Consider the following 56,880-nt stretch of genomic DNA (forward strand, 5'->3'; position numbering starts at 1 on the left):
GCGGGTTCGAGTCCCGTCCGCTCCGCCACTTCTTAGAGAAACCCAGTCAGCAATGGCTGGGTTTTTTGCTATTCAGGGTTCTGATAATTTCGTCACTGACGCAAAGCCTCAGACTAGGCGTCCCCGTCGAAAGACTGGGGCTTTTTTACGTTGGGGATTTGATATCCGTCCTTCGGCCGGACGCCTCCCGGTCGAATGCGATTCCAGCTGTCCGCTACTTCTTAAAGAAACCCAGTCAGTCATGACTTTTTTTTGCTATTTGCTATTCGTGATTTGATTTCTGACAGTTGGATATCCGCCTATTGGCAGGACGAATCTTTCCCTCTCTCTGCCCGTTGTTTTAAAACTTAAGACATAACCACAGATGTGCCCCATGGGATGAAAGTTGAAGTCCACAGAAGAACTACTGGACTCTGCGCTAAAGCGCATCCCAGGAGCACCTGTAGTGATTTGAGATAGGGTGTATTCATCTTCTAAAACGCTGGTGACACTCTGTCTACACGTCTGATATCGTGTTTTGGTTCTTAACCAGGATCAGCTGGAATGTTGTTGTCTGGCGAGGGAATACTGCACCAATCGGCCACGTAAACCTGTTGAGTTTGATGATCGATGTTTTAGTAGGCGGTTGAGCATCAAATTGATAAATTTCGACATTCAGGGCTGGTAATTATCATCAGTCTATATACAATACTTACCACACGACAGGGGTGTAGCTCCAATTGGCAGAGCAGCGGATTCCAAATCCGCGTGTTGGGAGTTCGAATCTCTCCACCCCTGCCATCTCTTTTAAGCTCTCGCAGAAATGCGGGAGCTTTTTCGTTTTCAGCGTTTATCTAACGCGATACCGTACGGCATTACATCCTCAGAATGCTGAATTTATTCGAGCCCAAATCGAAAAAAAGCCTCATCTATGATGAGGCTGGTACCAATCTAAACTCTCACGTCAGTCTTAGCTTCTCATCATCAGCTGATAGCCAATAAAGCAGGCAGAAATACTCAGGAATACATTTAAGAGCAGGTTCAGTGTCATCTTGGCGTACTCGCCGTGCTGAAGCAGGACGACGTTATCCATGGAGAAGGTTGAAAATGTCGTGAGGGCGCCGAGAAAGCCCAATCCAAGAATCGGACGCCATGGTGAGGCTTCAATCATTCCCTGATTCAGGGCTGACATCAGCAGTCCCATGATAAATGAACCGATGACATTGACGGCGAGGGTCCCATAAGGGAAGCCGCGTCCAAACAGGACAACAGACAGCTCGGCTATCAGATAACGGGCACATGCACCAAAGGCTCCGCCAAAGGCAACATAGCTTAAAACGATGAGTTGATTCATTTGTACGCTGGTCTCTGTCAGTCAAACCAGATACTAATACCATGAAATGAACTCTCTGTTGAGACAGTCACTAAGGTAATTCACAAAACAATGTGCTATATGGTGTTGTATTGCAAGTGTTCGTGAATTGAGGTGGTGATGAAGCTTTATAAAACGGTCTTGCTGGCACTCAATCCAGATGATCAACGGGCACAGCAGTTGATCGTGAAAGCCGGGGTCGTGGCAAGCCATAACAATGCAGACCTACATCTGGCATATGTCGAGCCCGGGGTCGGTAATCTGAGTTTTTTGGATATTGAGCTGCAACTGAAAGAAGCCCATGACGATCAGGAGCTCAGGCGAATGGCGCAGTTGTCTGAATTAGCCACCCATTCTCCGCAGCCTGTGCGCGCGATGCATCTCTATGATGGTGATGTTGCAAAACATCTCATTGAACTGGCAGCAAAAATACATGCAGACTTAGTGATTGTCGGCCATGCCAAAACGGATCTGCACTGGTTGCGAGAAGATGTCCGTCGTGAATTGGATCTGCATTTAAAGTGCGATGTGCTGATTTGTCGCTGATGCGTGACGGTTTTTACTGATTCCTGAAATTCAGTAAAGACCGCTTGCTGTCGGGATACACCTTTCTTATACTCGTTAGCTGAAACTTGTCGGAGTGCCAACTGGCTGAGACCGCATTGCGGGATCCGTTGAACCTGATCAGATTAGTATCTGCGAAGGGAACAAGAGAAAATCTTCTGCCTAGCTGTACCTGTCGTGTACAGCTGCTGTATCAGACGATGTGACACGCCCTACTTGTGTCCGCCTCTTGTTTACGCGCCCATCCGTCAAGCAACTTCCCAGAAATATCAGATGAAAGGAAATTGCTATGTCGAGTCGCAAGCAAGCGAGACTGGAAGCGAAACAATTTATTGATTCACTCACTACCCAAGCCTACCCGAATTCCCGAAAAATCTATGTCACCGGCAGCCGGGATGATATCCGTGTCGGCATGCGTGAGATTGCTCAGGCTGACTCCTTAGTCGGCGGGGATAAAAATAACCCGATTTTTGAGTCGAACGAACCGGTACGAGTCTACGATACCTCTGGCTTTTATACCGATCCGGAACAGACGATTGATATCTACAGTGGTCTGCCAAAGCTGCGTGAAAACTGGATTGAAGAGCGGAATGATACTGAGCTGTTGGATGAGCTGAGTTCTGCCTATACCAAAGAGCGTCTGGCTGATGACACCTTAGATGAGCTGCGTTTTGCGCTCCGTGCCCGTGTCCGCCGGGCTAAGCCAGGCCTGTGCGTGACTCAGATGCACTACGCCCGCAAGGGGATCATCACGCCGGAGATGGAATATATCGCGCTCCGTGAAAACATGGGTCGCGCTCGTTACCGTGATGAAGTGCTGAACCAGCAGCATCCGGGACAAAGCTTCGGCGCCAACCTGCCCAAAGACATCACCCCTGAATTTGTGCGAAAAGAAGTGGCTGAAGGTCGCGCTATTATCCCGTCTAACATCAACCACCCGGAATCTGAGCCGATGATTATCGGTCGTAATTTTCTGGTGAAGGTGAATGCCAATATCGGGAACTCAGCGGTCAGCTCTTCGATTGAAGAAGAAGTGGAAAAGCTGGTGTGGTCGACCCGCTGGGGCGGCGATACCGTGATGGACCTGTCAACCGGCAGGAACATTCACGAGACCCGTGAGTGGATCATCCGCAACAGTCCGGTGCCGATTGGAACCGTACCAATGTATCAGGCGCTGGAGAAGGTGAACGGCATTGCTGAGAACCTCAATTGGGACGTGTTCCGTGACACCTTGCTGGAGCAGGCGGAACAGGGCGTTGACTACTTTACGATTCACGCAGGTGTGTTGCTGCGCTACGTCCCGATGACGGCCAAGCGCGTGACCGGTATTGTTTCCCGTGGCGGTTCTATCATGGCGAAATGGTGTCTGGCACATCACAAAGAAAGCTTCCTGTATGAGCACTTCCGCGAGATCTGCGAGATCTGTGCGAAATACGATATCGCACTGTCGCTGGGTGATGGTCTGCGTCCGGGCTCAGTCGCGGATGCCAATGACGAAGCCCAGTTCAGCGAACTGCGTACACTGGGTGAGCTGACTCAGATCGCCTGGGAATATGATGTGCAGGTGATGATTGAAGGCCCGGGGCATGTGCCGATGCATATGATCAAGGAAAACATGGAAGAGCAGCTCAAGCACTGCCATGAAGCCCCGTTCTATACCTTAGGCCCGCTGACGACCGATATTGCCCCGGGTTATGACCATATCACCTCTGGGATTGGTGCCGCGATGATTGGCTGGTACGGCTGTGCCATGCTGTGTTACGTGACGCCGAAAGAGCATCTCGGTCTGCCGAATAAAGATGACGTAAAGACCGGCCTGATTACCTACAAACTTTGTGCTCACGCGGCTGATCTGGCCAAAGGACACCCGGGAGCGCAGGTCCGAGACAATGCATTGTCAAAGGCCCGTTTTGAATTCCGCTGGGAAGATCAGTTCAATCTGGGTCTGGACCCGGATACTGCCCGTGCATTCCACGATGAAACCCTGCCGCAGGAATCCGGCAAGATCGCGCATTTCTGTTCGATGTGCGGACCTAAATTCTGTTCGATGAAGATTTCTCAGGAAGTGCGGGATTATGCGAAAGCACAGAATGAGGCTCAGGTGATCCAGTTACTGGAGGATCCGCTGGAAGGCATGCGCCAGAAATCGGCCGAATTCCGGGAAAAAGGCAGCGAACTATATCATCAGGCGAAAACCCATGAGGCAGATCAGGCATGAGTGGGGCGCAACAACTGACATTTCCGGGAATGGAGGGCGGCATCGGGCCGCTCTATCCTGTAGTCGATGATGTTCGCTGGATTGCCCGACTGCTGCCGCTGGGTGTGAAAACGGTTCAGCTGCGGATGAAAGATCCGGCACATCCAGAACTGGAAACACAAATCATCGAAGCCATCCGGCTGGGCCGCGAGCACAACGCTCAGGTGTTTATCAATGACTACTGGCAGCTGGCGCTGAAACACGGCGCTTACGGGGTGCATCTGGGACAGGAAGATCTGGATACCGCCGATCTGGATGCCTTGCGTCATGCCGGTATCCGGCTGGGTGTCTCTACCCGGACGTCGGCTGAGTTGCAGCGCGGCCTGGCGATTGCGCCGAGCTATGTGGCAATCGGCCACATTTTCCCGACGCCGACCAAGGACATGCCGACCCCGCCGCAAGGGGTTGCACAGCTGCAGGAACATCTGGCGACCGTAGCGGACCGTTATCCGACGGTGGCTATCGGCGGAATTGACTTGAGCAATGTGGCGGACGTCTGGCAGACCGGCGTGTCCTGTGTCGCCGTGGTGCGGGCCGTGACGGCTGCACCGGACACGGAGCAGGCTCTGGCCGCTTTCGCTGAAAAGCTGGTGAGGTAAGCCATGCTGACTGACGAATCTTTTTTACGCTATCACCGTCAGGTGCAGTTGCCGGAAATTGGTGAGCAGGGTCAGCTGGCCCTGCAACAGGCCAAGGTGCTGATCATCGGTGCCGGTGGTCTGGGAGCGCCCGCGGCGTTGTATCTGGCCGGTGCCGGTGTGGGCAGTCTGGTGATTGCGGACGGCGACCGGGTGGAGCGTTCCAACCTCCAACGCCAGATCATCTACCGTGATGACAATCAGGGCGAGAGCAAGGCCCAGGCCGCAGTCGCGCAGGTGAAGGCACTCAATCCGCACATCCGGGCCCGGGCCGTGACCGCCAATCTGGCTAAGTTACAGCTGTCGATGGAAATCAGCCTTGCGGATGTGGTGCTCGATTGCACCGACAATTTTGCCAGCCGCCATGCCATCAATCAGGCCTGTTTCGAACACGGCAAGCAGCTGATCTCCGGGGCGGCGATCCGCTGGCAGGGGCAACTGATGAACTTTGATTTCCGGGCGCAGCAGGGGCCTTGCTATCACTGCCTGTTTCCGCACGGTGACATGCAGGCACCGCAAAATTGCAGCGAGTCCGGGATTGCCGGTCCCGTCGTCGGGATCATGGGGACCTTCCAGGCCTTGCAGGCTATCAAGGCGATCACCGGCAGTGGCGAATCTGGCAAGGGTCAGTTCCGCCAGTTTGACGGCCTCACCCTGCAATGGCAGCAGTTTGCTCTGCCCGTGAACCCGCAATGCTCTGTATGCAGTAAGGAATCTTTATGACCATGATTAACGTTCAGGTGAACGATAAAGCTATGCAGCTGGCGGCAGAAACCTCGCTACGAGCGCTGCTGGAGCAACTGGCAATGCCGCTGGATGCCACCGCAGTGGCGCTCAATCAGTCGATTGTCAGTCGTGATTGCTGGGGAGACACCGTGCTCAGCGATGGCGACGCGATCGCCCTGTTTCAAGCTATTGCAGGAGGCTGAGATGCTGACGATTGCTGATAAAACGTTTTCATCCCGTCTGTTTACCGGTACCGGCAAGTATGCCGGCCGGGATGTGATGGCGCAGTCCATTCTGGCTTCCGGTTCGGAACTGGTGACCATGGCACTCAAACGGGTCGACATTGAAAACCGGGACGATGACATCCTGGCGCCGCTGCGTGCCGCCGGGGTGAACCTGCTGCCGAATACCTCCGGCGCGAAAAATGCGAAGGAAGCGATTTTTGCCGCGCAGCTGGCCCGTGAGGCGCTGGGCACTCACTGGCTGAAACTGGAAATTCATCCGGACCCGAAATATCTGATGCCGGATCCGATTGAAACGCTGATTGCCGCAGAAGCGCTGGTCAAACAGGGCTTTATTGTGCTGCCTTACTGTCATGCCGATCCGGTGCTCTGTAAGCGGCTGGAAGAAGTCGGTTGCGCGGCGGTCATGCCGCTGGGTGCGCCGATTGGCTCCAATAAAGGGCTGGCCTCACGGGATTTCCTCGACATCATTATCGATCAGGCACGGGTGCCGGTGATTGTGGATGCCGGGATTGGCGCGCCGTCTCATGCGGCGGAAGCTATGGAGCGGGGCGCGGATGCGGTGCTGGTCAATACCGCGATTGCTGCGGCGGCTGATCCGGTGGCCATGGGCCGGGCATTCAAACTGGCGGTCGAAAGCGGACGGATGGCTTATGAAGCCGGTCTGGCCGGGACAGTCAGCCAGGCTGTTGCATCCAGCCCACTGACGGCGTTTCTGGATGCCAGCATTTAAGGAGGCGGCATGAGTTATGCGGATGTCTGGCGTCAGCTGGACTGGGATGATGTCCGGCTGTCGATTTACAGTAAAACGGCGGCGGATGTTGAGCGTGCACTCAGCAAACGCAAGCGGGATCTCGAAGACTTCAAAGCTTTGATTTCCCCGGCTGCCGAGGCTTATCTGGAGCAAATGGCACAGCAGTCGGCGTCTCTGACGCGGCAGCGTTTTGGCCGGACGATCGGATTTTACGTGCCTTTGTATCTGTCGAATCTCTGTGCCAACAGCTGCACTTACTGCGGATTTACCATGGAGAACAAGATCAAGCGAAGGACACTGACGCTGGACGAGATTGAGCGTGAATGTGCGGCGATCAAAGCGCTGAATTTTGATAACGTGCTGCTGGTCACCGGTGAGCACGAACGTAAGGTCGGGATAGATTATTTCCGTCAGAGTGTTCCGGCAATCAAGCGTCACTTCAGTTACCTGTCGATGGAAGTCCAGCCGCTGGATCAGGCGGAATATGCCGAGCTGAAAACGCTGGGGCTGGATGCGGTGATGGTTTATCAGGAAACCTACAGTGCACCGACTTATGCCCAGCACCATTTACGCGGCAATAAGATGGACTTTGTGTACCGGCTGGAAACCCCGGACCGACTGGCGCGGGCCGGCATTGATAAAATCGGCATCGGCGCACTGATTGGTCTGGAAGAATGGCGGACTGACTGTTTTTTTGTCGCCAGCCATCTGGATTATCTGGAGCGGACTTACTGGCAGACCCGTTATTCGATTTCGTTTCCGCGACTGCGTCCGTGTACGGGCGGATTAGAGCCGAAATCTGTGATGAGTGACCGCCAACTGGTGCAGCTGATCTGCGCATACCGGCTGTTCAACAGTGAGGTTGAGCTGTCCATGTCGACCCGGGAATCCCCGCATTTTCGCGACAACGTGTTGCCGCTGGGGATCACCAGCATGTCGGCAGGATCCAAAACGCAACCGGGAGGTTATGCCGATAACGAGCCGGAGCTGGAGCAGTTTGCGATCAGCGATGAGCGGGCGGTCAGTGACGTGACGCAGGCGGTGAAGCAGCACGGTTTTGAGGTCGTCTGGAAAGACTGGCACCCGGTTTATTCCGGCTGATTGCTTAGCGAAAGCTGCAGAGAAAATGAAAGGGCTGATGAAAACCATCAGCCCTTTTTGATGAGATGAAACAATTATTCCGTAAAGACGGCGTTGACCTTGGCGTCGTAACGGGCATTGATGTTGGATGAATAATGTCTGGCTGTCAGCTCAATTTTCAGTTTCTGAACATCGACCGGTTCATCAAAAGAGACAGAGAGTGTGCCTGAAGGGTATTTCAGGTAGCTCGGATAAACCCGTTCATTATTTTCGTTATAGATGAACGCAACTACAGACTGATTACGGGCATTGGCGGTTGTGTTGACAACCAGTTCCAGCGATTTCACTTTCTTGTTGTTGTACGGCGTAATTTCCACCCATTTGGTCACTGGCGTCCCAAAGCTGGCATAGAGTGAGGTACCGGCGGAGATTTGCTCATCAAAATCAATCACAGGATCGTGATCCGGGTAGCTGGTGGCATCGTTCGGTTTACTGTTGCCGAAATACTCCTGAATCAGGCTGAAGCCATCGCCGTCGTAATCGGTATTGGCATCAAGCCCGACCACCTCATAAGTTTTTTTCCACCAGGTTGGCAGATGGTCGTTATCGATGCTCGTGCTTTCGCCGTAGTTAAACCGGAAATTCCCGTCAAAGCGCTGGCTGGGTTTGGTAAAGTCGGCGTTGTACACAGAGATCACCGCACGGTAATTGTCCTGCCAGTACTCGATCGGGGTGGCGAATTTGTGCTCTCCCCAGCCCGCACGGCAGTCCAGATTATGCAGGCGCTGGTTCGCACCGTTGTAAATTTCGATCTTACAGTCCATAGCATTGGGCTGATTATTATCATATCCCAGTGTGACCAGATGGTGGCGGTCGGCAGGCAGGTTGAATTTGACCGGAATGTTCACCCGCTGGCCTTTATAAATCGTCTGATTTACGGACTGTTTGTAGGTTTCTAAATGTGGATTGGTGTTGGCCAGAGCGGCAAAAGACAAAAAAGGAAGTGACAGAAGCAGTTGTTTTCTCATGATATAACCTTATGAATATAATTGATTATTGTTTCATCAGGCATGCTAGCGATATTCATCAGATGTGAAAACAGTCAATAGGGACAGTTTTGTGCTGGGTCACGGAGATACATGACCGTTGTGCTCCGGCTGACAGGCAGAAAAAAGTCCGGCGTACTAACCGGACTTTTGGGAGGTAAATCAGGGATGTTTTTAGCGGCTGAGCGGCGCAGTTGCCTGTTTCAGCCACGTCAGATCCTCGCCCTGCAGGGACGGGCTGATGACGTCGAAGACAGTTTGGTGGTAAGTGTTCAGCCACGCCAGCTCGCTGTCGGTCATCAGGCTGAGATCCACCAGACGGCGATCAATCGGGGCACGGGTCAGCGATTCGAAACCGAGCACTGTCATATCCCCTTCGGTTGGGACTTCCACAACCAGCTCCAGGTTTTCAATCCGGATGCCGAAGGCGTCGGCACGGTAATAACCCGGCTCATTCGACAGCACCATTCCCGGCAGCAGCGCGGTTGGATTCGGGACTTTCGATATCCGTTGCGGGCCTTCATGTACGTTCAGGAAATGGCCGACGCCATGGCCTGTACCGTGGTCGAAATCAAAACCGTGTGCCCACAGGTGCTGACGTGCCAGAGCATCCAGCTGTGAGCCTGTCGTGCCGCGCGGGAAACGGGCACTGGCCAGGGCAATGTGACCTTTCAGCACCAGCGTGAAGGTTTGTTTCACTTCATCGCCCGGATTACCGACTGCGATGGTGCGGGTGATGTCGGTGGTGCCGTCCGGGTACTGACCGCCTGAATCTACCAGATAGACGTTGTCCATTTGCAGGACGCCCGGCTCCGGCTGGTTGTTGTGGTTGTAGTGACACATGGCAGCGTTGCCACCGGCTGCGGAAATGGTGTCGAAGCTGACATCGGTGCAGCTTGGATCTTCAATCCGGAACTGCCACAGCTGATCGGCCAGCGTGGCTTCGTCCAGCAGATTGCCGGCTGCGACCTGACGGTCAACCCAGGCCAGGAACTTGGACACCGCCACGCCATCACGGATATGACTGGCTTTCATGCCAGCCACTTCGGTCGGGTTTTTGGCAGCTTTCGGCAGCATGCACGGATCGGCACCTTCAAGGATCACAGCACCGGCGTCACGCAGGGTCTGTCCGGCCCAGGCATTGCTGGTGGCCGGGTCAAGCAGCACATGCTTACCATTCAGGGCTTTCAGGCGGTGTTCCAGGGTTTCCGGCGCCTGAATGCGGACACCTTCACCCACATGCGCTGCAAATTCAACAGGCAGACGGGATTCATCAATAAAGAAATCGACGCTGCCGTCATTGTGCAGGATAGCGGTCGACAGCAGGACCGGCAGGCACTGCACGTCGCTGCCGCGAATGTTCAGCAGCCAGGCAATGCTGTCGAGCTGGGTGAGCAGGACGGCATCGGCTTTTTGTTTTTGCAGGCTGGCGGCAATGTTTGCGCGTTTTTCGCTGCTGTGCTGGCCGACAAAATCCAGCCCCATCAGTCTGGCGTCAGACAGCGTCGGCGCCGGGCGGTCCTGCCACAGGGTATCAATCGGGTTGGTGTTCAGCAGCACCAGCTCCAGGCTGCTGTCCAGCGACTGCTGGGTACGTTTCAGCCAGGCGCCGCTGTGCAGGCGCGGGTCGACGGCAATTTTGCTGCCGGCAGCAAAGTGGTCTGCCACCCACTGCATTGGCGGTTCTTCGATCAGATGCCGGTATTCAAACACGTCACCCGGCACTTGTTTACGAACCTGGACGACATAGCGGCCATCCACAAACATCGCTGCCTTGTCGCGGCCGATAACAGCGGCCCCGGCCGAACCGGTGAAGCCGGTTGCCCACAGCAGGCGCTCGTTATGTTCAGGGATGTATTCACCCAGGTATTCGTCTTCATGCGGGATCACCAGGGCATCAAGCTGTTCTGCTTCCAGCCACTGGCGGATCTGTGCCACGCGTTGTGAAATCACTGATTGCATCTGTCAATATTCCTTTCTGTTGATGTCATCCTCGAACGGATGAGCCAAACCTGCCCCTCAGTCACCCTGACGACGGCAGCAGGCCGATCCGCTAAAGGTAGCGTTTTTGTGAATAGCCTGCAATTAACCGGTAGACAATTCACGGCATCCGTTGATGATGATCTGCCTTAACCATCTGTGCCCCGGGTCATTTTCCTGGTGTTGTGGCCAGAAAAGGGTGTAAGCCATAGCAGGAAGTGCTGTCGGTAAGGGCAGCACGATCAGGTCGAGCTGAGCCGCGACATAGTTAGCGAAATGGCTGGGCGCGGTGAAGACCAGATCGGTATGGGTACATAAACTGGCGGCGCTATTAAAGTCTGGCACAAACATCGCGATATCGCGTTGCAGGCCCTGCTCTGCCAGTTTGTAGTCCAGCAGCCAGCGGTCATCTCGGCCGCAACGCACCTGAATGTGCCGCTGGCGGAGGTAGTGGTCCTGATTCCACTGACCGTCCTCATACAGTGCCAGCACCGGATGACCGGGCCGGACAATACAACGCTGGGTATCGCGGTGCAGTTCCTGGAACAGTACGCCTTTCGGCGGCATCAGGGTGAGCTGGGCGTCCAGCGGGTTGAGATCTTTCCCGGTGATCCCGAAGTCAATCTCACCACGCAGCATCTTGTCGAAAGTATCCGGCTCCCAGGCATGGGTATCCAGCAGGATGTTGGGTCCCTGACTGAAAATATCACCCAGAAAGCGCGGCATCAGCAGCGGATAGGCACTTTCCACCAGAGACATTTTGAAATGGCGGTCACTGTTTTGCGGGACGAACTCTGCCGGTGCGGTCAGGTTTTCGATGTCCTGCAGCAGTTTTTCCAGTACGGGTTGCAGTGCCCGGGCACGCGGTGTCGGCAGCAGCCCGTGGGCACTGCGGACAAATAGGGTATCGTCGAACTGCTCGCGCAGCCGGGCCAGGCTTTTGCTGACCGCAGACTGGCTCAGACATAAGCGGTTTGCGGCGCGGGTGACGCTGCACTCCTGGAGTAACACATGCAGGCAGACCAAAAGATTGAGGTCCAGCCGGGTCAGTTTATCAACTGTCATCATTCATCCGTCATGTTGCTGAGATATTCCTGAGTGGAAATTTCACCGTGAATATAAACCATTTTAATTCATATCACGAACCTCGTAGACTGGCACCGTCTTTTGATAGGAAACCGAGTGAATGAAGCCTGAAACATCTTTGTCGAACCGCCGCATTGTGGCACTGATGGTCCTGCTGGTGCTGTTCAGCCCGCTGGCCATCGATATTTATCTGCCAGCCTTACCGGCCATGGCGGACAGTTTTGCTGTCGACCCGACACTGGTCCAGGATACGGTGACCTGGTTTATGTTCAGTCTGGGACTGGGACAGGTCTTTGCCGGTCCGCTGGCTGACCGTTTCGGCCGTCGTCCGATTGCGCTGGCCGGGGTGGCGCTTTACGCGATGAGTTCGACCCTGGCTTATGTAGCGCAGTCGCTGGATATTATGCTGCTTGCCCGATTCCTGCAGGGGTTCGGCGCCTGTGCGACTTCGGTGGCTGCCTTTGCCGCAGTCCGTGACAGCTTCGGCCCTGAGCGCAGCGGCCGGATGATCAGCTATCTCAATGGTGCCATCTGCTTTATTCCGGCACTGGCCCCGCTGCTGGGCTCCTGGCTGACCCACGAATTTGGCTGGCGTGCCAACTTCAGCTTCATGGCGGGTTTCGCGCTGGTGGCTGGTGGCCTGCTGACCACGTTTTTCCGGGAGACCCGCCCGGCTGATACCTTTGTCAGCGGTGCGATGTTCAGCCCGTCGCGTTATTTCTCGGTGCTGCGCGAGCCGGTATTTGTGTTCCATGCGTCGATGTCGATGCTGGCGATGGCTGTGATCCTGGCTTATGTGACGTCCGCACCGATGTGGCTGATGGTTCATCTGGGACTGGATATGGGGCAGTTTACGTTCTGGTTCGGCATCAATGCCGTCCTCAATATTATTGCCTGCATGGTCGCGCCGAAGTGTATGGATAAGATGGGCTCACGCCGCACCCTGATGTCTGGTCTGGCCATGCTGACGCTTTCGGGCGGTATGATGCTGATTCTGAAAGATATCGCGACCGCATGGGCCTTTATGCTGCCGATCTTTATGAGCTCATTCGGATTTGCGTTTGTGTTGGGCTCTGCAGCCGGGAAAGCACTGGCGCCGTTCGGTGACCGGGCGGGAACCGCGGCTGCGATGCTGGGCCTGTTCCAGATGAGCGGCGCCGGGCTGATGGTTAGTCTGACTCAGCGACTGGATCTGGCACCACCGCTGCTGATGACCTTCCAGATGCTGCTGTTGCTGCCGGGACTGCTGATCTTGCTGTCCCGCCGTGGCCGCCAGTGGCATCCGGCTCCGACTCAGGATTAATCCTGACAACTAATTTTGTATTGAACTGGTTTGGCATATAACTAGACGCCCGAAAAAGGCGCTGGGTCTCGACAACCCTTTTAACTCTCGCTTGGCCTGTCACTGACGTGACAGGCTTTTTTTTGCCTGATGGCTCAGGAGCAGGAAGTACTGACATCTTTCTGCTTCGCTTTGCCGCGCCATTGTTGGATCAGCAGGCCAAGAATAATCATCACCAGACCGATCAGGGTCGCCGGATGAATCGTTTCCCCGATGATGGTCGCCAGCAGCATCAGCGAAATAAAGGGTGACAGGAAGATCAGGTTGCTCAGTCTGGCCGTGTTGCGGGTCAGCTTCATCGCATTCAGCCAGAGCACGAAGGTGATCCCCATTTCGAACAGTCCGACATAACTGACGGCCATCCAGCCCTGCCAGGGAATCGGCTGCCAGCCACCGGTATACAGGCTCAGACCGATGGAAAATGGCAGCGAAAGTAGGAAACCCAGCAGGACACTGACCACGGGGTCGGCCTGATTTTTAGTATTCAGAATCCAGAACAGGGCCCACAGCAGGGTCGACAGCAGTGCCAGAGCCACCCCGAGCGGGCTGTCGAACTGCAACGCCATCAGATCGCCTTTGGTCGCAATCACTACCACACCAAGATAGCCAAACAGACAGGCGACCCAGTCCTGCGGGCGGATTTTCTGGCCCAGAAACAGTGCCGCCATCAGGGTCAGGGTGATGGCCCAGCTGTAATTGAGCGGCTGCGCCTGCGAGGCCGGGAGCAGCGCATAGGACTGAAACAGCACCAGATAATAGATACAGGGATTGATCAGCCCGAGCATCAGGTAATAAAGCGGCTTGGCTTTCAGAGTCGGCAGTAACTGACTGAGCTTGCCCTGATAACCGGCGATGGTAATCAGGGCGATCGCTGAGACGGCGCTCGCGGCCGCCACCATCTGGATCGGCGAAAAATAGTTGAGGGTGATTTTGAAGGCGGTGGCGACGGTGGACCATAAGAGTACGGCGGCGAGACCGAACCCGATCGCTTTCTTTTCCTGCATACTGCGCTTCCTGCTGCTGGACGGGAACTGACAGGCAGGACTGACGACAGCCTGCCGTAAAAACCGTCAGTCTATGCCATTTGCGCTTAGTCAGCCAGCACAGGATTCCGCCAGAGCCCGCTTTCCGTGATGACAATATCTGGACATTTATCCAGTATCTTTTTAGCCTTATCCTAAGAATACAAAAACATGCAGGAAACAGTGCAATGATGGGGGAATGGTTCAGTGAGAACGGCCAGTGGCTGGCCGCTGCGATCACCGGTGCGGTGGTGGCAGGCAGTGCGACCGCCCTGTGGTTTCAGGGCCGACTGCGTCAGCAGGCAGAGATTTGGCAGCGGCAGTTAGAGTCCGAAACCCGGCTGGCCCGTCAGCAGGAGCAGCAACTGCGCCACGAACTGGCGGAACAGCAGCAGGAGCTGGATACGCTGGATGTCGAACGTGACCGGCTCAGCAACGAACTGCGCCAGATGCACGCCCGGCTGGCCGCGGCGGTGGAGAAGCTGCGCTATCTGGAAACGCTGCGTCAGGAGCATCTGAAACTGACGGAGCGGCTGGAAGCCTCTCGTCAGGCCGAATCCGTGCTGGCGGCAGATCTGCGTGAGTTGCAGACCCGTTACCGGGAAGAGCAGAAATCGGCTCAGGAGAAAATCACCCTGCTGGAAAATGCCGAAACCCGGCTTCAGCAGCAGTTTGAAAGTCTGGCTAACCGGTTGTTCGAGCACAAAAGCCGCAGTGTGGACGAGCAGAACAAGCTCAGTCTGGATGGTCTGCTCAGCCCGCTCAAGGAACAGCTGGAAGGATTTCGTAAACAGATTCACGACAGCTTCAGCCATGAGGCCCGCGAGCGGCATACGCTGGTTCACGAGATCAACAGCCTGAAACAGCTCAATGAGCAGATGGCGCGTGAGGCAGTAAATCTGACCCAGGCCCTGAAAGGAGACAACAAAGCCCAGGGCAACTGGGGCGAAGTGGTACTGGCACGGGTGCTGAGCGAGTCCGGTCTGCGCGAGGGGCATGAGTATCAGACTCAGGTGAATCTGGAAGATCACAGCGGCAAGCGCTATCAGCCTGACGTTGTGGTGCATCTGCCGCAGGACAAAGATGTGGTGATCGATGCCAAAATGTCATTGGTCGCCTATGAGCGTTATTTCCATGCCGAGACGCAGGCCGAACGGGATCAGGCACTCAGCGATCACCTGACTTCGCTGCGTGGTCATATCCGCGGCCTGAGTCGCAAGGATTATCATCAGCTGGAAGGCGTGCGCAGTCTGGATTATGTGCTGATGTTTATTCCGGTTGAGCCCGCGTTCCAGACCGCCGTGGAAGCCGACCCGTCACTGATCCGGGATGCCATGGACAGCAATATCATGCTGGTCAGCCCGACAACTTTGCTGGTGGCTTTGCGTACCATCAATAACCTGTGGCGGAACGAAAGGCAAAATCAGAATGCCAAGCAAATTGCGGATCGCGCCAGCAAGCTCTATGACAAGCTGCGGCTGTTCGTCGCCGACATGGACAACGTCGGCCATGCGCTGGACAAGGCCAGCCAGAGCTATCAGGGTGCGATGAACAAGCTGGCGACCGGGCGGGGCAATATTATCCGGCAGGCGGAGAGCTTCAGGCAGCTGGGGGTTGAAGTGAAGCGGGTTTTACCGGTCGCCCTGACTGAACAGGCGCTGCGCGACAGTGAGGCTGTTCACGTCCTCACCGAGACGGTGAATGACACACCATGATGCATCAAGTAAACTACGCCCATAAATCAAAATTGATGGAACGAGCATGACTGAACCCACACAAACCACTGATTTTGGTTACCGTAAGGTCGCCAAAGAAGAGAAAGCGCAGCTGGTCGCGGAAGTGTTTCACTCTGTAGCTGACAAGTACGATCTGATGAACGACCTGATGTCGATGGGCATTCATCGTCTGTGGAAGCGTTTCACGATCGACTGCAGCGGTGTACGTCGTGGTCAGCACGTGCTGGATCTGGGCGGTGGTACCGGGGATCTGGCCGCGAAATTCTCCCGCATGGTAGGTGAGGAAGGTCAGGTGGTTCTGGCTGATATCAACAATTCCATGCTGAAAGTCGGTCGCAGTAAACTGCGTGACCGCGGAATTGTCGGGAATGTGGCTTATGTTCAGGCCAACGCTGAAGAGCTGCCGTTCCCGGATAACTATTTCGACTGTATCACCATCAGTTTCTGTCTGCGGAACGTCACCGACAAAGACAAAGCGCTGCGTTCCATGTTCCGGGTGCTGAAACCGGGCGGTCGTCTGCTGGTGCTGGAATTCTCCAAGCCGGTGCTCGAGCCGTTATCGAAAATTTATGATGCTTATTCGTTCCACATTCTGCCTCGCGTGGGTGAGATGGTGGTCGGTGATGCCGACAGTTACCGCTATCTGGCCGAGTCCATCCGGATGCATCCGGATCAGGCCACGCTGGAAGGTATGATGCAGGACGCTGGTTTTGAGCAGACCAGCTACCATAACCTGACCGGCGGCATCGTTGCGCTGCACCGCGGCTATAAGTTCTGAGGTCCGGATGCCAGTTGATGTGCTCCTCACCGGTGTGGTGGAAACGGCTCTGAATACCCTGCTCAAAGACGAGGAGGCCAGTCAGCGACGTCTGGCCCGTCTGCGCGGCAAGGTGATCAGTGTGCAGATAAACGAGTTCGGCAAACGTCTGTATTTTGTGTTCAGCCAGCAGATTGATGTGCTGGCAGCCTACGAAGGCGAGGCCGACTGCCAGTTGGCACTGAGCCTGACGGCGTTGCCGGAGCTGCGCGAGCAGGCCAACCTGACCCAGCTGATCAAAGCGGACAAGCTGGCGCTGGATGGGGATATCCAGCTGGCCCAGCAGTTCTCTGCGTTGCTGAGCGGTCTGAAACCGGATGTGGCCGAGCGCTTGTCCCGCTATACCGGCGATGTGGTCGCCCATACGGTGGTCAGCGGTGTGAAGCAGAAGCTGACCGGGCTGCGCCATCATGCCGAAGAACGCAGCCGCGATCTGGCGGAGGTAATCACCGAAGAGTGGCGTCTGGCACCACCGGCGCTCGAGATTGCCCATTTCGCCGATCAGGTGGATGATGCCGCGTCTCAGCTGGCCCGATTGGAAGCCCGAATCAATAAGCTGGCTGATCGGCTGGCGCAACCCACTCCTGCTGCCTGAGAATCATGAGTCGTTTTTCCGAAATTAAGCGCCTATACCAAATTACTGCCGTCCAGCTGCGTTACGGGCTGGATGACCTGCTGCCGGACGATCCCCGGACCCGGCTGCCGAAACTGATGCGAAAAAGCCTGTTCTGGATCCGCAACCAGCATCCGGACAAGCCGCTGGGCGAGCGTCTGCGTCTGGCCTTACAGGCGCTGGGGCCGGTCTGGATCAAGTTCGGCCAGATGATGTCGACCCGGCGCGATCTCTTCCCGCCGCATATTGCCGACCAGCTGGCGATGCTGCAGGACAGGGTGGCTCCGTTTGACGGTGCGCTGGCCCGCCAGCAGATCGAAAAAGCACTGGGCGGTTCGCTGGATCGCTGGTTTGCCGATTTTGACCAGACACCGCTGGCCTCGGCGTCGATTGCACAGGTGCATACTGCGACGCTGAAAGAAAATGGCCGCGAAGTGGTCCTGAAGGTGATTCGTCCGGATATCCTGCCGGTGATTCAGGCCGATATCCGTCTCATGTACCGGATGGCCCGGCTGGTGGCGCGTTTCGTGCCGGAAGCCCGACGTCTGCGCCCGGTCGAAGTGATCCGGGAGTATGAAAAGACGCTGATTGATGAGCTGGACCTGATGCGTGAGGCGGCCAATGCGATTCAGTTGCGCCGGAACTTTGAAGGCAGTGATTCACTCTATGTGCCTGAAGTATTTACCGATTACGCCAGCAGTCATCTTCTTGTCATGGAACGTATTTATGGTATTCAGGTCTCTGACATTGAGGCGCTGAAAGCCAACGGCACAGACATGAAGCTGCTGTCGGAAAAAGCGGTGAACGTATTCTTTACTCAGGTTTTCCGTGACAGTTTCTTCCATGCGGACATGCATCCGGGCAATATTTTTGTCTCGTATAAGAATCCGTCCGACCCGCAGTGGATTGCGCTGGATTTTGGCATCGTGGGGACGCTGAACCGGGAAGATAAGCGCTATCTGGCAGAAAACCTGCTGGCGTTCTTTCACCGGGATTACCGCAAGGTGGCCGAGCTGCACGTCGACTCGGGCTGGGTGCCGCATGATACCAATGTCGATGAGTTTGAATTTGCGATTCGCACGGTGTGCGAGCCGATCTTCGAGAAACCGCTGGCAGATATTTCGTTTGGCCATGTGCTACTGAACCTGTTCAATACCGCACGTCGCTTCAATATGGAAGTTCAGCCGCAGCTGGTGCTGCTGCAGAAAACCCTGCTCTATGTTGAAGGGCTGGGCCGTCAGCTGTATCCGCAGCTGGATCTGTGGGATACCGCCAAACCGTTTCTGGAAGACTGGATGTCGCGTCAGGTCGGGCCGCAGGCCATCATCGGTGCAGTGCGGGAGAAGGCGCCGTTCTGGGCTGAAAAATTACCTGAACTGCCTGAATTGCTTTATGACAGTTTGCGCCAGGGCAAAGTAATGAATCAGCGGATTGATATGCTGTATGACAACTTTATGTCCAGCCGTCGTCAGCAGGGCCAGGCAAGGTTTTGTTTTGGCGTTGGCGCGACCCTGATTATATGTTCTGCCATACTTTTTGGTAACCAGGTGGATATTTATCCGGCCATATCAGCAACAGCTGGGGGGATCTTCTGGCTGATGGGTTGGCGGGCTTACACCAAATAACCGCTGTGTCACGCAAGGTGCCATGGCTTTAACGATGAATTGAGGAAAGGTAAACATGGGTGGAATCAGTATCTGGCAACTGCTAATCGTTGCCCTGATTATTGTGCTGTTATTCGGAACCAAGAAGTTGCGTTCAATCGGCGGTGACTTGGGCTCAGCGGTGAAAGGCTTCAAGAAAGCCATGAGCGATGAGGAAGAGAGCAAAAACAAAGCGGATGCAGACTTTGAGCAGAAGTCGCTGGCGGATAAGAAAGATGCCGCAGAGCCGCAGAAAGACCAGAAAGATAAAGAGCAGGTTTAACACGTGTTTGATATCGGGTTCTGGGAGCTGATTCTGATTGCCGTGGTCGGCCTGGTCGTGCTGGGGCCGGAACGGCTGCCGGTTGCGATTCGCTCGGTCTCGCGCTGGGTTAATGCTGCCAGAAATATGGCCACTGCGGTGAAGACTGAGCTGTCTCAGGAACTGAAGATTCACGAGCTGCATCAGGATCTGAAAAAGGCCGAGCAGGCGGGGATGCAGGATCTGGCCCCGGATCTGCAAAAATCGGTTGAGGAACTGAAAGAGGCAGCGGCCTCAGTGCAGCGTCCTTATGCCAAACCTGAGCCTGCCAAATCTGAACCTTCAATCAAGCCAGAGCAACCGGCAACGGAAGAAGTGCATCCGCAGGCAGAGACTCATCCGGATGAGATGCCTGCCAAGCCGTCATCATTTTCGCAACAACAGGATAAATAACGCTTCATGTCGAGTGTGGAAGAGACCCAGCCTTTGTTCAGTCATTTGCTGGAATTGCGGAACCGGCTGCTCCGTTCTATCTTGAGTGTCCTGGTGGTCTTTCTCTGCCTGGTGTGGTTTGCCAATGACATTTACAGTCTGCTGGCAGCTCCGCTGGTTGAGCGGCTGCCGGAAGGCACCAGCATGATTGCCACCGATGTGGCATCGCCGTTCTTTACCCCGATCAAGCTGACGCTGGTGACCTCGGTGTTTCTGGCTGTGCCTTTTATTTTGTATCAGGTCTGGGCCTTTGTGGCACCGGGATTGTACAAGCATGAACGCCGCCTGGTGATGCCGCTGCTGTTTTCCAGTTCGCTGCTGTTCTACTGCGGTGTTGCCTTCGCCTATTTTGTAGTGTTCCCGCTGGTGTTTGGTTTTTTCACCAGCATCGCCCCGGAAGGGGTCCAGGTCGCGACGGATATTGCCAGCTATCTCGATTTTGTTCTGGCACTGTTTCTGGCATTCGGCATCGCGTTTGAGATCCCGGTGGCCATTATTCTGCTGTGCTGGACCGGGGCGACTGACCCGGAGAGCCTGCGCCAGAAGCGCCCTTATATCATTGTGGCAGCCTTCGTGGTCGGCATGCTGCTGACACCGCCGGATATCATCTCGCAGACCTTGCTGGCCGTGCCGATGTGTCTGCTGTTTGAAGTCGGACTGTTCTTCTCCCGCTTCTATGTACGTGCAGATGACGATGGATCCGCAGAAGACTGAGTCTGAACGCTGAGACTGACAGCCGCCTTTGTGCGGCTGTTTTTGTTTGTGCCGTGTGCCAAGGTCAGTTTTTATTTGTCTGAATGTGGCGTGTACAATGACGCCAAATTTCCAGCGGACAGCACAGTGATGATAGATATAGGTGTCAACCTGACCAACAGCCGTTTTGATAAAGACCGGGATGCCGTGATCGCCCGCTCGCGTGAAGCCGGGGTCCAAGCCTTGATCCTCACTGGTACCAGTGAGGACGAGAGCCGCGAGGCTCTGGCGATGGCGCATCGCTGGCCGGGCTATTGCTTCAGCACTGCGGGCGTGCACCCGCATGATGCCAAGTTGGTGACCGATTTGTCGATGCCGGTTATCCGGATGCTGGCGGCTGATCCGGCGGTGGTGGCGATTGGGGAATGCGGGCTGGATTTCAATCGTGATTTCTCGCCTAGGCCGCAGCAGGAGGCGGTGTTCGAAGCCCAGCTGGCGCTGGCGGCTGAGCTGAAAAAGCCGGTCTTTATGCACTGCCGGGATGCGCATGAACGCTTTCTGGCGATTCTCAAACCCTGGCGCGACAAGCTCCCGGCTGCGGTGCTGCATTGTTTTACCGGGACGGAGCAGGAACTGAAAGACTGTCTGGACCTGGATCTGCACATCGGGGTGACCGGCTGGATTTGTGACGAACGCCGGGGGACCGAGCTGCGGGAGATTGTCCGCCATATTCCGGACCATCGTCTGATGGTAGAGACGGACTGCCCGTATCTGCTGCCGCGTGATCTGCGGCCAAAGCCGAAATCAAGCCGCAATGAACCGGCTTATCTGCCGCATATTGCAGCGACGGTGGCGGCCTGCCGCAACCAGCCGGCGGCAGAATTCAGCTCGGCGGTTTTTTCCACAACCCGGGCATTTTTTCAGATCGAACCAGCGTAACTGACTGTTCAGTGGTAAGATGAGCGTTACTGTGACTGATTGCGGCGCCTTTCAGCAGAATTTCGCCGCACAACCAACAAGGAGTGAGCAGTGTCTGTATCTATTCAGGGGGCATTTCCGGCCCGTCGTATGCGTCGTGTGCGCAAGCAAGACTTTACCCGCCGTCTGACGGCTGAAAACCAGGTGTCAGTCAACGACCTGATCTATCCCATGTTTATCCTGCTGGGGAAAAACCGCCGCGAGCCGGTGGAGTCCATGCCGGGGGTAGAGCGTCTGTCCATCGATCTGATGCTGCTGGAAGCTGAGTATCTGGCAAAGCTGGGTGTTCCGGCGATTGCCCTGTTCCCTGTTGTGTCACAGGACTTCAAGAGTGTCTGCGCGGCAGAAGCCTACAACCCGGAAGGTCTGGTGCAGCGTGCGGTGCGTCTGCTGAAAGAGCACGTGCCGCAGATGGGCGTGATCACTGACGTGGCGCTGGACCCGTTCACGACTCATGGTCAGGACGGCATCATTGATGAAGACGGCTACGTCCTGAATGATGAAACCACCGAAGTGCTGGTCAAGCAGGCACTGTCTCACGCCGAAGCAGGTGCCGACATTGTGGCGCCTTCCGATATGATGGATGGCCGCATTGGTGCCATCCGCGAAGCGCTGGAAGAAGCGGGTTACATTCATACCCAGATTATGGCGTATTCAGCCAAGTATGCGTCCAACTATTACGGTCCGTTCCGGGATGCAGTCGGTTCGGCGGCCAATCTGAAAGGCGGCGACAAGAAGACTTACCAGATGGATCCGGCCAACAGTGACGAAGCATTGCATGAAGTGGCGATGGATGTACAGGAAGGTGCCGACATGGTGATGGTCAAGCCGGGTATGCCGTATCTGGATGTAGTCCGCCGGGTGAAAACCGAGCTGCAGGTACCAACCTTTGCCTATCAGGTCTCAGGTGAGTACGCCATGCATATGGCAGCGATCCAGAATGGCTGGCTGAAAGAAAAAGAGACCGTGATGGAATCTCTGCTGTGCTTCAAGCGCGCTGGTGCAGACGGCATTCTGACTTACTTTGCCAAGTCTGTGGCCGAGTGGCTGGCTGAAGAAGCGGCGGAGCGTCAGGCCACACTGAACGAAAATCGTTAACAGCCTGACCTGTTGTGAAAAGCGAGCCTGAGGGCTCGCTTTTTTGTTTGTGGTTGCTGAAGGCAGTATCGCGTCCCGGCGTTTGCCGTTGCTCAGGGTTTGACGTTACGGTTGATCGGATTTTGGAGCGAGATCAGGGTTTCCGTTGACTGAACTTCATCAATGGCCTGGAGTTTGTCGATCAGTACATACTGGAGTTCTTCAATCGAGCGGCACATCAGTTTGACGAAGATATTGTAGGCCCCGGTGGTGTAGTAGGCTTCAACCACTTCATCCAGCTCGTTCAGCTTGGCCAGTGCGGAGTGATAATCCCGGGCGGCGTTCAGATTGATACCAATAAAACAACAGACGTCATATCCCAGAAGCTTAGGGTTGATAATCACCTCAGTTCCAGTAATGATGTTTGCAGCGCGCATTTTTTCAACACGGACATGGACGGTGGCCGGGCTGACATGAAAGCGTTTTGCCATTTCGGCATAAGGGATCCGGGCATCATGCATCAGGGCATTCAGAATATCCCGATCTAAGTCATCCAGACGGGGTAGCGGGGTCATGGCATCTTTCCGTGGTAGTTCGCAACTACTGCATCATATACTGGCTTGCACTGTGACGCACGGTTTAGGATTGAAGAACAATCGCGACATTACCAAAGGATATCACTTTCTCTTCATGCGCTTAGTTCTCTTGTTGCTGGCATTGTGCCTGCCCAGGCTGGTGATGGCTGAGGCGAATGTGCTGGTGATCCATTCGTATCATCAGGGGATGCGCTGGACCGATGCCCAGCAGGATGGTCTGAGTGCCGCATTGCGTTCAACGGATATCCAGCTCCAGGTGGATTACATGGACAGCATGCGGTATCAGTCGCCCTGGTATCTGGATCAGCTGGTCGATTTGTATCAGGCGAAACTGAGCAGCGAGAAATTCGATGCCATTGTGGTGACGGACGACAATGCGTTGTGGCTGGCAAACCAGTTGGCGGCAGATATAGGCGAGACCCCGGTCCTGATCTCCGGAATTAACAAATATAAGCCCGAGAAACACGCCAACCTGTCCCATGTGGCCGGTATCCTCGAGGCGAACGATGTGTCAGCCAATATTCGCCTGGCACAGAGCGTCCAGCCGGATGTCTCGCGCTTTTATTTCATTACCGATAACACCGCCACCGGACGTGAACTCTGGCAGGATGCTCAGGAATATCTGATTCAGCATCCGGATATCCCGTATACCTACCTCAACCCGCATACCTTCGGGGAACTGTTCGATACCGTCAGTCAGCTGCCGCCGGATTCAGCCATTGTTTTCCTCAGCTACTATGTGGATGGCCAGGGTATTTTCATGCCCAGCCGTGAGATCATGCATACCCTGACCCGAAGGGCAAACGCGCCGGTTTATGTCTCTTACCGTTTTCTGCTCGACAGTGATGCGCTGGGCGGTGTTGTCAGCCGCGGGTATGATCAGGGGCTGATGCTGGGTCAGCTGCTCAGGCAGGTGCTCAATGGAACAGTGGCAGATTTTCCGGCGTTTCTGAGCAGCCCGCATCAGGCGATGCTGAATTATCCGGCGCTGAAACGCTGGAAAGTGAAAGTGGATCCGGAAGCAGTGCTCCTGGTAAATCGTCCGCCCAGCTGGTTTGACCGGTATGCCGGACAGGTCAGGCTGATCACGGCGGTGCTGGCAGTGCTGCTGTCGGTGATCTTGTTGTTAATTGTCATTATTCGGCGCTTACGCCGCAGCGAGCGCAAGCTCAATCAGAGCCGGACCCTGTTTGAAGGCGTCTTTGATCAGAGTTTCCAGTATATCGCGATTCTGACCCATCGCGGCCAGCTGAAGTCGGCCAATCTCGCACTGCAGGATTTGCTCGGGCGTTCGGTGATTAAGTATGACTGTCCCTTCTGGGAGTGGGGCTGCTGGGAGCGCTCCGGCACAGAGCAGTTAAAGCAGTCGTTTCTGTCGGCCAGCCACAGTCAGCTGGTTCGCTTTGAAACCGGAATTAACAGCAGTGAGGACGGGATCCGTATTCTGGATATCTCGATCAAGCCGCTGCCGCAAACTGAGAAGGAAGAAGGTCAGCTGCTGCTGGAAGCCCGGGATGTGACGGCCAGGCATCATATGGAAGAAAAACTGCGTGAACGGGAGATCAGCTACCGGCTGCTCTACGAACAGCAGCCGGTGATCCTGCTGGCTATCAATCAGCATGGACGGGTTCAGTCAGTGAACCAGTTTGCGACTGAGCTGCTGGGCTACAGTAAGCGCGAAATGCTGGGCCATAAAGTGACCGACTTTTATCTGGATGATGCCGAAATTCCGCAGCACTTTATTTCAACCCATCCCGGGAAGGAAGAACAGAGTGTCTGGCGTCGCCAGCTGCGCTATACCTGTGCCAGCGGTAAGGCAGTATGGATTCGTGAGACGATCCGCTCTTCACTGTCTCAGCATCAGTTGCTGCTGGTGGGAGAGGACATTACCAGTACCCGTGAGCTGGAAGCCAAACTGGAATACCAGGCCAACCATGACTACCTGACCAGCCTGTTCAACCGCAGCTACTTTGAGCGTCTGCTTGAATCTTCTCTGGCCGAAGCCAGAGAGAAAAGTGCCCGTCATGCCATGCTGTATATCGATCTGGACCAGTTTAAGGTGATTAATGATACGGCAGGCCATGAAGCGGGGGATGAAGCATTAAAACAGGTGGCCTGGCTGCTGCGTGGGATCATGCCGCATAAAGCGTCGCTGGCCCGGCTGGGCGGGGATGAATTTGCCATTATCCTCAGTCATTGCGAGGTTGAGGGGGCGCTGCGGCTGGGGGCCGAAATTCTCCAGTTGCTGGAAGAGAGTGAGTTTTACTGGCAGAACACCCGTTTCAGCCTCAGTGCTTCGATTGGTATCCGCCTGATTGATAACACCGCGGGATCAACCCAGCAGGTGCATGCTCAGGCCGATACTGCCTGTTATGCCGCAAAAGACGAAGGGCGAAACCGTCTCCACCTTTACCGTCCGGATGATGAAGAGCTGCAGCGGCGGGAGCGGGAAATGGCTTATGTGAATCATATCCGGCGGGCGCTGGATGAGCGGCGCTTTGAGCTCTATGCGCAGACGATCGCGCCGCTGGCTCATCCGATGCCGGGCCATCACTATGAAATTCTGCTCCGGATGCGGAGCAGTGACGGGGCCATGATCCCGCCGGGTCTCTTTATGCCGGCGGCTGAACGTTACAATCTGGCCCATCTGATTGACCGCTACGTGGTCAGTGCCGCCCTCGACTGGCTGGAGGCTCATCCGGAAGCGGTGGCACCGCTTCAGTTGTGTTCCATCAATCTGTCGGGACAGTCGATGGGGAATCCGGACTTTGTGGACTTCCTGCTGACCCGGATCGGCCATTCTACGGTCCCGCCCAGCAAGTTGTGCCTGGAAATTACCGAAACGGCCGCAATCGGCAACATGAGTGAAGCCATCGAGCTGTTTACTCAGCTGAAATCACTGGGATGTCTGATCTCTCTGGATGATTTCGGTGCCGGGCTCTCTTCTTTTGGTTACCTCAAGCGTCTGCCGGTGGATTTAATCAAAATTGACGGCATGTTCGTGCGCGATATCGCCGATGACGAGGTGGATCTTGCCATGGTGACGGCCATCAATGATCTGGCCAAGAAAATGGGCAAGCAGACTGTGGCAGAATTTGTCGAAAACGAAGCGATTCTGGTTCGTCTGGAACAGCTGGGTGTGGACTATGGTCAGGGCTACCTCTTCGGCAAACCAATGCCGCTGCCGCAGCTGGTACACCGTCTGAATCAGGCCACCGAGGCGATATTGTAAGCCTGCCGCGAGACATCACCGCTGTTCGCTGGGTGCATGAAAAAGTGAACCATTTGCCTGCCCCGGTTGCTATAATCCGCAGCCGATATTGAAATCTGCCTGTCCGGTCAGGCGACCTTTTGCGGAGACACCCGTGCGCATCACCTTACTTTGTGACCAATCCGAGCGTCAGTCTGAGCTGACGGAACTGGCTGCCCGCTGGGGGCTGGAGCATGATCCTGAGGCTCAGTTTGTGCTGCACCTGACCGAAGAACGGCTGGAGCTGCTGAAACGGGATGAACCCAAGCTGGGTGCCGTTTATGTGGATCTTGCCGGCGGGGCAGCGGCACACCGGCGCAAATTCGGGGGTGGACGAGGACAGGCAATTGCGAAGGCCGTCGGTCTGAAAAGTGGTGTGACCCCAACGGTACTGGATGCCACGGCCGGGCTGGGTCGCGATGCCTTTGTACTGGCCTCGCTGGGTTGCCGGGTTCAGATGATTGAGCGGCACCCTGTGGTGGCAGCACTGCTTGAGGACGGATTGCGTCGGGCTCAAGCCGATGCCGAAATTGGCGGCTGGGTCAGTGAACGGCTGAGTCTGCTGCATGCGACCAGTCAGGATGCACTGACTAATCTGATTGCGGATCCGGACTATATGGCGCCGGATGTGGTTTATCTGGATCCGATGTTTCCGCATAAGAAGAAGTCGGCGCTGGTGAAAAAAGAGATGCGGGTGTTTCAGAGTCTGGTCGGGGCTGATACGGATGCCGATCTGTTGCTGTCTCCGGCACTGGCGCTCGCGGCGAAACGGGTGGTCGTCAAGCGTCCGGATTATGCGCCCTGGCTGGATGAGCAGACACCTTCGACGGTGATCAGCACCAAGAAGAACCGCTTTGATGTCTATGTAAAAGCGGCCATGAAGTAAAACCTTGTCAGGCGAGATGGCGGCAGAGTGGAGAGAAGTCATGTCTAAGTCACTATGTAAATTCCGGCGCACGGAAATCAGTGCCAAAGCAGAGGCGATTGGTGGGCTGGTGAATCAGCCCCGCTATCTGTGTCGCAGTTGTGCCCGGGCTGCCAACGGGAAAGGGGCGCTGTGTAAGCCGATGCGTCTGCCTGAGTCGTCTGTTCAGTCTCTGCCGGTTACACCAGCCCTGACGGTTCCTGCGGTTGGTGAGCCGCTGGAATCCGGTGCCGTACTGAATTTATCAGCTCAGTTGCTGATGTCCGTGAAAGCCCGAAAGCTGGATAAAAAATTACGAAAACTGGCCAAGAAAAAGCGTAAGTGCGAAAAGAAAAGCGAGAAAAAGCGGAAGAAGGCTGATAAATATCAGAAGAAAGCTGAGCTGGCTCAGCGGCAGTTTGACAAGCTGATATACAAGGCCAGCGCCTGAAAATCGCATAGATTTGAAACGCGTGGATTTGAAAAAAGAAAAGCCTCCGTTCCGGAGGCTTTTGTATTGAGGGGGATTAAAGAATCTCAGGATTCTTTAATCAGTACCGCTGTCAGCAGGCAGGTAATGACTGCAACAACAATGCCGGAAACAATTAACCAAGGGAGCATAACCGTATTTCCATCTGTGAGTGCTCAAAGAGGCCACATTGAATATTTTTTAATTCATTCCATCAATAGCAAATATATAAGCTGAAATGGCTATTAACAGATGGATACAAAAGCGGATGAAATTCTGAGATTGTTTTACCGGATGGGACAAAAAAGCGCCAAAAATGGCGCTTTTTACATTTTGCAACAGATGTGTCTGAGCGGTTAAATTTTCGACGGCAGAGCCAGTGCCAGACCTTCCCGGGACAGGCGGTGGGCGGCGGCTTTGTCGTTCAGTTTCTCCAGCGTTTCTACCAGATAACTGTAATCGACCACGGTCGGGTGCAGCTCAATGGCTTTTTCCAGATGCGTCCGGGCTTCCGGGTATTTCCCTTCACGAAGATACAGCTGGCCCAGGGCACTGTGCGTCGTCGCATTGCCGCTGTCATAGCGGAGCAGATCCTGCAGTGTGACAATCGCGGGATGATAGTCCGTCAGCTTGAGAGTCGGCATCAGACTGATCAGTTGCGGCTCAATCTTCTTGCGCAGTGCTTCGCGAAGGACGGTATAGGCTTCGCTGTCGGCATTCCGGGCACACATTTCCCGAACAAAGCAGGCAACCAGCACCGGGTTTTGTCTGGCTTTGCGGTTCAGGCTGTTCCAGTGACCCATCAGACCGTCGCTGCCACTGTGCTGGGCGATTTGTGCCATCAGGCCGCATTCCGCTTTTTCCTGCAGTTTGTCGGCCTGTTCATCGCTCAGCGTGCTGTATTTTTTCAACGGCTGAATGAGACCGAGTAAGGCCGGCCAGTCTTCCAGCTCGAGGTAACACTGCTTCAGCAGTTCCAGCAGCAAGGGGTTACGCGGATGGGCGCTTTTCATATCCTGCAGCGTCGCCACGGCTTCTTCATACTGATGCTGACGGCATTGCAGGCGGGCACGGGTGAGGGCGACAGCCAGACTCTCGCTGTCCAGCTCAGAGGCCTGGCGCAGGTATTCGTCGCGCTGGTGCAGCTGACCCTGTCCCTGAGCGGCTTCGGCAGCGGCCAGGTAGTTCAGCAGCGGGGTGTCACTGTGACTGGCGGATTTGACCACCAGCTTTTCAGCCTGTTTCCAGTCTCCTTCCAGGACTTTGACCAGTCCGCTGGAAGTCAGCTGGCGGGCTTTCCGGCTTTGGCGGCCGGAGAACCAGCCCCGGGTAACGCTGCTCAGAGACAGCAGCCATTTAACCAGATTTTCCAGCAGGAAGAAGAGACCGAACAGCACAACGACCAGCAGGATTAACGTGGTCAGGCTCATTTCCAGAGTCTGATTGGCGGCAGAAATCAGGACATAGCCCTGATTGCCAGCCAGCATCGGGCCGAAAATCAGGCCGGCGATCAAGGCAACCACCAGCAGCAAAAGTTTAATCATGCCGGATTCTCCTCACCGTGGATGGGGGCGACCTGCTGGCGAATGCGCTTGCTGATGATATCTGACAGCTCAGACCTTGATTTCAGTGTCTTGGGGTAGCTGACCTGAATCTTCTGCTCTGCCAGCTCGTTCAGGGCCTGGATGAAACTCTGGGTTTTGGCATCGTCTGTTTTATAGAACTGGCTGGCCCAGTCTTTCGCCATGGTCAGTGAGGTCGTATAGAGCTCACCCTGTTCCCGGTAAACGGCTTTGATGGCGGTTTCGAGTTTGGATCTGATATTTTCCTGCAGGTAGAAATCTTGCTCCGGCGACAGCAGCGGTATCACGTTGCCATCCCGTTTGCGGTACGTGACGAAGTGCTCACTGAACTGTTTCAGTGAGGTCATCAGGTTGGTTTTCCAGTCCGAAATGGACTCACTGACGCTGTCAGTCTGGGGCTGATCCAGGGATTCCGGCACAATGGCGTTGGCCAGCGGCAGGCTCTCGATCTGATTCTGCAGGCTGGTCAGGCGAAGCACCAGACCGTCACGGTCAATCCGGGCGATGGATTTGAGCATGGTAATGTCATCACTCAGGGCTGTCCGCAGTTCGGTCAGGCTCGGATCATTGAGCTGTGCGATGCGGTTATCGGCAGACTCCAGCAATAAAGTGGCACTGGCAACGTCGTGCTCCAGCCAGAGTTTTCGGCCGGCCATCCGGGTCAGATAATCGGCCTCGGCCAGCAACCAGTCGTTCGGGCGGCGTCCCTGAACTTCAGTCAGTGCGCGCTGTAATCCCTGAATATCGTTTTCCTGCTGACCCAGTCTGGTCTCCGCTGTGTCCAGGCTGGCCTGCACGGTAGCTTTGACGGACTGCTCGCTTTGTGACAGGGCGTTTTTCATCTCGCTGAGCTGACTGGTCAGTGCGGCCAGTTGTGCCTGTTGGGCCAGATTCTGCTGGTGGCCGTGGTAATAGAGCCCGCCGCCCAGCAAAATGACGAGGGCAATGGCGACCAGGCCGGTCTTACTGCCGGATTTGGCCGGGGCGCGTTGGGTCGGCTCTTGGGCTGGTCGACCTGACGCTTTGGGCTGGTTGTCGGCGTTTTTGGGGTTGTCCTTGGCGGTCGCTGCGGCATCAGACTGGTTGCCTGCCGTAGGGTGATCGTTATTGGTCTTCTTCTCAGTCATCCGTTTATCCCGTTGTGCCAGTTGTGCTTAGGGTAGTAAGCAATGCGTCATTACTGGCACTGCCTACCATGGTTATACAGCGAAAGCCGATGTCCTTGGCTTCCTTTGCTATACGCTCACTGGGAACCAGCAACCGGCACTGGCATAGCCATGGCCGGGCCTGTGCTGGCATCAACCGGTACAGAAAATCCAGTTGCTGGCCGCTGGTGACGACCAGGGTATCCACGTCCTGCTGTTGCCATTGGCGGAACAGTAAGTCTCCGTCCAGTGCCAGCCAGTGTCGCGCATAGGTTTCACAGTAAGATACCCTGGCCTGTCGTTCGACCAGCGTATCAAAAATCAGTTCACGGCCTCCGTTGCCCCGCAGAATCAGGACCCGGTGCCCGGCTGGCTGTGCCAGTTCAGGGAGTGCCAGCAAGCCCTCACTGTCTTCACGCGGCGGTGCCGTGACAGCCTGACCGCAGGCTTGGGCCAGTACATCGGCCGTTTGCCGGCCGACAGCCAGATAATGGGGCTGCTGCGGCCAGCTAATGCCTTGTTCTGTCAGATAAGTATGAGCCATTTTGACTGCATGGCTACTGACAGCAATCAGACAGTCTCCTTCTTGCAACGTCCGGAGCTGATCACCCAGCCCGGGGAGCCCGGCACCGGGAGCAATGGTCAGCAGCGGCTGTACCAGAGATGTGATTCCCTGATGTGCCAGAGCTTGTGCCAGTGCGTCGCCTTGCGGGGCCGGGCGGGTGATCAGGACTGTCATTCGGCGTCGTCGTATAGTCGGGTCAGAATTTCCCGGGCACCGCGTGACAGCAGTTCTTCTGCCAGCTGAGTTCCCAGACGCTCGGCATCGGCGATCGGGCCGCGGATTTCTCCTGCAACGATGTGGGTGCCGTCGGGTTCTCCCACCAGCGCCCGCAGCCAGATTTGATCGCCCTGTAGTTCGGCGTAGCTGCCGATCGGCACCTGACAGCCGCCTTCCAGACGGTTATTCATAGCGCGTTCACACAGGACTCGGGCCGTTGTGGATTCGTCGCTCAGGACGGCCAGCAGGTTCCGGATCCGGGTGTCGGCCAGACGGCATTCAATCCCGACTGCACCTTGTCCGACGGCAGGCAGGCTGACTTCCGGCTCCAGTGCACAGCGAATTCGGTCTTCCAGCCTCAGGCGCTTGAGCCCGGCACAGGCCAGAACGATGGCGTCGTATTCGCCTTCATCCAGTTTGCGCAGGCGGGTGGCGACGTTACCGCGCAGGGTTTTGACCTGCAGATCCGGGCGCCGGGCCAGCAGCTGGCACTGACGGCGGAGGCTGGAGGTGCCGACCACAGCGCCTTGAGGTAGTTCGTCTACGTGGGCATACTGGTTGGAAACAAAGGCATCGCGCGGGTCTTCGCGCTCACAGATGGTGACCAGCCCCAGTCCTTCCGGGAATTCGACCGGAACGTCCTTCATGGAGTGGACGGCAATGTCGGCCCGGTCTTCCAGCATGGCTTGCTCCAGTTCTTTGACAAACAAGCCTTTGCCGCCCACTTTGGCCAGCGGGGTATCCAGAATGATGTCACCTTTGGTGACCATAGGCACCAGTTCAACGGTGATCCCTGGGTGGGCTTGTTCCAACGCCGCTTTGACATATTCTGCCTGCCAGAGGGCGAGCGGACTTTTGCGGGTGGCGATCCGGATAGGCTTCTCAGTCATACAATGGAGTCCATCTAATTGCTTTAAATACACTAATCGTACCACTCCGGCACGGGTAAGGTAATGTAGATGTTGTGACCAGTGCGGTGAAGCGCTTTTGTCTGGTTCTGTGATATCGCAACTGTGATATGCTTCACATTACGGTATGTGATCTGCATTCCAAACTCGGGAGCGCTGGCGATTTTTATTCATTGTACTATTTTGTGGTGATATTGAACGGACTTGCACAGCCAGCGCCTGACCATCATCTGAATCAACCTTACTGACTTTACGGATTGCCCAAAAACTGTTAGATTGATCACGTTTTTGCTCACAGATGGCTCACAGACTGCCCTATCGATGACAAGATTCGGGCCGCGCTGGATGCTGGTAGCTCTTGGAAGAGTAATTTGCAAAATTATATTCATACGTTAATTGGCAGGCTGGATACACATAACCAGCGTCGGGTCGAGCGTGCCCGGCTGGCCATGAATGCACAGTCGGAGCAGGTCTTCAGTCTGTTGCCTGTGCTATTGCATGTGAACCATCCCGCTTTGCCTGGCTTCCAGGATGCCGAGGTGCCGCAGGGCATTGCCTCTTTTGTTCCTTCTTCTCTTCAGATTTCCCTGATCCGTGAGCAATTCGGTTTCGATCTTTCGTCTTTTGGTGCTAAGGAAGCCGCAGACGGCGATATTCTGGGCCTGTATGCCATGGGCAGCACGGCGTCACTGGGGCAGAGTCTGACCAGCGATCTGGATATCTGGGTCTGCATTCGTACCCGGATGCCGGTGGAGGAGCGCGAAGCGCTGATCGCCAAATGCAAGGCGGTGTCCGACTGGGCGATGATTCAGGGGGTTGAGGCCAACTTTTTCCTGATCGACGATAACCGTTTCCGCGATAACTGTTCCGATGCCCTGAGCGGGGATAACTGCGGCTCCAGTCAGCATCTGTTGTTGCTGGACGAATTTTACCGTTCTGCCGTCCATCTCGCCGGCCAGCGTTTCCTGTGGTACCTGGTCCCGCCGGAGATGGAAGAATGCTATGACGATTACGTCGACTACCTTGCCAGCAGCGGCTACATCAATCGTGACGAATGGATCGATTTTGGTGGCCTGACCCGCATTCCCGCGGAAGAGTATTTCGGTTCCAGCCTGTGGCATCTGTATAAGAGCATCGATTCGCCGTATAAGTCGGTGCTGAAGGCGATTCTGCTGGAGGCTTACTCCTGCGAATACCCGCACACGCAACTGCTGAGTGTTGACGGAAAACGCCGCTTCTTCTCGGAGCACTCCTCACACTATGCGATGGATGCTTATTATCTGATGCTGGAAAAGGTGACCCGCTATCTGGAGCGGATTCACGATCACCGCCGGCTGGATCTGGTCCGTCGCTGTTTTTATCTCAAAACGCACGAAAAGCTGACCCGTGAGCCCGGTGCGGGCTCCGTGGCCTGGCGTCGTGAAGTGCTGGCTGAACTGTCTTCTGAATGGCAATGGTCACAGGAAGTTCTGGCGGAACTGGATAATCGCCGGAACTGGAAAGTTGAGCTGGTGAAACGGGCGCACAACGAGCTGCTCGATGCCCTGATGCTCAGCTACCGGAACCTGATTCTGTTTGCCCGCCGCAACGACATTACCTCGTCAATCAGCCCGGAAGATATCAGTATTCTGGCCCGGAAACTGTATGCGGCTTTTGAGGTGCTGCCGGGTAAGGTGACTCTGCTCAATCCGCAGATTTCTCCGGATCTCCACGAAGGCGATCTGACCTTTATTCAGGTCCCGGCCGGGCGCACCAACACAGCAGGCTGGTATCTCTACAAGCAGCCGCTGGATCCGTTTGCCATTCTGGGCCAGCCATCGCTGGAGCATAACCGTTACCTGAGCAAACTGGTGTCCTGGGCGTATTTCAACGGTCTGCTGACCGAGACGACAAATCTTCATGCTGTGGTCCGTGATTCGGCGATGGATATCGATAAGCTGTATCAGCTGGTGAGCGATATCCGCAACACCTTCTCGATTCGCCGTCCCAAGCCCAGCCTGAGTGCGCTGTCCAGTCCGTGTGAGATCCGTCAGTTGGGAATATTTATCAACCTGGAGCAGGATCCGACCGAGGAACTGAAAAGCCGGGCCGTGAAGTTTGACTTCAAAAATACCGATATTTTCAGCTTTGGTCCTGAGCAGGCCTGTCTGGTGGGCAGTGTCGATCTGGTGTACCGGAACTCCTGGAATGAAGTGCGGACGCTGAACTTCAAAGGCGAAAATGCCATGATGGATGCCCTGAAGACGATTCTCAGCAAAATGCACCAGGACGCGATCCCGCCGGAGTCGGTGGATGTGTTCTGTTACAGCAAGCATATGCGCGGGATGATTCGGAATCTGGTGTATCAGCTGGTGGCGGAATGCATTGAGATGCGTCTGATGCCGGTCGAACAGCAGGAAAAACAGCGTCGCTTTAAAGCAATCCGTATCGGCAGTCAGACCCATGGGCTGTTCTTCGAACGCCGCGGGGTATCCGTGCAGAAGCTGGAGAACTCCGTCGATTTTTATCGCTGTATTTCCAGTAACAAGCTGATGGGTTCCGCCAGTGTGGTAATGGGGAAAATGGATGAACCTCATCCGCCGTCAATCGTAGATGCCTATGCCAGCGAAGGGCTGATCCAGTTTTTCTTTGAAGACTGTGAGAATGACGGATTCAATATCTACATTCTCGATGAAACCAACCGCATTGAAGTGTACCGCCAGTGCAGTGGCAACATGGATGAGATGGTGCACGGGGTAAACCGTTTTTATACCTCGGCGCACGACAGGTTCAGCTACAGCTCGAACTTCATCAACTTCAACCTGCCGCAGTTTTACCATATCGTGTTCAGCGCTGAAGGTGAATGTCAGGTCCTGCCGTATAAAAGCGGGTATCAGGCTGAGCGCCGGATGGCGGCGGATAGTGAAAACGGCTTGTCGGAACCGGATTCCGGCAAGGGCGGTCATCTGAGTCTTTCCTGAACTCCTCTCTATCGATAATTCCGGCGCGTATGCACTGTCAGCTGACGCGCCGGAGACTGTTACCAGTCGACTTTCTCTTCTGCATGCAACGAACATTCCCGCTTGATCAGCGAAATCAGTTCTTCACCACTGCGGGTGCAGTGCCAGATGCCGTCGTTATACTTGAAGTGGTAACCGCCTGATTTGGATGCAACCCAGATCTCATGGAGTGGTTCCTGGCGGTTGATGACGATCTGACTGCGGTTTTCAAACTCCAGAGTCAGTACATTGCCGGTCGTTTCATACTCGATATCTGCACCGGACTGGTCGATGCCTTCTTCGATATGCATCAGTACCTGATCAGCCAGTTTATGAAATTCAGTATCGTTCATCCTGTTAGTCCTATTGCTTTTCCTAGTGTGGGTGCGATTATAGAGGGCATTGCAATCATTATCACTGGCTTTGAAAATGCGTAAAGGTTTAATCACAACATTTATCCTGACCGTGCTGACGCTGGCAGGCTGTGGCCAGAGCGGCCCGCTGTATATGCCGGCCGATGACACCCAGAACAACGAACAAACCGAATAACCGCGGCCATAACAGGGAAGAGATCACATTGGATTATTTTAATTATCAGCAAGACGGTCAGCTATACGCCGAAGAGATTGCCCTCACTGATTTGGCTGAACGTTTTGGCACCCCGCTTTATGTCTACTCCCGTGCAACGCTGGAGCGCCACTGGCGTGCCTTCGACAGTGCGGCGGCGGACCATCCGCATTTAGTCTGTTATGCCGTGAAGGCCAACTCCAACCTGGGTGTGCTGAATATTCTGGCGCGACTGGGCTCCGGCTTTGATATCGTTTCTGTGGGTGAACTGGAGCGGGTGATTGCCGCGGGCGGTGATGCGTCGAAAGTGGTGTTTTCCGGGGTCGGTAAAACGGCGGCGGAAATGCGCCGGGCGCTGGAACTGGACATTAAGTGTTTCAATGTAGAGTCCGAACCTGAGCTGGAGCGTCTGAACCAGGTCGCGGCGAAGATGGGCAAGATTGCGCCGGTCTCGCTGCGGATCAACCCGGATGTTGATGCGAAAACCCACCCGTATATTTCCACCGGTCTGCGTGACAACAAGTTCGGGATTGCCTTTGACCGGGCACCGGAAGTGTACCGTCTGGCACACAGTCTGCCGAATCTGAACGTGATTGGGATGGACTGCCATATCGGTTCGCAGCTGACGGAGATGGCGCCTTTCATTGATGCCACGGATCGCCTGCTGGCGCTGATCGATACCCTGAAAGCGGAAGGTATCGTGATCAAACACCTGGATGTTGGTGGTGGTCTGGGCGTGACCTACAGCAATGAGCAGCCGCCGCTGCCGTCAGACTACGCCAAAGCTTTGCTGGAGCGGCTGGAAAATCACATGGATCTGGAACTGATTTTTGAGCCGGGCCGCGCAATTGCTGCCAATGCCGGTGTGCTGGTCAGCCGGGTGGAATACCTCAAGCATACGGAACACAAGAATTTCGCGATTGTCGATGCGGCCATGAACGATCTGATCCGCCCGACCCTGTATCACGCCTGGCAGGAAATTGTGCCTGTGGTGCCGCGTGACGGCGAGCCGATGGAATATGACTTTGTGGGTCCGATTTGCGAAACCGGAGACTACATTGGTAAAGAACGGCTGCTGAAACTGGAACCGGGCGATCTGGTGGCCGTGCGTTCTGCCGGTGCCTATGGTTTTGTGATGTCTTCAAACTACAACACCCGTCCGCGGGTGGCGGAAATCATGGTTGATGGCGAGCAGGCGCATGTGGTGCGTGAGCGCGAGACCCTGAGCCAGCTGTGGCAGTCTGAACACCTGTTGCCTTAACCCGGAACGAGAGAACGCCGATGCAGTTTCAATTTTCCAAGATGCATGGTCTGGGCAATGATTTCATGGTCGTTGACTGTGTTACCCAGAACATCTTCTTTTCACCGGACGCAATCCGGCGTCTGGCAGATCGGCATCGCGGGGTCGGTTTTGACCAGTTACTGGTCGTGGAACCGCCTTATGATCCCGAGACGGACTTCCACTACCGTATTTTCAATGCGGATGGCAGCGAAGTCTCGCAGTGTGGCAACGGTGCCCGTTGCTTTGCCCGCTTTGTGTCGATGAAAGGGCTGACCAACAAATACCGGATTTCGGTCAGTACCAAGTCCGGCAAAATGATGTTGCAGCTGGAAAACGACAATCAGGTGACGGTGAATATGGGATTGCCTGAGTTTACTCCGGAAAAGATCCCGTTTTCAGCCAAACAGGAAGAGAAAACCTATATCCTCCGGGCTGAAAATAATACGATCTTCTGCGGCGCAGTCAGTATGGGAAATCCGCACTGTGTGACCGTGGTCGATGACGTCGATACCGCTGAAGTCGAAACGCTGGGACCCTTGCTGGAAAGCCATGAACGTTTCCCGGAGCGGGTGAATGTCGGTTTCATGCAGGTGCTGTCGCGCTCCGCCATCCGGCTGCGGGTTTATGAGCGGGGTGCCGGGGAAACACAGGCCTGCGGCAGTGGTGCCTGTGCGGCAGTGGCGATTGGTCAGCGGCAGGGGCTGCTGGACAGCAACGTCACGGTCAGCCTGCCGGGCGGGGACCTGCACATTCGCTGGGCTGGTGATGACCAGCCGCTGTATATGACCGGACCGGTCGCCCATGTGTTTGATGGTCAGCTCACTCTCTGAACCAGAGTGACTGGCAAGTTGCCGGCGGCGGCTGAAGCCTCCGCCGAGCCTAACCAAACCAAGAGATATGACGGATATTAACCAACTGGATCAATCCCCGGTTGACGACGAGGCCGCACCGCTGAACCAAGAGGCGGTGGTGGCCTTTTTAGCATCAAACCCGGATTTTTTTCTGCACCAGCCCGAGTTGCTGGAGCAGTTGCGACTGCCTCACCCGGAGCGCGGTACGGTGTCGCTGGTGGAGCGGCAGATGGAACGTCTGCGCCATAAAGTCGCTGAGCTGGAAAAGCAGATCGATACCATGATGGTGGTGGCTGCCAGCAACAGTACTTTGTTTGCCTCATTTGCCCAGGCACAGCAGCGGCTGTTTCAGACCCACAATATTTATCAGGCTCTCAGTGTGCTGACTGAGCTGGCCGTTGAGCTGGATCTGAGCGTGAGCGTGCGGCTGTTCGACAGTCTGGATAATAAACTTTATCTGAGCCGGCAAGCCTTTGAGGGATTTCGCCGCGCCCGTTTTAACCCGCGGGGAGTTTATCTGGGCCGTTTGCGTAAAGCAGAGAGTGAGCTGTTGTTTCACCAGCCGCCTCAGTTGGGCTCCTTTGTGGTGCTGCCGCTGGGCGAGCCGGAGCGGCCGGATGGGATCCTGAGTTTTGCCAGCCGGGACGGCGGCCACTTTCAGCCGGACATGGATACCCTGTTTGTCGAACAGATGGCCGGGGTACTGGCGCGTTTAATCCGGCACTGGGAATACAGCCGGGAGGTGATTGAGTGAGTTTACCCGCCAGTCTGACCAAATCGCTGGAACGTTTTTACGAGTACCTGCGCAGTGAGCGCGAGTTGAGCCTGCACACCCAGCAGAACTACAAGCGTCAGCTGACGACTGTGGCCGAACAGTTGTGCGAGCTGGGCGTGTCAGACTGGAGGTCGGTGGATGCCGGCTGGGTTCGTCAGGTCGCCAGCAAAGGGATGCGTGACGGCCTCAAGGCCAGCAGTCTGGCCATGCGGCTGTCGGCGCTGCGCAGCTTTCTGGATTATCTGGTGCATCAGGGCGAGATCAAAGCTAATCCGGCCAAAGGGGTTTCGGCGCCGCGGAAATCCCGTCCGCTGCCAAAGAATCTGGATGTCGATGAAATGGATCAGTTGCTCAGCGTGGACGAAAACGACCCGCTGTCGGTACGCGACCGCGCGATCATGGAACTGATGTACGGGGCCGGACTGCGTTTGTCGGAACTGGTCGGGCTGAATGTCAAAGACATCAGCCTGAGCAAGGGCGATCTGCGGGTCATCGGTAAAGGGGACAAAGAGCGGATCGTGCCTTTCGCGGGCCAGGCCCGGGAATGGGTCGGGATCTGGCTGAAAGTCAGAGGCCAGTTAGCTGCACCCGGTGAACCGGCGTTGTTCGTTTCCAAACTGGGTCAGCGGATCTCAAACCGTAATGTTCAGAAGCGGATGGCAGAATGGGGCCAGAAACAGGCCGTATCGAGCCATATTAATCCGCACAAACTGCGCCACAGTTTTGCCACTCATATGCTGGAATCAAGCGGTGACCTGCGGGCGGTGCAGGAATTGCTCGGCCACGCGAATCTCAGCACCACACAGATCTACACCCATCTGGATTTCCAGCATCTGGCGAAGGTGTACGATCAGGCCCATCCCCGGGCCAAAAAACGTAAATAAGTCCAGGCAGGAAAGGAGCCGTTGTCATGCAGTTTTACCGTAGTTTTCGTTCGCCCAAGGCGATGACCTTCGATCTGGACGATACCCTGTACGACAACCATCCGGTGATCCTGCGGGCAGAACAGGCGATGCACGACTGGCTTGCGGCTTCGCATCCGGTCGCCCGCGATCTGACCCCGGCGGACTGGCAGCGGCTCAAGTTCCGGCTGGCGAAGGAGAATCCGATGCTGCGTCATGACGTGACGGCCTGGCGACGGGAAATGCTGCGGACCGGACTGATGCAGCTGGGTTATTCTGCGCAGCAGGCAAGTGCCGCCAGTGAGGAAGGGCTCAGTGTGGTACTGACGGTGCGCAATCAGGTCGATGTGCCGGCGCTGACCCACGCGGTGTTGGGTGAGCTGGCAACCCGGGTGCCGCTGCTGGCGATTACCAACGGCAACGTGGATGCCGATAAGATTGGTCTGGGTCAGTATTTTTCCCGGGTGCTGGTAGCGGGCCGCGATGGCCTGTCGAAGCCGGAGCCGGATTTGTTTCTGCAGGCACAGGCTCTGCTGGGCGTGGCGCCGCAGGATATCCTCCATGTCGGCGACCATCTGGAGACCGATGTCGGCGGTGCCCGGCGCTGTGGTTTTCAGGCATGTTGGCTGAACGATCAGCACCGGCAAATGCGTCAGGAAACAAAAGCCAAGTGGTTGCCGGACGTTGAAATTCACACGCTGGATCAGTTGCTGACGCTGGTCTGAATTTATTCCATCAGACGGCTGGGTTTGCGTGCCCGGCCGGCCAGATGATCGAGCGACAGCAGACCCGCTCCCCAGAACACATTCACCAGCAGCATCATGCCCCACAGCTGGTGGTCAAAGAATCCTTTCTCCCACAGCAGCGGATAAGAGACCACCGCAATCATATTGAAGATGAACAGCAGCAGTGCCATCGGGCGGGTCAGCAGACCCAGCGCCAGAAAAACGGGCACAATCAGCTCAGTTGCTGTACCCAGATAGGCCGCGATGCGCCAGGGGATCAGCGGGACCTGATACTCGTATTCAAACAGATAGAGGGTACTGTCCCAGCTTTGGAACTTCAGCATTCCGGCATTGAAAAACACCCAGGCGACCCACAACCGGGTCAGCAGGAGCAGTAACGGGGTAATGGGTGTCAGCGCCCGGCTGAACTGGGTATCGATGTCTTTAATCAGATAAAACATATCAGTCCCTCAGTTTGATGCTTCTGTGTCATCAGGATAGCGGATATTGATAAACACCTGCTGCGAAATCAGTTCGCCCAGCAGCGCCAGCATCTCCGGGGTGGCCTGGCTCAGTGGTCGATGTTGTCGGGTCAGTTCGACCAGCGCCGTGCCTGCCGCTGTGGTGGTGATCACCCTGGGGCCGGACAACACGATGGCCGATTGCGGCTGTCGAATGTCCAGATGCTCCAGCGTGTCCAGATCATCGTCGCGAATCGCCTGCCACAATTGAGCAACCGCATAGTCACTGTCGAGCAGCCCGCAGCCGGAATTCGGAACCAGCCGAGCCTGTGCCAGCCGTGCTTCGGTCAGATCTTGCAGTTTCTCCAGCGGGAAATCCTGACCGGACGGCGTGAGCTGTGCAGCCCGGTCCACCAGCCATTCCAGCCGGGCCAGATCGGCCAGATACGGGACCGACTGGTGCAGTGCCTCCTGTGCGGCGATGGTGTTCTCAAGGCCACATCCGTAATGGATCACATCGCCCTGTTCAAGCGGGACTGTCAGAATGTGTTGCCGGGCCAGTGCGGAAAAACATGCTTCTCCGACGACGGCTTTCACGGCCGGGTAGGTGGCTTCCAGCACTTCGGTCAGGCCGATAATGAAATTGTTGCGGTAGATCTGGAGTTGCTGTTCGGCACGCAAGGCATGTGGCGTGATGTGATCCGTGATTTCGCTGGGCTGGTAATGCAGGGCCCGGGCAAAGCTGGTTTGCAGCGTTGCCAGATCCGGCCCGTCAGGCTTGACGGCGTTCATGCGAGACCTCCTGTGCTGTTTCGCGCAGGATCTGCCGGGCCTTGTCCGCTTCGCCGAGCAGAACCGCCAGCGGCGGAATGTCGAGATCCCATTCAATCAGGGTCGGGACGGCGCCGTGCTGACGGACCCAGTCGCGATATAGCTGCCACACCGGTTCGCTGACCGGACGGCTGTGGGTGTCGATCCAAATCTCGCCCTGATCCAGTTTCCGGACCGTAAATCCGGCCAGATGAATTTCCTTCACCGCAGCCGGGTTGATGGCGTCGAGATAGGCCCTGCACTCAAAGCCGTGGTTAAAGCTGCTGACATAAATGTTGTTGAGATCGAGCAGCAGTCCGCAGCCGGTCTGTTGCTGGACCCGGCTCAGAAAATCCCATTCCGTATAGTCAGCATGACGGAAGCTGAGATAGCTCGACGGGTTTTCTACCAGTAGCTGGCGTCCGAGAGTGTCCTGGACCTGCGAGACTTTGTCGCAGACCACGTTCAGGGCTTCTTCGGTATATGGGATGGGCAATAAGTCGTTCAGGTACAGGCCGTTGACGGAACTCCAACTCAGGTGATCAGAGACAGCCATGGGGCAGAGGTCATCAACCAGATGCCTGAGCTGGGTCAGGTGACGGCGGTTGAGTGGATCGGCAGACCCCAGAGATAAGCCAATGCCGTGACAGCTGATCGGGAACTGTTCAGCAATCTGGCTGAGGGTCTGGCGTGCCGGACTCTCCGGGTTGAAGTAGTTTTCGCTGTGGACTTCCAGCCAGCCGACCGGAGGCTGTGCCATGTCGCGAAAAAGAGTCAGGTGGGGGGCTCTCAGGCCAACCCCAACCTGCTGAAAGGCGCAATCATTGGTCATGATTTGCTGCTTTGGGTGCTGCCGCCAGCCAGACGATCACACAGGCCTTTGGGCACCATGATAAATGCATCTTTCTGACCGTCCATTTTGGCGGTTCCGGCACAGGAGCCGGTTTTGGTGGCGCAGTCATTCTTTCCGGCTTTGGCGACGCCATAACATTTTTCTTTCGCACCGCTGTCAGCTGCGACGGCAGGGGCAGTACCAGCCAGGATCAGCAGGCTAGAGACAGCGGTGGCTAAGGCGAGATTGCTCTTTTTCATCATCATTCCTCTTGATATCAGACAGTTCAAATGTTGCGGTTTTCGAGCGTTAGTCCTGGAAGCTGAGGTGAAACGCATCAGGTGCTCTTACCCACTATAGAAAGGGAGGGGCTGAAAGAAATTTCAGACGAAGTGAATTTTTTCTGTGCGGCCGTTCTGTGCTGCAGTGGTGCTGACGTCGGAAAATTGAGGCCGACGGGCCGGACGAGACTCAGCATGAGACAGGGCGGGCATTCTCTGTCTGAGCTGTTATAATCACCGCCAGTGTATAAATAACCAGTAGAAAGGCGATGGACGTTTCACTCTTGTTAGATGGTCTCAATGACAAACAGCGCGAAGCGGTGGCGGCACCGCTGGGCAATCATTTGGTTCTGGCCGGGGCCGGCAGCGGAAAAACCCGGGTGCTGGTGCACCGGATTGCCTGGCTGCTGCGGGTCGAAGAAGCCTCGCCTTTCTCCATCATGTCGGTGACCTTCACCAACAAAGCCGCGGCAGAAATGCGCGGCCGGATCAACGCGCTGATGCAGGGAAACTGTGCCGGGATGTGGAACGGGACTTTCCACGGCCTGAGTCACCGTATGCTGCGCGCCCATTATCTGGATGCCAGGCTGCCGGAAGATTTCAATATCATCGATTCCGATGATCAGATGCGTCTGCTGCGCCGCCTGATCAAAGCGCAGAATCTGGACGAGAAACAGTGGCCGGCCCGTCAGGCGGCCTGGTATATCAACGGCAAGAAAGATGAGGGACTGCGTCCGTCGCATGTCGAGACCTTCAACGACCCGGTCGAGCAGACCTGGCTGCGCGTTTATACCGCCTATCAGGAAGCCTGTGACCGCGCCGGACTGGTCGATTTTGCCGAACTCTTGCTGCGTTCATTTGAACTGCTCAAGCACAACAAGCACATCCGCGAACATTATCAGGCCCGTTTCAAGCACATTCTGGTAGACGAGTTCCAGGATACCAACAACATTCAGTTTGCCTGGCTGCGCCTGATGGCGGGGCCAGAATGCCACGTGATGATCGTGGGCGATGACGATCAGTCGATTTACGGCTGGCGAGGCGCCAAAGTCGAAAATATTCAGCGTTTCCTGAAGGAATTCACCAGTGCGTCCAGTATCTTCCTGGAGCAGAACTACCGTTCGACCGGCAATATCCTGCAGGCGGCCAATGCGCTCATTGCCAATAACAATGAGCGGATGGGCAAGAATCTGTGGACCGAAGGTGGTGAGGGCGAAAAGATTTCAGTGTATTCCGCCTTTAACGAGCTGGATGAAGCCCGGTTTGTGGTCGGTAAGATCAAAGGCTGGCAGGACAGCGGCGGCGCACTGAATGACACGGCGATGCTGTACCGCAGCAATGCTCAGTCGCGGGTGCTGGAAGAGGCGCTGATCCAGGCCGGGATGCCCTACCGGATCTACGGTGGTATGCGTTTCTTCGAACGTCAGGAAATCAAGGATGCGCTGTCTTATCTGCGCCTGATTGCCAACCGCGATGACGATACCTCGTTTGAGCGGGTGGTGAACACCCCAGCCCGGGGACTGGGAGAGCGGACGCTGGATACTATCCGGATGGCGGCCCGGGATCGCGGCACTACTCTGTGGCAGGCCAGTGTCGCTTTGCTGGATGAGAAAGTCCTGGCCGGCCGGGCTGCCAACTCACTGCGTCGTTTTGTCGAACTGGTCAATGCACTGGAAGACGACACCCGGGAGATGCAGCTGTATCAGCAGACCGATGAAGTGATCCGTTCTTCCGGACTGCGGGCAATGTATGAGCAGGAAAAAGGTGAGAAAGCGCAGGCCCGGATTGAAAACCTGGAAGAGCTGGTGACTGCCACCCGTCAGTTTGAGGTGCCGGAGGAAGCCGGGGAGATGAGTCCGCTGGCTGCGTTTCTGTCGCATGCGGCGCTGGAAGCCGGTGAAGGACAGGCCGATGATTTTGATGATGCGGTACAGCTGATGACGCTGCACAGCGCCAAAGGACTGGAATTTCCGATGGTGTTCATGGTGGGCGTGGAAGAAGGGATGTTCCCGAGTTTCCGCACCTCTGAAGAGCCGGGACGTCTCGAGGAAGAGCGTCGTCTGTGTTATGTCGGCATGACCCGTGCGATGGAAAAACTTTACATTACACACGCCGAGATGCGTCGTCTGTACGGTAAGGACAATTTCCACAAAGTGTCGCGTTTCGTGCGCGAAATTCCGGAAGAATTTGTCGAGGAAGTGCGGATGAAGGCACAGGTCTCCCGTCCGTCAACCGGTGGTCGATTCGGCCAGACGCAGGTCAACGAGAACTTCAATCAGACCGGTTTCAGCCTCGGGCAGCGGGTCCAGCACCCGAAATTCGGGGAAGGCACCATCATCAACTTTGAAGGCAGTGGTGCTCAGAGCCGGGTGCAGGTTGCTTTCAATGGTGAAGGGATCAAGTGGCTGGTGACTCAGTACGCCAAACTGGAAGCGATGTAAGTCATCACTGACTTATCTTAAAAATAAACGCGCCATCTCCTCAGGAGGCCGGCGCGTTTTTGATCGCAGTCGCGGAATAAGGCCGCTTACTGCGCGACCACTTTGCCTTCCCGGCGTGGGTCGGCGGCCCCGTTCAGCTGGCCGCGGAACAGACCGATGGCCTGGACTCCGGAGTTCAGCGGTTTGATTTGGACTTCAAAGCCCAGTTTTTCCAGCTCCGGTGCCCAGCGCTCAGCACTGGTCCCCTGTTCCAGCTCAAACGGACCAAACCGGTTATTCATGTTCGGCAGATCAACCGCCTGCTGCAGGCTCAGTCCCCAGTCGAGGTGGGCGACCAGCGTTTTGGCCACATAGCCGATGATCTGGCTGCCGCCCGGTGAACCGATGGCCAGTACCGGCTTGTCGTTTTTCAGCACGATGGTCGGTGCCATCGATGAACGCGGCCGTTTGCCCGGCTCGACCCGGTTGGCGATCGGCATGCCGTTGTCATGGGTGCTGAAGGAGAAGTCGGTCAGCTCGTTGTTGAGCAGGAAGCCGCGCACCATCAGGCGGGAGCCGAATCCGTTCTCAATGGTGGTGGTCATGGAGAGCACGTTTCTGTCTTTGTCGACGATCACCAGATGACTGGTTGACGGTAGTTCAATCGCGTTATCCAGTCCGTAGTTCATGGCGTGAGTCCATGGCGGTAAGCCGGCACTCACTTCCTTCAGCGCCTGATTGCTTTTCAGCAGGCCGGCGCGCTGTTGCAGGTAGTTTTTGTCCAGCAGCCCTTCGGTCGGCATCGGAACGAAATCACTGTCGGCCATGTAGCGGCCACGGTCGGCAAAGGCCAGCCGGGAAGCATCGCCAAGCAGATGCCAGCTCAGGGCTTTGTTCGGGCCCAGTTCTTTCATCGGGTAATGGCTGAGAATACCGAGGATCTGACCCAGTGTCAGTGCGCCGGAGCTGGGTGGTCCCATGCCGCAGACCTCGTACTGGCGGTAAGGGGCGCACACGGCCGGACGTTCTTTCACGGTGTAGGTGGCCAGATCCATGGTGTTCAGGACCCCCGGATTGCCCGTGGCTTGACGTACTGTTTTCACGATGTCTTTGGCGATGTCGCCGTGGTAGAAGGCACTGGCACCCCGTTCAGCAATTTGCTGCAAGGTATCGGTATAGGCCGGGTTTTTCAGGGTATCACCGGCTTTCAGCGGCTGGCCGCCCGGGAAAAAATAAGCTTTGGTCGCCGGGAAGCGCTGCAGGCGTTCACTGTCTTCCCGGATCAGCTGCGCCAGACGCGGACTGACGGTAAAACCATCCCGGGCCAGTTTAATCGCCGGTTCGAACAGATCTTTCCACGACAGTTTGCCTAAGCGCTGGTGGGTGTGCCACAGCAGCTTGACGGTGCCCGGGGTACCGACGGAACGCCCGCCGACCACCGCATCGTAAAAGGCCAGTGGTTTGCCGGATTTATCCTGAAAAAGCTGAGGTGTGACTTCCGCTGGTGCCGTTTCACGGCCGTCGAAGGTTGTCAGAGCATCTTTCTCGCTGTCCCAGTACACCAGAAAAGCCCCGCCACCCAAGCCGGAGGACTGCGGTTCGGTCAGGCCCAGCACCAGCTGTGCAGCAATCATGGCATCAATAGCATTACCGCCTTTGGCCAGCATGGCGGCACCGGCATCACTGGCATAAGGGTTGGCCGTTGCAATCATCCAGTCTTTGCCTGTGACCTGGGCACTATGCTGTAAACCCGTGGCCCCTTCCGGGGCGACTAAATCGGTGGCTTGCTCGCTGAATGCCGGTGCGGTGAGCAGCAGGCCGGTCAGCGCCAGGGCAAGGGAGGTCCTTTTCATGGCAGATCCTTTTTAAAATTGTTGTGAATCAAGGGATAAGATTAGGTGTTTTATCACAGATTGCCCGTTGGGTTGAGCAATCTGTGACATGATCAGAAAAGCGGGGCGGGTTAAGCGAGCTGGGCTTTCTTGCGGTTGCGGCGGTGACCTGTGATGCCGTCGTAGCTGAACAGCACCAGTGCCAGCCAGATAAAGGCAAAGGTCAGACTCTTGTCAGCACTGAAAACCTCGCCGTACATGAAGACGGCCAGCAGGAACATCAGGCTCGGGCCGATGTACTGGAAAAAGCCCAGCGTCGAGAGTTTCAGCTTGGTCGCGGCGCCGGTAAAACACAGCAGCGGCAGCGTGGTGACGATCCCGGCAGCCATCAGCAGCAGGTTGGTGTTCATGCTGTTCTGGGTCCAGTCTGAGGTCGGGCTGTCGGCAAAGAAAAAGACATAGCCCATGGCCAGCGGCAGCAGAATGCTGGTTTCCATGAATAAGCCGGTCTGTGCATCCAGATTGACTTTCTTGCGCAGCAAACCGTAGAGACCAAAACTGCCCGCCAGCACCAGCGCCACCCAGGGCAGTGAGCCGAAATGGACAAGCTGGATCACGACGCCTCCGGCAGCCATCGCAACGGCCAGCCACTGCAGCGGCCGCAGGCGTTCCCCGAGGAAAATCATGCCCAGCAGGACATTGAGCAGCGGGTTGATGAAATAGCCCAGACTGGCATCCAGCATATAATTGCTGTTGACGGCCCAGATAAAAATCAGCCAGTTGCCGCCAATGACCACAGAGCTGGCCAACAGCATCATAATAGCTTTCGGTTGCTTGAGGACCTGCCGGACTTTCCCCCAGCCCCGGCCGAGGAAAATCAGAGCAGCCAGGAAAAAGAAAGACCAGATAATGCGGTGGCTGATAATTTCAAAGGGGCTGACAGATTGCAGCTGTTTAAAGTAAATGGGTGCAATGCCCCACATGGTGTAGGCGGCCAGGGCCAGGATCACCCCGCGTTGGGTCGTTTTCGCTTGCTCGTCCATGGTATTCCAGTGTGTTGTGGTAAAGCGTTGGCAGAAGGCGGTGCAAAGACGCAGTGTCTGTTGGAACGGGCAGTATAATGCCAGCCAGCTGAAATTGACTAGTGACTTATTGGTGTTCAGTGCGGGTGGCTCCCATCCCGGATCTGATTGGTATAGAATAGCCGGCTGTGTCAATCAAGAGTGAAGTCATGTCTGCCTCAACCTCAGATCTCAGCCGCGCCGTCACGTCCGCCACCAGTACGCAGATCCTGCAGCAGGTGTTCGGTTATCAGTCTTTCCGGCCCGGCCAGCAGGCAGTCATTGACGCGGTGGCATCCGGGCGTGACTGCCTGGTGATCCTGCCGACCGGTGGCGGGAAGTCACTCTGTTACCAGATCCCGGCGCTGATGCGTGAGGGGCTGACACTGGTCATTTCGCCGCTGATTTCCCTGATGAAAGATCAGGTCGACCAGCTGCAGGCCAACGGGGTGGCAGCGGGCTGTCTCAACTCGACCATGACCCCGGAGGCGCTGCAGGCAACCTGGCAGGGCATGGCCGACGGCACACTCAAGCTGGTGTATGTCTCTCCGGAACGGGTCCTCAGTCGCGACTTTATTGACCGGCTCAGCGGTCTGCCGATCAGCCTGCTGGCGGTGGATGAAGCCCATTGTATTTCGCAGTGGGGGCACGATTTCCGTCCGGAATATGCTGAGCTGGGAACCCTGAAAGAACATTTTCCGCAGATGCCGGTCATTGCCCTGACGGCGACAGCGGATGATACGACCCGCCACGATATCACGAGCCGGCTGGCGCTCACTGAACCATTTATTCATCTGGGCAGTTTTGACCGCCCGAATATCCGCTATACCCTGCAGGAAAAATACAAACCGATGGCGCAGCTGGGACGTTTTCTGACCAGTGTGCGCGGTCAGAGCGGTATCATTTACTGTAACAGCCGCAAGAAAGTCGAGCAGGTGGCGGAAAAGCTTGCCGAGCAGGGGATTCGGGCTGCGGCCTACCATGCCGGTCTGGACCACGACGAGCGTATCCGCGTGCAGGAAGGTTTCCAGCGGGATGACATTCAGGTTGTGGCGGCAACCGTGGCTTTCGGGATGGGGATCAACAAGCCCAATGTGCGCTTCGTGGTGCACTTTGATATCCCGCGGAATATCGAATCTTATTATCAGGAAACCGGCCGTGCCGGGCGGGATGGCCTAGCGGCTGAAGCCGTGATGTTTTATGACCCGGCCGATCTGGCCTGGCTGCGCCGTTGTCTGGAAGAAAAAGACGACGGACCGCAGAAACAGGTGGAAGGGCATAAGCTCAATGCCATGGGCGCTTTTGCCGAAGCACAGACCTGCCGGCGTCAGGTTCTGCTGCACTATTTTGGCGAGCACAGCGAACATGCCTGCGGCAACTGCGATATCTGCCTTGACCCGCCGCAGCATTTCGAGGCTCTGGAAACGGCCCAGAAGGCCCTGTCCTGTGTCTACCGGGTCAACCAGCGTTTCGGCCTCCATCATGTGGTCGATGTGCTGCGCGGCCTGCAAAATGCCAAGGTGCGGGAGCAAGGACACGACAAGCTGAGTACCTATGGCATTGGCCGGGAGCACAGCCATGAATTTTGGGTCAGTATCCTGCGTCAGCTGATCCACCGCGGGTTCCTGTCTCAGAACATCGTGAATCATTCCACCTTGCAACTGACGGAAAAAGCCCGGGCTATTCTGCGCGGAGAAGCGTCCCTGCAACTGGCGGTGCCGCGGATTGACAGCAGCGCACGCAACTCACGGCCGGACAGCCGTCTCAAGCGCCAGTATGACAAGAAATTATTTTCCAAGCTGCGGATGGTTCGCAAAGCAATCGCCGATGAAGAATCGCTGCCGCCTTACGTCGTCTTCAACGATGCCAGTCTGATGGAAATGGCTGAGAGTCTGCCAACCTCGGAAGGGGAGTTACTGGCGGTGAACGGGGTCGGGCAGCGGAAGCTGGAAAAATACGGCAAGGTTTTTTTGTCGGTGATTGAAGAGCATCTGCTGGCGGCTGCAGAGTATTCCTGAGGAACGCAAAGTAAAAAAAACCGGACAATCGATGATTATCCGGCAGAGAGTGTAGCAGAAACAAAACGAGGGCTTTGTTCACTACAAAACAGCTTGCGTATTGGGGCGAGAATGCAATTCTTCGCCACGGTGTTGTGAGGCCTCCTGGCCATCAGCACAACACAGGCATCAGACCATGAAATTCACCCGGAAGCTATCGGTTGCTTATGCTTTGACACGCTAAGCAACACTTGGTTACATCAAACCGGATTTGTGTGCCGGAGACTGAAAAGGAAATCCTATGACTTTATCGACAGAGCCTTATTTTGGTGTGCGAGCGCTGGACCAGGAGCGTGGCTGCCTGCACCTGACTGCCCCGGAATTCGACTACGACAGTTTTGAAGAGCTGGCGCAATCTCTGGTGACGCTGCTCGATGCCAGTGTGGTGGAAAAAGAGGCCAATGCTGATCTGCATGTCTGGCTGATTGACTTTGAAGGCTGTCGTCTGATGCTGAAAGGGGAGCATTACAGTGCCAGCCTGTGGCTGGAAGCGCTGAGTCAGGACGACAGTGAAACGCTGGTGTTTCTTGCGGGCTGGCTAAAAAAATTGACCCACTAATCAAATTTTAACTGCAAACGTTTGCCATTGCCGTGCTGGCTTGGCAGTCGGATTGCTTACGGTATAATCAGCGCCTTTGGAGACAGCACTGTACAGAAAATGTGCTGTTGATTGTGTTGGGTTCCCTCGCCCCCATTTGACAAAAAGGTCTGTTTGATGACGACTTCTTCTTTTTCGCCGGCGCAGCAACGCCAGGCACTCTGGATTCTGGTTGCTTTCCATCTGGTGATCATTACCTCCAGTAACTATCTGGTTCAGATCCCCTTTACCCTGTTTGGTGTCCACACGACCTGGGGCGCTTTCACCTTTCCGTTTATTTTTCTGGCCACAGATCTGACGGTGAGAATTTACGGTGCGGCAATGGCGCGCCGGATCATCACCCGGGTCATGTTCCCGGCACTGGCGGTGTCTTATCTGCTGTCGGTGGTGTTCTATCAGGGGGCTTATCAGGGGCTGGCGCCGCTGGGTGAGTTCAATCTCTTTGTGGCCCGGATTGCGATCGCCAGCTTTATGGCCTATTTGCTCGGGCAGATTATGGACGTTTCAGTCTTCAGCCGCCTGCGACAGTGCCAGCAATGGTGGATTGCACCTGCCGCATCGACTGTGTTCGGCAATGCAATGGATACTGTCGCTTTCTTTGCCATCGCATTTTATCAGAGCCCGGATGCTTTTATGGCTGAACACTGGGTCGAGATTGCGCTGGTGGATTACGGGGTGAAACTGATCATCAGTCTGGGATTATTTGTGCCGATGTACGGTGTATTGCTGAACTATCTGGTGAAGCGCCTGACCCGGATGCAGGCCCAGCTTGAGCCCTCGCAGGGGCTGTCTTAAACTCAAAGCCGGCGACTGCCGGCTTTTTTCTTTCTGAATGGGAGTACCACAAGCTGTGATAAAGATACGTGAAGCCAGCCTGGCGGAAGCGGCTGCGGTCCTGGCCAGAATCAGCGAGCTTGATCAGCCGAAAACCGAGTCCAGTCTGGCAAGCCGGGTCCGGGGACGCAGCCCTTTGATCCTGATTGCTGAAAAGAACGGCATATTGCTCGGGGTGAAAATCGGTTACCGCCTGTCTGAAACCTGCTTTTACAGCTGGCTGGGCGGTGTGGTGCCGGAGGGCCGTCAGAATGGCGTGGCACAGGCACTGCTGTCAGCGCAGGAAAACTGGGTCCAGGCGCAGGGGTATGCGGAGCTGCGGGTGAAATCCCGTAACCGTTTTCCGGCTATGCTGCGTTTATTGCTGCGAAACGGCTATCAGATTGAGCATATGGAGAAGAAAGACGGGATTGAGGACTACCGGCTGCATTTCGTGAAGACCTGGAATGAATTTAAATGAAAATAATTCTCAAATAACACTTGAACATTAAATGAGAATAGTTATTATTAACTTGCTTTCAACGAAAACTCACACCAGAGGATTTCTGTTTGATGGCACGACATTGCTCACATTGCTTCCAGTGTACTTTAGCGAAGGCGGGTATTGAGTGTAGGGCTGAATATTCTGCTGACTTTTGCTTAGCGGTGCTTGTTCTCAGGCGCCGCTTTTTCTTTTTTGGCAGCTCCGGATCTCAGGGTGAAAAGAGGTCGGGGAAGTCTTTGAAAAACTTAGCAAATGAAAATTATTCTCAATAAAGGCTTGCAAAGGTAATGAGAATGGTTATTATTAACTGGCACTCAGCGAGGAACATCTTGTTATCCTTTCTCGTATGAAGGCACGACATTGCTCACATTGCTTCCAGTATACAGCTTGGGTTTGGTTTTTAGTGTAGGGCTGATAACCTCGACCGTTTCTGCTGAGCGGCGCTTGAATCAAGCGCCGCTTTTTCTTATTCAGGCCATTTTCACCAGCTGCTGCACCAGTTTATTGATCCCACTGGCGGCTTCAGAGATAGAACCTGCCAGCATGTAAGCCGGGCTGCTGAGCAGACTGCGTTCCTGATCCAGCACGAATTCATCCACAGGACAATCGATATGATCGCCGCCCATGGCCCGAAATGCACTGGCGACTTCTTTTTCATTACCGATGGTGCCTTTGGCGCCCTGACCGTAAATCTGAGGAATGAGAACCGGTGCAATACACAGATAACCGGCAGGTTTCTGCGCCCGGGCAAATTCCTGACAGGCACGTTTCACCTCTGGATGAATTTGGCAGTGGGCACCGTTGAACGCAAAATCTGACAGATTTTTTGCTGCGCCAAAGCCGCCGGGCAGCAATAATGCATCGAAGTCCCGGGCGCTGAGCTCGGCAACATCCTGGATCTGGCCCCGTGCAATCCGCGCAGCTTCAATCAGGACATTGCGTGTTTCGTTCATGGGCTCACCGGTCATATGGTTAATCACATGATGCTGTTCCATATTGGGTGCAAAGCAGTGCCAGCCGGCCCCAGCCTGTTCAATGGCATGTAATGCCAGAACGGCTTCATGGATCTCACTGCCGTCAAATACACCCGAACCGCTTAAAATGACTGCAACCTTCTTCATCTTGGCCTCCTTTTTGTTCAAAACTGAAGAAATTAACACCGCTTTGTCCGATTACACCGCCATCTGATAACTTTTTCCACATTTGATGATCATTTCAGGATCATGGATCCATTTTTGCTTTGCTAAATAAACCATTGATCTTAAATGACTAAAAATCGTTTTTCTGATCAGGAAGCAAAAATGATCTTCAGGCTCTCGGCAATAGTTAACAAACTTATCCACAGATCTCGGGCCAACAACAGGGAAAACTTCGGTTAACACTTGGCACGTCTCGTGGCATCCTAAGGTTCTGATCCTTTTATCTCCCAGATACTGATAATCCATTATGGCAACTATTCCAGAAAATCCACTGATCCTGATCGATGGCTCCTCGTATCTTTACCGTGCGTATCATGCCGCGCCTAACTTTACCAACTCTGACGGCGAACCGACCGGGGCGGTGTATGGTGTGGTGAATATGTTGCGCAGCATGTTGCGGCAGTTTGCCACAGAGCATATTGCTGTGGTGTTTGATGCCAAGGGCAAGACTTTCCGCGATGAGCTCTATCCCGAGTATAAAGCGCATCGGCCGCCGATGCCGGATGATTTGCGCGCTCAGATCGAACCTCTGCATGCCATTATCAAGGCCATGGGGCTGCCATTGATCTGTGAACCGGGTGTTGAAGCAGATGATGTGATCGGGACCCTGGCCTGTCAGGCGTCGCAGGCTGGCATGCCGGTTCTGATCAGCACCGGAGATAAAGACATGGCACAGCTGGTGGATGAGAATGTCACCCTGATTAATACCATGACCGGTGTCGTGATGGATTCCGAAGGCGTGCGTGAAAAGTTCGGGATTGGTCCGGAGCTGATCATCGATTATCTGGCACTGATGGGAGATAAAGTTGATAACATTCCGGGCGTTCCCGGGGTGGGCGACAAGACGGCTACCGCATTGCTGACTGGCATCGGCGGCCTGAAAGACTTGTATGACCATCTGGATGCAATTCCGGCATTGGGCTTCCGTGGCTCGAAAACCATGCCGAAAAAGCTGGAAGAACATCGTGATGCGGCCTTTATGTCTTACGAACTGGCGACGATCAAGCTGGACGTCGCACTGGAATTCGGCCCGCAGGATCTGCAAAAAGGCACGCCGGATACGGATGAGCTGACCCGTCTGTTCGGCAAGTTACAGTTCCGTCGCTGGCTGGCAGAAATGCTGGACGGCAGTGACGGCCGCATCGTTGCGGACAGCGCGGCCAGCCCGGTCAGTGAGGAAGCGGCGCCGTCGAAGTCACCGGCGCCTGTGATTGATCGCAGTGGCTATGAAGTGGTGCTGGATGAAGCTCGCTTCCTGGAGTGGCTGGATATTCTGAAACAGGCTGAAGTCTTTGCCTTTGATACCGAAACCGACAGTCTGGATTACATGATCGCCAATCTGGTCGGGCTGTCCTTTGCGGCTGAAGAAGGCCAAGCGGCTTATGTGCCGGTTGCACATGACTATCTGGACGCACCGGCACAACTGGATCGCGACTGGGTGATTGCGCAGCTGAAGCCTTTACTGGAAGATCCGGCACAGGCGAAAGTTGGTCAGAACCTGAAATATGATGCCAGTGTACTGGCCCGTTACGGCGTCGACATGCAGGGGATCCGTTTCGATACCATGCTGGAGTCTTATGTCTTCAATAGCGTGGTTGGCCGCCATGATATGGACAGCCTGTCGCTGCGTTATCTGGAGCACAAGACCATCAGTTTCGAAGAGATTGCAGGCAAAGGGAAAAAACAGCTGACGTTCAATCAGATCGATCTCGAACAGGCTGGCCCATATGCGGCGGAAGACGCAGACATTACCTTGCGCCTGCATCATTTGCTGATCGGGAAGCTGAATGCCGATCCGAAACTGAAACATGTACTGGAAGACATTGAGATGCCACTGGTGCCCGTGCTGTCGCGTATGGAGCGGACCGGTGTCTTGCTGGATGTGAACAAGCTGGCGAAACAGTCGCAGGAAATCGCAGTTCGTCTCGATGAGCTTCAGACTCAGGCTTATGAGGTCGCCGGGGAAGAATTCAATCTCAGTTCGCCGAAACAGTTGCAGGCGATTTTGTTTGAGAAAATGGGCCTGCCGGTTCTGAAGAAGACGCCGTCCGGCACTCCGTCGACCAACGAAGAAGTGTTACAGGAGCTGGCGCTGGATTACTCGCTGCCGAAGCTGATTCTGGAACACCGTGGTCTGGCGAAACTGAAATCAACCTATACCGACAAGCTGCCCCGGATGATTAATCCGGAAACCAAGCGTGTGCACACGTCTTACCATCAGGCCGTGGCGGCCACGGGGCGCCTGTCGTCGACCGATCCGAACCTGCAGAACATTCCGATCCGGAACGAGGAAGGCCGCCGTATTCGTCAGGCCTTTATTGCGCCGGAAGGATATCAGATCCTGGCTGTGGACTATTCACAGATTGAGCTGCGGATTATGGCGCACCTTTCTGGCGATAAAGCCCTGCTGGAAGCGTTCCGGGAAGGTAAAGATATCCACGCCGCAACGGCTGCCGAGATCCTGGGTATCGCTATCGATGAGGTGACCAGTGAACAGCGCCGTCGTGCAAAAGCGATCAACTTTGGTCTGATCTACGGGATGAGTGCGTTTGGTCTGGCAAAACAGCTGGGGATGGGCCGTAATGAGGCGCAGGAGTATATGAATGTGTACTTCGAGCGTTACCCGGGAGTTCTGGAATATATGGAAAGTACCCGAACTCATGCCAGTGAACAGGGGTATGTGGAAACACTGTTCGGCCGTCGTCTTTACCTGCCGGATATTCAATCGCGCAATGCGATTCGCCGGAAAGCAGCAGAGCGGGCGGCAATTAACGCACCGATGCAGGGCACGGCTGCGGATATTATTAAACGCGCCATGGTTGCCGTTGATGCCTGGGTTCAGACACAGGATAGTGTTCGTCTGCTGATGCAGGTGCACGATGAACTGGTCTTTGAAGTGAAAACTTCAGAGCTGGATCGTGTGGCGAAGTCGGTTTGTGTGCTGATGGAAGCTGCAGCTGAACTTGATGTGCCGCTGATTGCTGAGGCAGGCAGTGGTGACAACTGGGATCAGGCTCATTAATTTGTGAGATTCATCCCTGTAATTCAATTATCAAAAACCAGCCATTTGGCTGGTTTTTTTTAATCTGGATCGGGGTTTAGCGTGCTGATGTAAAACTTAATTACGTGATGAATGAAAAAAAATTACGGAAAAGGGTTTTCATTTCTGCACAATTGATATACAGTTAGCGGCGTAGGGTACAGAGGTAAGATGTTCTATCTTTCAGACCTTTTGTTTCACGTTATTGGATTTGGCTGATTCAGCCGCCCTGATCGCTTTGGTCAGGGCGTTTTTATTTCTGGCCCGAAATTTTTCCCGCATATCTTTTCTCCGCTGTCTGCGAACTGACGTCTCCGATTAATATTGAACGACATTGCCTGTTTTCACTGACAAAAGCACTGTGATCACGACGAATCCTTTTCCGCTTTGACCATTCAAACTGTGACGATCCTGCCATGTGGTGAGCGGGCAGGGCATGATACGACATAAAATTAGAGCAATTACTTTAATTCGTGATTCCGGAAGGTTATACTCAAGTCTGCTTCTTGTTCATATTTGTCTGGCTGTATTTCATTTGTGACAGTCGACCTATCCATGATCAGCCACTCTTGATTTGAGTGGCTTTTTTTTGTCTGTTTGCCATCCATTGTGTAATAAAATTCCAAGTGAACATGGCGGCATAGCTTTGTCGATGCAAACTTAATTTGCAGAATGAAACAATAGGCATTGAATTTGGGCTGAATGGGGTAAAAAAGGAAGTTAACAATGGGAAGGGCTAAGGAATATCTGGCATCAGGGAGGAAAAAATAACCAGATTACGGATAAAAAACTTGCGTTGAGGGGTTAAATCATTAATCCTTTCTGGACAAATATAAAAACCTCCTATTTCTCTCCC

General features: G+C 55.2%; 52 protein-coding genes, 1 tRNA gene and 1 riboswitch. Of the genes, 35 read left to right on the forward strand and 18 right to left on the reverse strand.

Annotation, left to right across the window (positions count from 1 at the left end; genetic code table 11):
* Positions 1-703: 703 nt before the first annotated feature.
* Positions 704-780: transfer RNA gene (locus tag SPK40_RS19515), tRNA-Trp, on the forward strand.
* 169 nt (positions 781-949) lie between these two features.
* On the opposite strand, the gene crcB is transcribed toward SPK40_RS19515, so the two are convergent.
* Positions 950-1,333: a fluoride efflux transporter CrcB gene (gene crcB, locus SPK40_RS19520; RefSeq protein ID WP_248144611.1), complete on the reverse strand. Its 384-nt coding sequence runs from the start codon at positions 1,331-1,333 to the stop codon at positions 950-952.
* A gap of 138 nt (positions 1,334-1,471) precedes the next feature.
* Between crcB and SPK40_RS19525 the strand changes: the two genes are divergently transcribed.
* The 7 genes from SPK40_RS19525 to thiH all read left to right on the forward strand — a co-directional run bounded on the left by SPK40_RS19525 (position 1,472) and on the right by thiH (position 7,633).
* A complete protein-coding gene (locus tag SPK40_RS19525) occupies positions 1,472-1,897 on the forward strand; it encodes a universal stress protein (protein ID WP_330961611.1) in 426 nt (141 codons plus the stop codon).
* A gap of 80 nt (positions 1,898-1,977) precedes the next feature.
* Positions 1,978-2,075: riboswitch (TPP riboswitch) on the forward strand.
* Positions 2,076-2,204: 129 nt separating this feature from the next.
* Complete coding sequence (gene thiC, locus SPK40_RS19530; protein ID WP_330961612.1) at positions 2,205-4,133, forward strand: phosphomethylpyrimidine synthase ThiC; 1,929 nt, start codon at positions 2,205-2,207, stop codon at positions 4,131-4,133.
* On the forward strand, positions 4,130-4,771 hold the full coding sequence (gene thiE / locus SPK40_RS19535) for a thiamine phosphate synthase (protein WP_330961613.1): 642 nt from the start codon (positions 4,130-4,132) through the stop codon (positions 4,769-4,771). The genes thiC and thiE overlap by 4 nt, the downstream gene beginning before the upstream one ends.
* Positions 4,772-4,774: 3 nt before the next feature.
* Positions 4,775-5,533, forward strand: coding sequence for a HesA/MoeB/ThiF family protein (locus SPK40_RS19540; RefSeq protein ID WP_330961614.1), 759 nt, complete (start codon positions 4,775-4,777; stop codon positions 5,531-5,533).
* A complete protein-coding gene (thiS, locus tag SPK40_RS19545) occupies positions 5,530-5,739 on the forward strand; it encodes a sulfur carrier protein ThiS (protein WP_248144616.1) in 210 nt (69 codons plus the stop codon). The genes SPK40_RS19540 and thiS overlap by 4 nt, the downstream gene beginning before the upstream one ends.
* A 1-nt stretch (position 5,740) precedes the next feature.
* Positions 5,741-6,511, forward strand: coding sequence for a thiazole synthase (locus tag SPK40_RS19550; RefSeq protein ID WP_330961615.1), 771 nt, complete (start codon positions 5,741-5,743; stop codon positions 6,509-6,511).
* A 9-nt stretch (positions 6,512-6,520) separates the two neighbouring features.
* On the forward strand, positions 6,521-7,633 hold the full coding sequence (gene thiH, locus SPK40_RS19555; protein ID WP_330961616.1) for a 2-iminoacetate synthase ThiH: 1,113 nt from the start codon (positions 6,521-6,523) through the stop codon (positions 7,631-7,633).
* 74 nt (positions 7,634-7,707) lie between these two features.
* Here thiH and SPK40_RS19560 read toward each other — a convergent pair whose 3' ends face one another.
* The 3 genes from SPK40_RS19560 to SPK40_RS19570 all read right to left on the reverse strand — a co-directional run bounded on the left by SPK40_RS19560 (position 7,708) and on the right by SPK40_RS19570 (position 11,703).
* Positions 7,708-8,640 carry a hypothetical protein gene (locus tag SPK40_RS19560; protein WP_330961617.1) on the reverse strand — a complete coding sequence of 311 codons (933 nt, stop codon included), beginning with the start codon at positions 8,638-8,640 and terminating at the stop codon, positions 7,708-7,710.
* Positions 8,641-8,832: 192 nt separating this feature from the next.
* Positions 8,833-10,620, reverse strand: coding sequence for an aminopeptidase P family protein (locus SPK40_RS19565; RefSeq protein ID WP_330961618.1), 1,788 nt, complete (start codon positions 10,618-10,620; stop codon positions 8,833-8,835).
* A gap of 123 nt (positions 10,621-10,743) precedes the next feature.
* Positions 10,744-11,703: a LysR substrate-binding domain-containing protein gene (locus tag SPK40_RS19570; RefSeq protein ID WP_330961663.1), complete on the reverse strand. Its 960-nt coding sequence runs from the start codon at positions 11,701-11,703 to the stop codon at positions 10,744-10,746.
* A 121-nt stretch (positions 11,704-11,824) separates the two neighbouring features.
* Here SPK40_RS19570 and SPK40_RS19575 point away from each other — a divergent pair, with 121 nt between their 5' ends.
* A complete protein-coding gene (locus SPK40_RS19575) occupies positions 11,825-13,027 on the forward strand; it encodes a multidrug effflux MFS transporter (protein ID WP_248144621.1) in 1,203 nt (400 codons plus the stop codon).
* 134 nt (positions 13,028-13,161) lie between these two features.
* Here SPK40_RS19575 and SPK40_RS19580 read toward each other — a convergent pair whose 3' ends face one another.
* Positions 13,162-14,070 (reverse strand): DMT family transporter, encoded by a 909-nt coding sequence (locus SPK40_RS19580; protein ID WP_330961619.1) that lies wholly within the window; start codon positions 14,068-14,070, stop codon positions 13,162-13,164.
* Between the two features lie 209 nt (positions 14,071-14,279).
* Between SPK40_RS19580 and rmuC the strand changes: the two genes are divergently transcribed.
* From rmuC to hemB, 9 genes are all read left to right on the forward strand, one after another.
* A complete protein-coding gene (gene rmuC / locus SPK40_RS19585) occupies positions 14,280-15,803 on the forward strand; it encodes a DNA recombination protein RmuC (RefSeq protein WP_442957595.1) in 1,524 nt (507 codons plus the stop codon).
* Positions 15,804-15,849: 46 nt separating this feature from the next.
* Complete coding sequence (ubiE, locus tag SPK40_RS19590; RefSeq protein ID WP_248144623.1) at positions 15,850-16,602, forward strand: bifunctional demethylmenaquinone methyltransferase/2-methoxy-6-polyprenyl-1,4-benzoquinol methylase UbiE; 753 nt, start codon at positions 15,850-15,852, stop codon at positions 16,600-16,602.
* A gap of 7 nt (positions 16,603-16,609) precedes the next feature.
* Positions 16,610-17,236, forward strand: coding sequence for a ubiquinone biosynthesis accessory factor UbiJ (locus SPK40_RS19595; protein ID WP_330961620.1), 627 nt, complete (start codon positions 16,610-16,612; stop codon positions 17,234-17,236).
* 5 nt (positions 17,237-17,241) lie between these two features.
* Complete coding sequence (ubiB, locus tag SPK40_RS19600; protein WP_330961621.1) at positions 17,242-18,879, forward strand: ubiquinone biosynthesis regulatory protein kinase UbiB; 1,638 nt, start codon at positions 17,242-17,244, stop codon at positions 18,877-18,879.
* Positions 18,880-18,934: 55 nt separating this feature from the next.
* Positions 18,935-19,180 (forward strand): Sec-independent protein translocase subunit TatA, encoded by a 246-nt coding sequence (tatA, locus tag SPK40_RS19605; RefSeq protein ID WP_248144626.1) that lies wholly within the window; start codon positions 18,935-18,937, stop codon positions 19,178-19,180.
* Positions 19,181-19,183: 3 nt separating this feature from the next.
* On the forward strand, positions 19,184-19,612 hold the full coding sequence (gene tatB, locus SPK40_RS19610; RefSeq protein ID WP_330961622.1) for a Sec-independent protein translocase protein TatB: 429 nt from the start codon (positions 19,184-19,186) through the stop codon (positions 19,610-19,612).
* A 6-nt stretch (positions 19,613-19,618) separates the two neighbouring features.
* Complete coding sequence (tatC, locus tag SPK40_RS19615; RefSeq protein WP_248144628.1) at positions 19,619-20,365, forward strand: Sec-independent protein translocase subunit TatC; 747 nt, start codon at positions 19,619-19,621, stop codon at positions 20,363-20,365.
* Between the two features lie 129 nt (positions 20,366-20,494).
* Entirely contained in the window at positions 20,495-21,283 is a 789-nt protein-coding gene (locus tag SPK40_RS19620; RefSeq protein WP_330961664.1) for a TatD family hydrolase, read from the forward strand.
* A gap of 90 nt (positions 21,284-21,373) precedes the next feature.
* On the forward strand, positions 21,374-22,420 hold the full coding sequence (gene hemB / locus SPK40_RS19625; RefSeq protein ID WP_248144630.1) for a porphobilinogen synthase: 1,047 nt from the start codon (positions 21,374-21,376) through the stop codon (positions 22,418-22,420).
* A 92-nt stretch (positions 22,421-22,512) separates the two neighbouring features.
* On the opposite strand, the gene asnC is transcribed toward hemB, so the two are convergent.
* Entirely contained in the window at positions 22,513-22,974 is a 462-nt protein-coding gene (gene asnC, locus SPK40_RS19630) for a transcriptional regulator AsnC (protein WP_036750916.1), read from the reverse strand.
* A gap of 115 nt (positions 22,975-23,089) precedes the next feature.
* On the opposite strand from asnC, the gene SPK40_RS19635 reads away from it, so the two are divergent.
* The 3 genes from SPK40_RS19635 (at position 23,090) to SPK40_RS19645 (ending at position 27,600) form a co-directional block, all read left to right on the forward strand.
* The gene (locus SPK40_RS19635; RefSeq protein ID WP_248144631.1) at positions 23,090-26,227 is read left to right on the forward strand and encodes a bifunctional diguanylate cyclase/phosphodiesterase; all 3,138 of its coding nucleotides are present in this window, start codon (positions 23,090-23,092) and stop codon (positions 26,225-26,227) included.
* Positions 26,228-26,360: 133 nt separating this feature from the next.
* Positions 26,361-27,131 carry a class I SAM-dependent methyltransferase gene (locus SPK40_RS19640; RefSeq protein ID WP_330961623.1) on the forward strand — a complete coding sequence of 257 codons (771 nt, stop codon included), beginning with the start codon at positions 26,361-26,363 and terminating at the stop codon, positions 27,129-27,131.
* A 40-nt stretch (positions 27,132-27,171) separates the two neighbouring features.
* Entirely contained in the window at positions 27,172-27,600 is a 429-nt protein-coding gene (locus SPK40_RS19645; RefSeq protein ID WP_330961624.1) for a hypothetical protein, read from the forward strand.
* Between the two features lie 374 nt (positions 27,601-27,974).
* On the opposite strand, the gene SPK40_RS19650 is transcribed toward SPK40_RS19645, so the two are convergent.
* The 4 genes from SPK40_RS19650 to hemC are packed head-to-tail and all read right to left on the reverse strand — an operon-like array spanning position 27,975 to position 32,017.
* Positions 27,975-29,162, reverse strand: coding sequence for a heme biosynthesis HemY N-terminal domain-containing protein (locus tag SPK40_RS19650; protein ID WP_248144634.1), 1,188 nt, complete (start codon positions 29,160-29,162; stop codon positions 27,975-27,977).
* The gene (gene hemX / locus SPK40_RS19655; RefSeq protein WP_330961625.1) at positions 29,159-30,328 is read right to left on the reverse strand and encodes a uroporphyrinogen-III C-methyltransferase; all 1,170 of its coding nucleotides are present in this window, start codon (positions 30,326-30,328) and stop codon (positions 29,159-29,161) included. Before hemX ends, SPK40_RS19650 begins: the two co-directional genes overlap by 4 nt.
* Positions 30,329-30,332: 4 nt before the next feature.
* Complete coding sequence (locus SPK40_RS19660) at positions 30,333-31,085, reverse strand: uroporphyrinogen-III synthase (RefSeq protein WP_330961626.1); 753 nt, start codon at positions 31,083-31,085, stop codon at positions 30,333-30,335.
* Positions 31,082-32,017 (reverse strand): hydroxymethylbilane synthase, encoded by a 936-nt coding sequence (hemC, locus tag SPK40_RS19665; protein ID WP_330961627.1) that lies wholly within the window; start codon positions 32,015-32,017, stop codon positions 31,082-31,084. Before hemC ends, SPK40_RS19660 begins: the two co-directional genes overlap by 4 nt.
* 389 nt (positions 32,018-32,406) lie before the next feature.
* On the opposite strand from hemC, the gene SPK40_RS19670 reads away from it, so the two are divergent.
* The gene (locus SPK40_RS19670; protein WP_330961628.1) at positions 32,407-34,995 is read left to right on the forward strand and encodes a class I adenylate cyclase; all 2,589 of its coding nucleotides are present in this window, start codon (positions 32,407-32,409) and stop codon (positions 34,993-34,995) included.
* A gap of 59 nt (positions 34,996-35,054) precedes the next feature.
* Here the strand turns inward: SPK40_RS19670 and cyaY are convergent, their stop codons facing one another.
* Positions 35,055-35,366: an iron donor protein CyaY gene (gene cyaY / locus SPK40_RS19675; RefSeq protein ID WP_330961629.1), complete on the reverse strand. Its 312-nt coding sequence runs from the start codon at positions 35,364-35,366 to the stop codon at positions 35,055-35,057.
* Positions 35,367-35,442: 76 nt separating this feature from the next.
* Between cyaY and lptM the strand changes: the two genes are divergently transcribed.
* The 6 genes from lptM to yigB all read left to right on the forward strand — a co-directional run bounded on the left by lptM (position 35,443) and on the right by yigB (position 40,115).
* Positions 35,443-35,562 (forward strand): LPS translocon maturation chaperone LptM, encoded by a 120-nt coding sequence (lptM, locus tag SPK40_RS19680; protein ID WP_248144640.1) that lies wholly within the window; start codon positions 35,443-35,445, stop codon positions 35,560-35,562.
* Positions 35,563-35,590: 28 nt separating this feature from the next.
* Complete coding sequence (lysA, locus tag SPK40_RS19685) at positions 35,591-36,841, forward strand: diaminopimelate decarboxylase (protein ID WP_330961630.1); 1,251 nt, start codon at positions 35,591-35,593, stop codon at positions 36,839-36,841.
* A gap of 20 nt (positions 36,842-36,861) precedes the next feature.
* Positions 36,862-37,692 (forward strand): diaminopimelate epimerase, encoded by an 831-nt coding sequence (gene dapF, locus SPK40_RS19690; RefSeq protein ID WP_248144642.1) that lies wholly within the window; start codon positions 36,862-36,864, stop codon positions 37,690-37,692.
* Between the two features lie 67 nt (positions 37,693-37,759).
* Positions 37,760-38,467 (forward strand): DUF484 family protein, encoded by a 708-nt coding sequence (locus SPK40_RS19695; RefSeq protein WP_248144643.1) that lies wholly within the window; start codon positions 37,760-37,762, stop codon positions 38,465-38,467.
* On the forward strand, positions 38,464-39,372 hold the full coding sequence (xerC, locus tag SPK40_RS19700; protein WP_248144644.1) for a tyrosine recombinase XerC: 909 nt from the start codon (positions 38,464-38,466) through the stop codon (positions 39,370-39,372). Before SPK40_RS19695 ends, xerC begins: the two co-directional genes overlap by 4 nt.
* A 26-nt stretch (positions 39,373-39,398) precedes the next feature.
* Entirely contained in the window at positions 39,399-40,115 is a 717-nt protein-coding gene (gene yigB, locus SPK40_RS19705) for a 5-amino-6-(5-phospho-D-ribitylamino)uracil phosphatase YigB (protein WP_330961631.1), read from the forward strand.
* 2 nt (positions 40,116-40,117) lie between these two features.
* Here yigB and SPK40_RS19710 read toward each other — a convergent pair whose 3' ends face one another.
* The 4 genes from SPK40_RS19710 to SPK40_RS19725 are packed head-to-tail and all read right to left on the reverse strand — an operon-like array spanning position 40,118 to position 42,478.
* On the reverse strand, positions 40,118-40,576 hold the full coding sequence (locus tag SPK40_RS19710; RefSeq protein ID WP_330961632.1) for a DoxX family protein: 459 nt from the start codon (positions 40,574-40,576) through the stop codon (positions 40,118-40,120).
* Between the two features lie 9 nt (positions 40,577-40,585).
* Positions 40,586-41,368, reverse strand: coding sequence for a DNA-binding domain-containing protein (locus tag SPK40_RS19715; RefSeq protein ID WP_330961633.1), 783 nt, complete (start codon positions 41,366-41,368; stop codon positions 40,586-40,588).
* Positions 41,349-42,218, reverse strand: a complete 870-nt coding sequence (bufB, locus tag SPK40_RS19720; protein WP_330961634.1) for an MNIO family bufferin maturase — start codon at positions 42,216-42,218, stop codon at positions 41,349-41,351. Before bufB ends, SPK40_RS19715 begins: the two co-directional genes overlap by 20 nt.
* Positions 42,215-42,478, reverse strand: coding sequence for a BufA1 family periplasmic bufferin-type metallophore (locus tag SPK40_RS19725; protein WP_330961635.1), 264 nt, complete (start codon positions 42,476-42,478; stop codon positions 42,215-42,217). Before SPK40_RS19725 ends, bufB begins: the two co-directional genes overlap by 4 nt.
* A gap of 290 nt (positions 42,479-42,768) precedes the next feature.
* On the opposite strand from SPK40_RS19725, the gene uvrD reads away from it, so the two are divergent.
* Positions 42,769-44,940, forward strand: a complete 2,172-nt coding sequence (gene uvrD / locus SPK40_RS19730; RefSeq protein ID WP_330961636.1) for a DNA helicase II — start codon at positions 42,769-42,771, stop codon at positions 44,938-44,940.
* A gap of 86 nt (positions 44,941-45,026) precedes the next feature.
* Here the strand turns inward: uvrD and ggt are convergent, their stop codons facing one another.
* Together ggt and rarD are read right to left on the reverse strand one after the other, a co-directional pair.
* The gene (gene ggt / locus SPK40_RS19735) at positions 45,027-46,772 is read right to left on the reverse strand and encodes a gamma-glutamyltransferase (RefSeq protein WP_330961637.1); all 1,746 of its coding nucleotides are present in this window, start codon (positions 46,770-46,772) and stop codon (positions 45,027-45,029) included.
* 110 nt (positions 46,773-46,882) lie between these two features.
* Complete coding sequence (rarD, locus tag SPK40_RS19740) at positions 46,883-47,794, reverse strand: EamA family transporter RarD (protein ID WP_330961638.1); 912 nt, start codon at positions 47,792-47,794, stop codon at positions 46,883-46,885.
* A gap of 188 nt (positions 47,795-47,982) precedes the next feature.
* Here rarD and recQ point away from each other — a divergent pair, with 188 nt between their 5' ends.
* The 4 genes from recQ (at position 47,983) to SPK40_RS19760 (ending at position 51,761) form a co-directional block, all read left to right on the forward strand.
* Positions 47,983-49,830, forward strand: a complete 1,848-nt coding sequence (gene recQ / locus SPK40_RS19745; RefSeq protein ID WP_330961639.1) for an ATP-dependent DNA helicase RecQ — start codon at positions 47,983-47,985, stop codon at positions 49,828-49,830.
* A 280-nt stretch (positions 49,831-50,110) separates the two neighbouring features.
* A complete protein-coding gene (locus SPK40_RS19750) occupies positions 50,111-50,428 on the forward strand; it encodes a DUF3630 family protein (protein ID WP_330961640.1) in 318 nt (105 codons plus the stop codon).
* A 156-nt stretch (positions 50,429-50,584) separates the two neighbouring features.
* A complete protein-coding gene (locus SPK40_RS19755) occupies positions 50,585-51,262 on the forward strand; it encodes a 7-cyano-7-deazaguanine/7-aminomethyl-7-deazaguanine transporter (protein WP_330961641.1) in 678 nt (225 codons plus the stop codon).
* Between the two features lie 58 nt (positions 51,263-51,320).
* Positions 51,321-51,761 carry a GNAT family N-acetyltransferase gene (locus SPK40_RS19760; RefSeq protein ID WP_330961665.1) on the forward strand — a complete coding sequence of 147 codons (441 nt, stop codon included), beginning with the start codon at positions 51,321-51,323 and terminating at the stop codon, positions 51,759-51,761.
* Between the two features lie 494 nt (positions 51,762-52,255).
* Here the strand turns inward: SPK40_RS19760 and elbB are convergent, their stop codons facing one another.
* Positions 52,256-52,906: an isoprenoid biosynthesis glyoxalase ElbB gene (gene elbB / locus SPK40_RS19765; RefSeq protein WP_330961642.1), complete on the reverse strand. Its 651-nt coding sequence runs from the start codon at positions 52,904-52,906 to the stop codon at positions 52,256-52,258.
* 325 nt (positions 52,907-53,231) lie between these two features.
* Here elbB and polA point away from each other — a divergent pair, with 325 nt between their 5' ends.
* Positions 53,232-56,006 carry a DNA polymerase I gene (gene polA, locus SPK40_RS19770; RefSeq protein ID WP_330961643.1) on the forward strand — a complete coding sequence of 925 codons (2,775 nt, stop codon included), beginning with the start codon at positions 53,232-53,234 and terminating at the stop codon, positions 56,004-56,006.
* A 189-nt stretch (positions 56,007-56,195) separates the two neighbouring features.
* The gene (locus SPK40_RS23020; protein WP_438616993.1) at positions 56,196-56,243 is read left to right on the forward strand and encodes a hypothetical protein; all 48 of its coding nucleotides are present in this window, start codon (positions 56,196-56,198) and stop codon (positions 56,241-56,243) included.
* Positions 56,244-56,880: the final 637 nt, after the last annotated feature.

Source organism: Photobacterium sp. 53610, from assembly GCF_036409375.1.
Classification (GTDB): domain Bacteria; phylum Pseudomonadota; class Gammaproteobacteria; order Enterobacterales; family Vibrionaceae; genus Photobacterium.

What these genes read in the sequence shown, in the direction of transcription:
- polA (WP_330961643.1), top strand. Translation starts at nt 53,232, where the DNA reads ATGGCAACTATTCCAGAAAATCCACTGATCCTGATCGATGGCTCCTCG.
- asnC (WP_036750916.1), bottom strand. Translation starts at nt 22,974, where the DNA reads ATGACCCCGCTACCCCGTCTGGATGACTTAGATCGGGATATTCTGAAT.
- SPK40_RS19525 (WP_330961611.1), top strand. Translation starts at nt 1,472, where the DNA reads ATGAAGCTTTATAAAACGGTCTTGCTGGCACTCAATCCAGATGATCAA.
- SPK40_RS19755 (WP_330961641.1), top strand. Translation starts at nt 50,585, where the DNA reads ATGACGACTTCTTCTTTTTCGCCGGCGCAGCAACGCCAGGCACTCTGG.
- uvrD (WP_330961636.1), top strand. Translation starts at nt 42,769, where the DNA reads ATGGACGTTTCACTCTTGTTAGATGGTCTCAATGACAAACAGCGCGAA.
- SPK40_RS19660 (WP_330961626.1), bottom strand. Translation starts at nt 31,085, where the DNA reads ATGACAGTCCTGATCACCCGCCCGGCCCCGCAAGGCGACGCACTGGCA.
- SPK40_RS19580 (WP_330961619.1), bottom strand. Translation starts at nt 14,070, where the DNA reads ATGCAGGAAAAGAAAGCGATCGGGTTCGGTCTCGCCGCCGTACTCTTA.
- thiC (WP_330961612.1), top strand. Translation starts at nt 2,205, where the DNA reads ATGTCGAGTCGCAAGCAAGCGAGACTGGAAGCGAAACAATTTATTGAT.
- ubiB (WP_330961621.1), top strand. Translation starts at nt 17,242, where the DNA reads ATGAGTCGTTTTTCCGAAATTAAGCGCCTATACCAAATTACTGCCGTC.
- tatA (WP_248144626.1), top strand. Translation starts at nt 18,935, where the DNA reads ATGGGTGGAATCAGTATCTGGCAACTGCTAATCGTTGCCCTGATTATT.
- ubiE (WP_248144623.1), top strand. Translation starts at nt 15,850, where the DNA reads ATGACTGAACCCACACAAACCACTGATTTTGGTTACCGTAAGGTCGCC.
- bufB (WP_330961634.1), bottom strand. Translation starts at nt 42,218, where the DNA reads ATGACCAATGATTGCGCCTTTCAGCAGGTTGGGGTTGGCCTGAGAGCC.
- SPK40_RS19595 (WP_330961620.1), top strand. Translation starts at nt 16,610, where the DNA reads ATGCCAGTTGATGTGCTCCTCACCGGTGTGGTGGAAACGGCTCTGAAT.
- hemC (WP_330961627.1), bottom strand. Translation starts at nt 32,017, where the DNA reads ATGACTGAGAAGCCTATCCGGATCGCCACCCGCAAAAGTCCGCTCGCC.
- SPK40_RS19540 (WP_330961614.1), top strand. Translation starts at nt 4,775, where the DNA reads ATGCTGACTGACGAATCTTTTTTACGCTATCACCGTCAGGTGCAGTTG.
- lptM (WP_248144640.1), top strand. Translation starts at nt 35,443, where the DNA reads ATGCGTAAAGGTTTAATCACAACATTTATCCTGACCGTGCTGACGCTG.
- SPK40_RS19560 (WP_330961617.1), bottom strand. Translation starts at nt 8,640, where the DNA reads ATGAGAAAACAACTGCTTCTGTCACTTCCTTTTTTGTCTTTTGCCGCT.
- recQ (WP_330961639.1), top strand. Translation starts at nt 47,983, where the DNA reads ATGTCTGCCTCAACCTCAGATCTCAGCCGCGCCGTCACGTCCGCCACC.
- SPK40_RS19725 (WP_330961635.1), bottom strand. Translation starts at nt 42,478, where the DNA reads ATGAAAAAGAGCAATCTCGCCTTAGCCACCGCTGTCTCTAGCCTGCTG.
- elbB (WP_330961642.1), bottom strand. Translation starts at nt 52,906, where the DNA reads ATGAAGAAGGTTGCAGTCATTTTAAGCGGTTCGGGTGTATTTGACGGC.
- dapF (WP_248144642.1), top strand. Translation starts at nt 36,862, where the DNA reads ATGCAGTTTCAATTTTCCAAGATGCATGGTCTGGGCAATGATTTCATG.
- SPK40_RS19710 (WP_330961632.1), bottom strand. Translation starts at nt 40,576, where the DNA reads ATGTTTTATCTGATTAAAGACATCGATACCCAGTTCAGCCGGGCGCTG.
- SPK40_RS19715 (WP_330961633.1), bottom strand. Translation starts at nt 41,368, where the DNA reads ATGAACGCCGTCAAGCCTGACGGGCCGGATCTGGCAACGCTGCAAACC.
- rmuC (WP_442957595.1), top strand. Translation starts at nt 14,280, where the DNA reads ATGGGGGAATGGTTCAGTGAGAACGGCCAGTGGCTGGCCGCTGCGATC.
- thiH (WP_330961616.1), top strand. Translation starts at nt 6,521, where the DNA reads ATGAGTTATGCGGATGTCTGGCGTCAGCTGGACTGGGATGATGTCCGG.
- rarD (WP_330961638.1), bottom strand. Translation starts at nt 47,794, where the DNA reads ATGGACGAGCAAGCGAAAACGACCCAACGCGGGGTGATCCTGGCCCTG.
- thiE (WP_330961613.1), top strand. Translation starts at nt 4,130, where the DNA reads ATGAGTGGGGCGCAACAACTGACATTTCCGGGAATGGAGGGCGGCATC.
- SPK40_RS19570 (WP_330961663.1), bottom strand. Translation starts at nt 11,703, where the DNA reads ATGACAGTTGATAAACTGACCCGGCTGGACCTCAATCTTTTGGTCTGC.
- thiS (WP_248144616.1), top strand. Translation starts at nt 5,530, where the DNA reads ATGACCATGATTAACGTTCAGGTGAACGATAAAGCTATGCAGCTGGCG.
- SPK40_RS19645 (WP_330961624.1), top strand. Translation starts at nt 27,172, where the DNA reads ATGTCTAAGTCACTATGTAAATTCCGGCGCACGGAAATCAGTGCCAAA.
- SPK40_RS19565 (WP_330961618.1), bottom strand. Translation starts at nt 10,620, where the DNA reads ATGCAATCAGTGATTTCACAACGCGTGGCACAGATCCGCCAGTGGCTG.
- SPK40_RS19750 (WP_330961640.1), top strand. Translation starts at nt 50,111, where the DNA reads ATGACTTTATCGACAGAGCCTTATTTTGGTGTGCGAGCGCTGGACCAG.
- SPK40_RS19550 (WP_330961615.1), top strand. Translation starts at nt 5,741, where the DNA reads ATGCTGACGATTGCTGATAAAACGTTTTCATCCCGTCTGTTTACCGGT.
- SPK40_RS19650 (WP_248144634.1), bottom strand. Translation starts at nt 29,162, where the DNA reads ATGATTAAACTTTTGCTGCTGGTGGTTGCCTTGATCGCCGGCCTGATT.
- SPK40_RS19635 (WP_248144631.1), top strand. Translation starts at nt 23,090, where the DNA reads ATGCGCTTAGTTCTCTTGTTGCTGGCATTGTGCCTGCCCAGGCTGGTG.
- SPK40_RS19575 (WP_248144621.1), top strand. Translation starts at nt 11,825, where the DNA reads ATGAAGCCTGAAACATCTTTGTCGAACCGCCGCATTGTGGCACTGATG.
- SPK40_RS19620 (WP_330961664.1), top strand. Translation starts at nt 20,495, where the DNA reads ATGATAGATATAGGTGTCAACCTGACCAACAGCCGTTTTGATAAAGAC.
- tatC (WP_248144628.1), top strand. Translation starts at nt 19,619, where the DNA reads ATGTCGAGTGTGGAAGAGACCCAGCCTTTGTTCAGTCATTTGCTGGAA.
- crcB (WP_248144611.1), bottom strand. Translation starts at nt 1,333, where the DNA reads ATGAATCAACTCATCGTTTTAAGCTATGTTGCCTTTGGCGGAGCCTTT.
- cyaY (WP_330961629.1), bottom strand. Translation starts at nt 35,366, where the DNA reads ATGAACGATACTGAATTTCATAAACTGGCTGATCAGGTACTGATGCAT.
- ggt (WP_330961637.1), bottom strand. Translation starts at nt 46,772, where the DNA reads ATGAAAAGGACCTCCCTTGCCCTGGCGCTGACCGGCCTGCTGCTCACC.
- SPK40_RS19695 (WP_248144643.1), top strand. Translation starts at nt 37,760, where the DNA reads ATGACGGATATTAACCAACTGGATCAATCCCCGGTTGACGACGAGGCC.
- hemX (WP_330961625.1), bottom strand. Translation starts at nt 30,328, where the DNA reads ATGACTGAGAAGAAGACCAATAACGATCACCCTACGGCAGGCAACCAG.
- yigB (WP_330961631.1), top strand. Translation starts at nt 39,399, where the DNA reads ATGCAGTTTTACCGTAGTTTTCGTTCGCCCAAGGCGATGACCTTCGAT.